The organism is Shewanella benthica KT99, from assembly GCF_000172075.1.
GTDB classification, from domain to species: Bacteria; Pseudomonadota; Gammaproteobacteria; order Enterobacterales; family Shewanellaceae; genus Shewanella; species Shewanella benthica_A.
Window position 1 is genome coordinate 1 of the sequence record NZ_ABIC01000025.1, and the last position, 57671, is coordinate 57671.

At 46.3% G+C, this 57671-nt stretch carries 56 protein-coding genes and 3 pseudogenes (1 of these 59 running past the window's edge); 35 read left to right on the forward strand and 24 right to left on the reverse strand.

Annotation, left to right across the window (positions count from 1 at the left end):
• The 5 genes and pseudogenes from KT99_RS12230 to KT99_RS12250 form a co-directional block, all read left to right on the forward strand.
• Positions 1-920 (forward strand): annotated as a pseudogene (locus KT99_RS12230) (MotA/TolQ/ExbB proton channel family protein); the annotation flags it as partial.
• Positions 920-1444: a MotA/TolQ/ExbB proton channel family protein gene (locus KT99_RS12235; protein ID WP_005500491.1), complete on the forward strand. Its 525-nt coding sequence runs from the start codon at positions 920-922 to the stop codon at positions 1442-1444. The pseudogene KT99_RS12230 and the gene KT99_RS12235, both read left to right, overlap by 1 nt.
• A 13-nt stretch (positions 1445-1457) precedes the next feature.
• Positions 1458-1862: an ExbD/TolR family protein gene (locus KT99_RS12240; RefSeq protein ID WP_005500492.1), complete on the forward strand. Its 405-nt coding sequence runs from the start codon at positions 1458-1460 to the stop codon at positions 1860-1862.
• 1 nt (position 1863) lies between these two features.
• The gene (locus KT99_RS12245) at positions 1864-2484 is read left to right on the forward strand and encodes an energy transducer TonB (RefSeq protein WP_005500493.1); all 621 of its coding nucleotides are present in this window, start codon (positions 1864-1866) and stop codon (positions 2482-2484) included.
• A 2-nt stretch (positions 2485-2486) separates the two neighbouring features.
• The gene (locus KT99_RS12250; RefSeq protein WP_005500494.1) at positions 2487-3746 is read left to right on the forward strand and encodes a tetratricopeptide repeat protein; all 1260 of its coding nucleotides are present in this window, start codon (positions 2487-2489) and stop codon (positions 3744-3746) included.
• A gap of 67 nt (positions 3747-3813) precedes the next feature.
• Here KT99_RS12250 and KT99_RS12255 read toward each other — a convergent pair whose 3' ends face one another.
• Positions 3814-4305 (reverse strand): diguanylate cyclase domain-containing protein, encoded by a 492-nt coding sequence (locus KT99_RS12255; RefSeq protein WP_005500496.1) that lies wholly within the window; start codon positions 4303-4305, stop codon positions 3814-3816.
• Positions 4306-4440: 135 nt separating this feature from the next.
• On the opposite strand from KT99_RS12255, the gene KT99_RS12260 reads away from it, so the two are divergent.
• The 8 genes from KT99_RS12260 (at position 4441) to KT99_RS22880 (ending at position 8897) form a co-directional block, all read left to right on the forward strand.
• The gene (locus KT99_RS12260) at positions 4441-6273 is read left to right on the forward strand and encodes a DUF885 domain-containing protein (RefSeq protein WP_005500498.1); all 1833 of its coding nucleotides are present in this window, start codon (positions 4441-4443) and stop codon (positions 6271-6273) included.
• A gap of 230 nt (positions 6274-6503) precedes the next feature.
• Positions 6504-6782, forward strand: coding sequence for a peptidylprolyl isomerase (locus KT99_RS12265; protein ID WP_005500500.1), 279 nt, complete (start codon positions 6504-6506; stop codon positions 6780-6782).
• Between the two features lie 19 nt (positions 6783-6801).
• Positions 6802-7338, forward strand: coding sequence for a GNAT family N-acetyltransferase (locus KT99_RS12270; protein ID WP_005500502.1), 537 nt, complete (start codon positions 6802-6804; stop codon positions 7336-7338).
• Between the two features lie 63 nt (positions 7339-7401).
• Positions 7402-7635, forward strand: a complete 234-nt coding sequence (locus KT99_RS12275; RefSeq protein ID WP_005500504.1) for an RNA-binding S4 domain-containing protein — start codon at positions 7402-7404, stop codon at positions 7633-7635.
• Between the two features lie 34 nt (positions 7636-7669).
• Complete coding sequence (locus KT99_RS12280; protein ID WP_005500506.1) at positions 7670-8056, forward strand: ribonuclease E inhibitor RraB; 387 nt, start codon at positions 7670-7672, stop codon at positions 8054-8056.
• A gap of 205 nt (positions 8057-8261) precedes the next feature.
• A complete protein-coding gene (locus tag KT99_RS22870) occupies positions 8262-8423 on the forward strand; it encodes a hypothetical protein (RefSeq protein WP_232504295.1) in 162 nt (53 codons plus the stop codon).
• A complete protein-coding gene (locus KT99_RS22875; RefSeq protein WP_005500509.1) occupies positions 8395-8499 on the forward strand; it encodes a nuclease-related domain-containing protein in 105 nt (34 codons plus the stop codon). The genes KT99_RS22870 and KT99_RS22875 overlap by 29 nt, the downstream gene beginning before the upstream one ends.
• A complete protein-coding gene (locus tag KT99_RS22880; protein ID WP_005500510.1) occupies positions 8496-8897 on the forward strand; it encodes a hypothetical protein in 402 nt (133 codons plus the stop codon). The genes KT99_RS22875 and KT99_RS22880 overlap by 4 nt, the downstream gene beginning before the upstream one ends.
• 228 nt (positions 8898-9125) lie before the next feature.
• Here the strand turns inward: KT99_RS22880 and gcvA are convergent, their stop codons facing one another.
• Entirely contained in the window at positions 9126-10013 is an 888-nt protein-coding gene (gene gcvA / locus KT99_RS12290; RefSeq protein WP_040571943.1) for a transcriptional regulator GcvA, read from the reverse strand.
• Between the two features lie 127 nt (positions 10014-10140).
• On the opposite strand from gcvA, the gene KT99_RS12295 reads away from it, so the two are divergent.
• A complete protein-coding gene (locus KT99_RS12295; RefSeq protein WP_005500513.1) occupies positions 10141-10920 on the forward strand; it encodes a TSUP family transporter in 780 nt (259 codons plus the stop codon).
• A gap of 480 nt (positions 10921-11400) precedes the next feature.
• Here KT99_RS12295 and KT99_RS12300 read toward each other — a convergent pair whose 3' ends face one another.
• Together KT99_RS12300 and KT99_RS12305 are read right to left on the reverse strand one after the other, a co-directional pair.
• Positions 11401-12417 carry an IS110 family transposase gene (locus tag KT99_RS12300; protein ID WP_040571952.1) on the reverse strand — a complete coding sequence of 339 codons (1017 nt, stop codon included), beginning with the start codon at positions 12415-12417 and terminating at the stop codon, positions 11401-11403.
• Positions 12418-13038: 621 nt separating this feature from the next.
• Positions 13039-14448, reverse strand: a complete 1410-nt coding sequence (locus tag KT99_RS12305; RefSeq protein ID WP_005500517.1) for an MFS transporter — start codon at positions 14446-14448, stop codon at positions 13039-13041.
• Positions 14449-15029: 581 nt separating this feature from the next.
• On the opposite strand from KT99_RS12305, the gene KT99_RS22885 reads away from it, so the two are divergent.
• From KT99_RS22885 to KT99_RS12320, 4 genes and pseudogenes are all read left to right on the forward strand, one after another.
• Positions 15030-15389, forward strand: coding sequence for a tetratricopeptide repeat protein (locus tag KT99_RS22885; protein WP_005500518.1), 360 nt, complete (start codon positions 15030-15032; stop codon positions 15387-15389).
• Positions 15352-16269: a hypothetical protein gene (locus KT99_RS22890; RefSeq protein WP_005500519.1), complete on the forward strand. Its 918-nt coding sequence runs from the start codon at positions 15352-15354 to the stop codon at positions 16267-16269. Before KT99_RS22885 ends, KT99_RS22890 begins: the two co-directional genes overlap by 38 nt.
• Positions 16232-16645: a GGDEF domain-containing protein gene (locus KT99_RS22895; protein WP_232504296.1), complete on the forward strand. Its 414-nt coding sequence runs from the start codon at positions 16232-16234 to the stop codon at positions 16643-16645. The genes KT99_RS22890 and KT99_RS22895 overlap by 38 nt, the downstream gene beginning before the upstream one ends.
• 457 nt (positions 16646-17102) lie before the next feature.
• Positions 17103-17861 (forward strand): annotated as a pseudogene (locus KT99_RS12320) (IS21 family transposase); the annotation flags it as partial.
• 192 nt (positions 17862-18053) lie between these two features.
• Here the strand turns inward: KT99_RS12320 and KT99_RS12325 are convergent.
• Positions 18054-19304 carry a valine--pyruvate transaminase gene (locus tag KT99_RS12325; RefSeq protein WP_005500530.1) on the reverse strand — a complete coding sequence of 417 codons (1251 nt, stop codon included), beginning with the start codon at positions 19302-19304 and terminating at the stop codon, positions 18054-18056.
• 449 nt (positions 19305-19753) lie between these two features.
• Between KT99_RS12325 and KT99_RS12330 the strand changes: the two are divergent.
• The 3 genes and pseudogenes from KT99_RS12330 to KT99_RS12340 all read left to right on the forward strand — a co-directional run bounded on the left by KT99_RS12330 (position 19754) and on the right by KT99_RS12340 (position 25592).
• A pseudogene (locus KT99_RS12330) lies at positions 19754-20897 on the forward strand (exonuclease SbcCD subunit D).
• On the forward strand, positions 20894-23950 hold the full coding sequence (locus KT99_RS12335) for an AAA family ATPase (RefSeq protein ID WP_005500535.1): 3057 nt from the start codon (positions 20894-20896) through the stop codon (positions 23948-23950). The pseudogene KT99_RS12330 and the gene KT99_RS12335 overlap by 4 nt, the downstream one beginning before the upstream one ends.
• A gap of 397 nt (positions 23951-24347) precedes the next feature.
• Entirely contained in the window at positions 24348-25592 is a 1245-nt protein-coding gene (locus KT99_RS12340; protein ID WP_005500537.1) for a peptidoglycan DD-metalloendopeptidase family protein, read from the forward strand.
• 1 nt (position 25593) lies between these two features.
• Here KT99_RS12340 and KT99_RS12345 read toward each other — a convergent pair whose 3' ends face one another.
• The 3 genes from KT99_RS12345 to KT99_RS12355 form a co-directional block, all read right to left on the reverse strand.
• On the reverse strand, positions 25594-26103 hold the full coding sequence (locus KT99_RS12345) for a M48 family metallopeptidase (RefSeq protein WP_005500538.1): 510 nt from the start codon (positions 26101-26103) through the stop codon (positions 25594-25596).
• Between the two features lie 89 nt (positions 26104-26192).
• Positions 26193-26651, reverse strand: a complete 459-nt coding sequence (locus tag KT99_RS12350; RefSeq protein ID WP_005500540.1) for a DUF3010 family protein — start codon at positions 26649-26651, stop codon at positions 26193-26195.
• Positions 26652-26756: 105 nt separating this feature from the next.
• Entirely contained in the window at positions 26757-28094 is a 1338-nt protein-coding gene (locus KT99_RS12355; protein WP_005500542.1) for a DEAD/DEAH box helicase, read from the reverse strand.
• 178 nt (positions 28095-28272) lie between these two features.
• On the opposite strand from KT99_RS12355, the gene KT99_RS12360 reads away from it, so the two are divergent.
• Both KT99_RS12360 and rssA read left to right on the forward strand, forming a co-directional pair.
• Positions 28273-28470, forward strand: coding sequence for a hypothetical protein (locus KT99_RS12360; protein WP_005500545.1), 198 nt, complete (start codon positions 28273-28275; stop codon positions 28468-28470).
• A gap of 69 nt (positions 28471-28539) precedes the next feature.
• Positions 28540-29475, forward strand: a complete 936-nt coding sequence (gene rssA / locus KT99_RS12365; RefSeq protein ID WP_005500547.1) for a patatin-like phospholipase RssA — start codon at positions 28540-28542, stop codon at positions 29473-29475.
• A gap of 163 nt (positions 29476-29638) precedes the next feature.
• Here rssA and KT99_RS12370 read toward each other — a convergent pair whose 3' ends face one another.
• Complete coding sequence (locus KT99_RS12370) at positions 29639-30637, reverse strand: NADP-dependent oxidoreductase (RefSeq protein ID WP_005500550.1); 999 nt, start codon at positions 30635-30637, stop codon at positions 29639-29641.
• Positions 30638-30806: 169 nt separating this feature from the next.
• On the opposite strand from KT99_RS12370, the gene KT99_RS12375 reads away from it, so the two are divergent.
• The 7 genes from KT99_RS12375 to KT99_RS12405 all read left to right on the forward strand — a co-directional run bounded on the left by KT99_RS12375 (position 30807) and on the right by KT99_RS12405 (position 37570).
• The gene (locus KT99_RS12375; protein WP_005500552.1) at positions 30807-31256 is read left to right on the forward strand and encodes a MarR family winged helix-turn-helix transcriptional regulator; all 450 of its coding nucleotides are present in this window, start codon (positions 30807-30809) and stop codon (positions 31254-31256) included.
• 112 nt (positions 31257-31368) lie between these two features.
• Positions 31369-32115, forward strand: a complete 747-nt coding sequence (locus KT99_RS12380; protein ID WP_005500555.1) for a hypothetical protein — start codon at positions 31369-31371, stop codon at positions 32113-32115.
• 304 nt (positions 32116-32419) lie between these two features.
• The gene (nrdD, locus tag KT99_RS12385) at positions 32420-34537 is read left to right on the forward strand and encodes an anaerobic ribonucleoside-triphosphate reductase (RefSeq protein ID WP_005500558.1); all 2118 of its coding nucleotides are present in this window, start codon (positions 32420-32422) and stop codon (positions 34535-34537) included.
• 94 nt (positions 34538-34631) lie between these two features.
• Positions 34632-35105 (forward strand): anaerobic ribonucleoside-triphosphate reductase-activating protein, encoded by a 474-nt coding sequence (gene nrdG, locus KT99_RS12390; protein ID WP_005500559.1) that lies wholly within the window; start codon positions 34632-34634, stop codon positions 35103-35105.
• A gap of 114 nt (positions 35106-35219) precedes the next feature.
• Positions 35220-35576: a YibL family ribosome-associated protein gene (locus tag KT99_RS12395; RefSeq protein ID WP_005500560.1), complete on the forward strand. Its 357-nt coding sequence runs from the start codon at positions 35220-35222 to the stop codon at positions 35574-35576.
• A 298-nt stretch (positions 35577-35874) separates the two neighbouring features.
• Complete coding sequence (gene ribA, locus KT99_RS12400) at positions 35875-36492, forward strand: GTP cyclohydrolase II (protein WP_005500561.1); 618 nt, start codon at positions 35875-35877, stop codon at positions 36490-36492.
• Between the two features lie 265 nt (positions 36493-36757).
• Positions 36758-37570 carry a hypothetical protein gene (locus tag KT99_RS12405; protein ID WP_040571945.1) on the forward strand — a complete coding sequence of 271 codons (813 nt, stop codon included), beginning with the start codon at positions 36758-36760 and terminating at the stop codon, positions 37568-37570.
• 15 nt (positions 37571-37585) lie between these two features.
• Here the strand turns inward: KT99_RS12405 and KT99_RS12410 are convergent, their stop codons facing one another.
• Positions 37586-38092, reverse strand: a complete 507-nt coding sequence (locus KT99_RS12410; protein WP_005500564.1) for a substrate binding domain-containing protein — start codon at positions 38090-38092, stop codon at positions 37586-37588.
• Positions 38093-38153: 61 nt separating this feature from the next.
• Here KT99_RS12410 and KT99_RS22900 point away from each other — a divergent pair, with 61 nt between their 5' ends.
• Positions 38154-38315: a hypothetical protein gene (locus tag KT99_RS22900; RefSeq protein ID WP_232504298.1), complete on the forward strand. Its 162-nt coding sequence runs from the start codon at positions 38154-38156 to the stop codon at positions 38313-38315.
• Positions 38316-38348: 33 nt separating this feature from the next.
• Entirely contained in the window at positions 38349-38885 is a 537-nt protein-coding gene (locus tag KT99_RS12415; RefSeq protein WP_005500567.1) for a zinc-binding dehydrogenase, read from the forward strand.
• A gap of 65 nt (positions 38886-38950) precedes the next feature.
• Here KT99_RS12415 and KT99_RS12420 read toward each other — a convergent pair whose 3' ends face one another.
• Positions 38951-40480 carry a DUF3612 domain-containing protein gene (locus tag KT99_RS12420; RefSeq protein ID WP_040571947.1) on the reverse strand — a complete coding sequence of 510 codons (1530 nt, stop codon included), beginning with the start codon at positions 40478-40480 and terminating at the stop codon, positions 38951-38953.
• A gap of 106 nt (positions 40481-40586) precedes the next feature.
• On the opposite strand from KT99_RS12420, the gene KT99_RS12425 reads away from it, so the two are divergent.
• Positions 40587-41102: a malate synthase gene (locus tag KT99_RS12425; protein ID WP_005500569.1), complete on the forward strand. Its 516-nt coding sequence runs from the start codon at positions 40587-40589 to the stop codon at positions 41100-41102.
• Positions 41103-41177: 75 nt separating this feature from the next.
• Here KT99_RS12425 and KT99_RS12430 read toward each other — a convergent pair whose 3' ends face one another.
• From KT99_RS12430 to KT99_RS12490, 13 genes are all read right to left on the reverse strand, one after another.
• A complete protein-coding gene (locus KT99_RS12430) occupies positions 41178-41534 on the reverse strand; it encodes a VF530 family DNA-binding protein (RefSeq protein ID WP_005500570.1) in 357 nt (118 codons plus the stop codon).
• A gap of 338 nt (positions 41535-41872) precedes the next feature.
• Positions 41873-42247 carry a rhodanese-like domain-containing protein gene (locus KT99_RS12435; RefSeq protein ID WP_005500571.1) on the reverse strand — a complete coding sequence of 125 codons (375 nt, stop codon included), beginning with the start codon at positions 42245-42247 and terminating at the stop codon, positions 41873-41875.
• 256 nt (positions 42248-42503) lie between these two features.
• On the reverse strand, positions 42504-43220 hold the full coding sequence (locus tag KT99_RS12440; RefSeq protein ID WP_005500572.1) for an SIMPL domain-containing protein: 717 nt from the start codon (positions 43218-43220) through the stop codon (positions 42504-42506).
• 169 nt (positions 43221-43389) lie between these two features.
• On the reverse strand, positions 43390-44625 hold the full coding sequence (locus KT99_RS12445) for an OmpP1/FadL family transporter (RefSeq protein ID WP_005500573.1): 1236 nt from the start codon (positions 44623-44625) through the stop codon (positions 43390-43392).
• Between the two features lie 363 nt (positions 44626-44988).
• Complete coding sequence (putP, locus tag KT99_RS12450) at positions 44989-46440, reverse strand: sodium/proline symporter PutP (RefSeq protein WP_005500574.1); 1452 nt, start codon at positions 46438-46440, stop codon at positions 44989-44991.
• A 136-nt stretch (positions 46441-46576) separates the two neighbouring features.
• Positions 46577-47281, reverse strand: coding sequence for a DUF3379 domain-containing protein (locus KT99_RS12455; RefSeq protein WP_005500575.1), 705 nt, complete (start codon positions 47279-47281; stop codon positions 46577-46579).
• Positions 47274-47837, reverse strand: coding sequence for a sigma-70 family RNA polymerase sigma factor (locus KT99_RS12460; RefSeq protein WP_005500576.1), 564 nt, complete (start codon positions 47835-47837; stop codon positions 47274-47276). The genes KT99_RS12455 and KT99_RS12460 overlap by 8 nt, the downstream gene beginning before the upstream one ends.
• 109 nt (positions 47838-47946) lie before the next feature.
• Positions 47947-49644 (reverse strand): BatD family protein, encoded by a 1698-nt coding sequence (locus KT99_RS12465; protein WP_005500577.1) that lies wholly within the window; start codon positions 49642-49644, stop codon positions 47947-47949.
• Entirely contained in the window at positions 49638-51494 is a 1857-nt protein-coding gene (locus tag KT99_RS12470) for a vWA domain-containing protein (RefSeq protein ID WP_005500578.1), read from the reverse strand. Before KT99_RS12470 ends, KT99_RS12465 begins: the two co-directional genes overlap by 7 nt.
• A gap of 2 nt (positions 51495-51496) precedes the next feature.
• Positions 51497-52501: a vWA domain-containing protein gene (locus tag KT99_RS12475; RefSeq protein WP_005500580.1), complete on the reverse strand. Its 1005-nt coding sequence runs from the start codon at positions 52499-52501 to the stop codon at positions 51497-51499.
• Positions 52495-53019, reverse strand: a complete 525-nt coding sequence (locus KT99_RS12480; protein WP_005500581.1) for a DUF4381 domain-containing protein — start codon at positions 53017-53019, stop codon at positions 52495-52497. The genes KT99_RS12475 and KT99_RS12480 overlap by 7 nt, the downstream gene beginning before the upstream one ends.
• Positions 53019-53948, reverse strand: a complete 930-nt coding sequence (locus tag KT99_RS12485; protein WP_005500582.1) for a DUF58 domain-containing protein — start codon at positions 53946-53948, stop codon at positions 53019-53021. Before KT99_RS12485 ends, KT99_RS12480 begins: the two co-directional genes overlap by 1 nt.
• Positions 53949-54905 (reverse strand): AAA family ATPase, encoded by a 957-nt coding sequence (locus tag KT99_RS12490; protein WP_040571950.1) that lies wholly within the window; start codon positions 54903-54905, stop codon positions 53949-53951.
• A 440-nt stretch (positions 54906-55345) separates the two neighbouring features.
• On the opposite strand from KT99_RS12490, the gene fadI reads away from it, so the two are divergent.
• Positions 55346-56656: an acetyl-CoA C-acyltransferase FadI gene (fadI, locus tag KT99_RS12495; protein ID WP_005500584.1), complete on the forward strand. Its 1311-nt coding sequence runs from the start codon at positions 55346-55348 to the stop codon at positions 56654-56656.
• 5 nt (positions 56657-56661) lie between these two features.
• Positions 56662-57671 carry the 5' portion of a fatty acid oxidation complex subunit alpha FadJ gene (gene fadJ / locus KT99_RS12500; RefSeq protein WP_005500585.1) on the forward strand. Its footprint extends 1120 nt past the window's final position, so only the first 1010 of its 2130 coding nucleotides appear in the window; its start codon is at positions 56662-56664; its stop codon lies beyond the right edge, outside the window.

A 57671-nucleotide genomic window follows, 5' to 3' on the forward strand; every position in this document is an offset into this window, starting at 1 on the left:
GGTGCGCGTAAGCAGCTGCCAAGATTGACGAGCTGGAGCGTTTCTGGGAAGAGCAGTTATTTGAAATGGTACAGTCTGGTAAGGTTGTGACTTTCGAAGGAGCTGTTACCGATATCGATGGCAGTATCCGTAATACAACCATCACTCGTGTGGGTACCTTCAACTTGCTTGCCGATGGCAAATACGTTGTTTACAACTCGGACCTTGGTCTGATTCAACAGCTATCGCAGCAGCCATCCGGTTACCAAGTCAAAACCGTGTCTAAGTTCCAGGGTACCACTTCTGGTATCGCTCCTCTTTACATAGATCCTATTAAGGGTGTGTTGTTGAGCATCTTCACCCAGAAGCCGACTATTGAAGACCGTATCGAAGCGGGTGGAACCATAGGTTACATCATTATTGGCCTGCTTATTATCGGTGCCATCATCTCTATCGAGCGTTTAGTCACGCTTACTCTTGTCGGTGCTAAAGTTAAGGCCCAACGCAAAAATCTGGATAACCCAGGTGACAATGCCTTAGGTCGTATTCTTAAGACTTACCAGGATAACAAAGATGTCGATGTTGAAACGCTGGAACTTAAGCTTGATGAAGCCATTCTGAAAGAGACGCCGGCACTAGAAGCGCGTATCTCGATCATTAAGGTACTCGCTGCAATCGCACCTATGATGGGCCTACTCGGTACAGTAACCGGTATGATTGCCACCTTCCAAAGCATTCAGTTGTTCGGCACCAGCGATCCTAAGCTTATGGCTGGCGGTATTTCGATGGCATTGATGACGACAGTACAGGGTCTGGTCGCTGCTCTACCTCTGATGCTTATGCACGCAATTGTTATTGCTCGCAGTAAGTCTATTGTACAGGTACTTGAAGAACAGAGTGCAGGTATGGTTGCGTCTCACGCTGAGAAGAGGAACGCCTAATGTTATTCCTGATGGATATCTGGGATTCCGTCAGGGGCTTTATGGCCGCCGGAGGCGATGTTCTCTGGCTGGTTGCGGCAGTGTTGTTTGTCATGTGGGTATTGATGCTTGAACGTTACTGGTATCTAAATTGGATATCACCAAACGAACATAAGGCAATCATAACCTCATGGGATGCTCGAGAGGATTCTACCTCTTGGTATGCACACCGCATCCGTGAAGCCTGGATTTCCCAAGCGAAACAAAATTTGAATGCACGTATGCTGTTTATTAAAACCTTAGTCGCCATCTGCCCTATGATAGGTCTGTTAGGCACAGTAACAGGTATGATTTCGGTATTCGATGTGATGGCAGTTCATGGGACGAGTAATGCTCGTATGATGGCAGCTGGTATTTCAATGGCGACCATGCCGACAATGGCGGGAATGGTCGCGGCGTTATCGGGAGTATTCTTCAGTACTCGTCTGGACGCTAAGATGAAAATCAGTTTAGAAAAGCTAAAAGACAGCATGCGTCACCACTAGAGAGAGATTGAACATGGCACGTAGAAAGCATTCCAGCGTGGAAGAGGAAGCTCAAATTGATATGACACCGATGCTAGACATCGTGTTTATCATGCTGATCTTCTTCATTGTAACAACTTCGTTTGTTAAACCTTCAGGCCTTGACTACAACAAGCCAGAAGCCTCTACAGCGACTAAGAAGCCTTCTGCTAACATCTTCATCGGTGTGAGCAAGACAGGAACGATAATGATGGAGAACCGTCTGGTCGATATTGAGCGTGTCACTGCAAACGTAGAACGTATGCTTGCAGAGGCGCCAGAAGCGGCCGTGCTAATCCAAGCCGATAAAGATGCCAAGCATGGCCTAGTTATCAAGGTAATGGATAGTGTCAAGAAGGCGGGCGTAGATAAGATATCTGTATCGGCGGGGAACGACTAATATGCTTAGAGGAATAGTATCATTACTGCTTGGTGGTGCTGTGACTTATGCCTTATTTGTCTTCATGGCATTTTTGATAGGTGGCGGTCCAACCCGCCACGATGCTTCAACAGAATCACCTATCATCGAAATAACCATGAGCAAAGAGGATGCATCAGCACAGAAGAAGCCTAGGGTGAAACCTAAGCCACCAACGCCGCCTGAGCAGCCACCTAAGCCGGATACGACTCCGCCAGACACATCATCTGACATAGATACAAACATGTCATTTAACATGGGTGGTGTAGAAGCTGGTGGTGCAAACACAGGCTTTAAACTGGGTAACATGATGACGCGAGATGGTGACGCTACACCTATCGTTCGCATCCAGCCTCAGTATCCGATAGCCGCAGCACGTGATGGCAAAGAAGGTTGGGTACAACTCAGCTTTACTATTAACGCACTCGGCGGTGTTGAAGACGTTAAAATCATCAAGGCTGAACCTAAGCGTTTGTTTAACAAAGAAGCAAAGCGCGCACTTAAAAAATGGAAATATAAGCCGAAGATTGTTGACGGTAAGGCACTTAGGCAAACTGGTATGAAAGTTCAGTTGGACTTCACCTTAGAGAAAGGAGGCAGATAACGATGCGTAAACTTAGTTTAAGAACGACTAGTATAGCTGCCGCTTTATTACTTTCTTTCGGTGGTAGTTTAGCACTAGTTCCGGCAGCAGCAGCTGTCGAGAAGTGTCCTATCGAGAAACGTAAGTCTAAGGCCGTTGGCCAAAGTGCTGCGAAGAAAGTGCAAAAATCTTTCAAAGCATACACCGAAGGTAACGTTGACGAAGCGATTGCGATATTACTCGAGGCCAACGTTAAGAGTCGTTTCGATAAAGCGTATATTAATCGCATGTTGGGTAATTTTTACGCCGAGAAATCTCAGATGGATACGGCTATTAAGTATCTTAAGACTGCTGTCGATGCCAATATCTTGGGTGGAACGGATCATGCTGGAACGCTGAGACTTTATGCTGATCTCTTGATTCAAGAGAAGAAGTTTAAAGAATCGATCACTTATTACTACAAGTGGATGGAGTTTACCTGTAAAGAGGATGCTCAAATCTACCGTCGTATCGGTATTGGTTACTCAGAGCAGAAGAACTGGAACAAGGTTCTTGAGGTCGCTAACAAGGGGCTAGCACTGTCTAATAAGCCTGATAAAGGTTTGTATCAGATGAAGCTAACGGCTTACTTCAATCAGAAGAAGTATCCGCAAGCGGTAAAAGTGCTAGAGACCATGGTGCCACTTTTCCAGAGCGATAAACGTCTTTGGGTTCAGTTAGCTCAGTTTTATCTGATGACTGAAAAGTACACTAAATCGTTAGCCACTTATGATCTTGCTTATAAAAATGGTTTTCTTGAGACTGCGGGTAACATTACTCGTTTGGCTCAGCTACTTGCACAGAATGGTTCGCCATACCGTGCAGCCAAAATATATGAGAAGCACATGAAGTCGGGCACGATCAAAGAGGAAGAGAGAACTCTTAGGATTTTGGCTGGTTTCTATCACAACGCGAAAGAGTTGAAAGAAGCTGCTTCATATTATGGTAAGGCTGCAGATGCGGGTAACAATGGCAAATATTATCTAAGACAGGGTCGAATCCTGTCTTTGGATGGTAAATCTAAAGCTGCTGTTACTGCGTTGAAGAAGTCACTCGACGCAGGCATTGATAATCCAGGTGAGGCTCAATTTGAGCTAGCGCTTGCTTATCTAAACCTTAAGCAATATAAGTCTGCTTATTCGCGGGCTAAATTAGCGGCGAAGGATAAGAAGACGGCTCGTTCAGCGAAAAGTTACCTCTCTTACATCAAAGAGAAGGCACGTATTCATAACGTAGCACTGTAACTTTCACTCGATTAAATGAGTCTAAAAAGCCCCGAAAGGGGCTTTTTTTTATTGCATTTGCCTCAACTCAATATGTCGATTTTTTTTCCATCTCTAACTCATGAGTTAAATTTTCTACGTCTTTGAAAATTAATTCTATACTCAGATTGCGCGCCGGTGTGCACGTATAACCCGCGAGCTCATAATCGACGTGGCTGGTGTGTTTTTTTGCATATTCTACATTGAAGACCTTAATCTTCTCTTCAATTCTATGTAGCACAATCTGAGTGCCTGCTTCATCGATGTTGAATAAGCCTAAAGCAAAGCTGTTATTGTTGAGTCTTGCTACCAGGTCTGTCGTTCTTAAGATGGCTTCTTGTACCTGCTTCATAAAGAGTTCGAGCAGATGAGGTTGCTTAACGGTTTCATGTATGTGCGGGCACAGATATAATAGCGCCAGACTTTGGTGATCTCTGATATGGCGATGCCATTCGCGGTTAAATACCTCCATAAAGTAGGTTTGATTATAGACGCCAGTTTCTGGATCTCTGAAACCTGAGTTGCGAAATGAATAGAGCATTGACTGACTCCTTTCGGTCCTATAAAGAATAAGATTGAGATAGTTGTATCAATATAGCAGTACGTATAAAGTTGAACCTTGGTATTAAGTATAGAAAATAACAAGCAATTGCACCGAATATAGGGAAAGAAACAGATGAGAAGAGCTTTTTTAGCCGTATCAATAGGGTTACTACTGGGGATCACAGGCTGTTCAGACAATGATAATCCAGCGAGTAAGGATACAAGTTCAACAGTAATCGGCGTTTCTTCTGAGGTAGCACAAACCAGCCAAAATGAGCAGGTTTATCTGGCATTGGTGGACGATTTTTTTAAGGACTACCTTAAACTTGAGCCTATTTATGCCACATTTGTTGGAGTGAATGACTATAACGACCAGTTTGGCGGTGATCTGACCAATGAGTACCTAAAGACGCGTCACGATCTGAATACCAGTTATCAGGCAAGAGTTGAGAAGATAGACAGAAATGCCTTATCTACTGAGCTACAGCTAAGTTATGACATGTTTACTTATGATAGAAATGTCGCCCTGATAGACGAAATATACCCAGCTCGTTTCATGCCAATGAACCAGTTCCACAGCACAGTCATTAGCATGGTGCAACTGGGCAGTGGTGAAAGTGCTCAACCATTTAATACCGTCGAAGATTACCATAACTGGGCATCTCGTTTAACGGGCTTCATTGCCTGGACTAAGCTTGCACAAGAGCGTATGGATGAAGGCGTCAGAAGTAAGGTTGTGCTGCCTCGGGTGTTAGTCGAGCGTATCATCCCTCAGCTCAAGGCTCTGCTTGTGGATGATGCCAGCAAGAGCTTGTTTTATGCGCCAATAAATAATCTGCCCCAGAGCTTCTCCGATGCAGATAAGGCCGAGCTTACTGCCAGCTACACTAAGCTTATTAATCAAGATCTTATTCCGGCAATAGCCTCATTAACCGAGTATTTCGAGATTAAATATTTGCCAGTTGCGCGAGCGAGTGACGGTTGGTGGGGCTTACCTAACGGTAAAGTTTGGTATCAGCATCTGGCTAATTCCCACACGACTACCCTGATATCAGTGGATGAAATCCATCAGATAGGCTTGAGTGAAGTGGCCCGTATCCTGTCGGAGATGGACAAGGTACGTGAGCAGGTGAATTTCGAGGGAGATCTCAAGGCCTTCTTCGCTTCTCTGTCATCAGAACCTGAGTATTTCTTCACCGATCGCCAGGACCTTATTGATGGTTATATGACGCTTAAAGAGCGAATAAATGCTGAGCTAGCTAAGTATTTCAATATAATGCCCAAGGCCGATTATGTGGTCAAGCCAGTGGAAAGCTTCCGTGAGCAGTCAGCGGCTGGTGCATCATATGAATCTCCAGCCGTCGATGGCTCTCGCCCTGGTGTGTTCTATATCAACACATATAACTTAAAAGCACAGCCTAAGTGGGGAATGACGACCTTGTCTCTGCATGAGGCAGCCCCTGGACATCACTTCCAGATAGCCATAAAGCAAGAGTTAACCGGCGTGCCAGAGTTCCAACGTTTTGGTAATTACACCGCGTTCGAAGAGGGCTGGGCCCTGTATGCCGAATACTTAGGGGTTGAGATGGGGCTGTTCAAGGACCCTTATCAGTATTTTGGTAAGCTGTCTGATGAGATGCTGCGTGCTATGCGACTCGTGGTCGATACTGGCCTTCATGCTAAAGGCTGGACACGTGAGCAAGCGATTCAATACATGAAAGATAACTCGCCCATGGCTGAGTCAGACATCATCGCCGAAGTTGAGCGCTATATGGCAATACCTGGCCAGGCTTTATCCTATAAAGTGGGTCAGCTCAAAATATTGTCGCTTCGCGCCGAAGCGGAAGCTGCATTAGGCGATAAGTTCGACCTAAAAGCCTTCCATGATCAAATCTTAACCTCAGGTTCTCTGCCTATGGCGGTGATGGAGTTGAAGATCCATCATTGGATAGACACTCTGAAGTAATTTATTGCAACATTAGTTAAATACAGTTTCATCAACTAAAACCTTTTTAAACCCAGCTTTTATCAATATAGTACTGGCTGGGTTTATTTACTCCCTAGGGGATTAAATAGTGTGCTTCACCTTGTGAAGCCAAGCATTCAAGATGTTTGATTTGGATTAATTATTTTATTGTCACTTTCTATACCGTGTATAGATCTATTGGCAAGTTTTCAAAAATTAGGAGTTACATCATGGTACAAGCCACAGCAAGACATTTATTAGTTAGCAGCGAAGAGAAATGTGAAGCGCTTAAGCAGGAGATATTAGGCGGTGCAGATTTTGCTGATGTGGCAAAGGCTAACTCATCGTGTCCTTCGAGTGCTCAAGGTGGTGACCTTGGATCTTTCGGTCCAGGCATGATGGTTAAAGAGTTTGACGCAGTCGTTTTCCATGCGCCTCTGAATGAAGTTCAAGGCCCGGTTAAGACACAATTTGGATACCACCTGCTTGAAGTGACAAGCCGCGGATAATTAGTAAAGGTCATACTCTATGCTGGAACTTTATACGGATAGGTTAAGGCTTCGCAGTCTCAGAGCCGATGATTGGGATAATTTCTTGATGCTTCATCAAGATCCTATCATCAATAAATTTGTCAGGCGCCCGGTTGATGAGTCGGTTATTCTGGAAAAGTTTGAGCATAGACTAGCACCCTGGCAATATGAATCCGGTGACTGGTTGACTCTGGTCATAGAGGAGCTGGGAACCGATAAATTTATCGGCTATAGCGGATTATATTGTGCTAATCACGAGTTTGACCACGCCGAAGTGGGTTATATGTTAGCCAATGAAGGTCAAGGTAAGGGTTATGCGACAGAGGGTCTCAAGGCGGTCATTGACTGGGCTTGCTTAAGCTTTCAGGTGCACAAGTTTATCGGCCTGTGTGCGAAACAGAATATCGCATCGGCAAAAGTGTTAGAGAAAAATGGCTTCCAACTGGAGGGCGTGCTGAGAGACAACTATAAAATCGATGATAGCTGGATTGATGATTGTACTTATGGCCTATTGAGCCATGAAAGAGGCGAATAGGTTTTATCCTTGTCTATGCTCGGTGCTATAATCTCATAAGAATTTTGATTAAAGGTAATACGTGTGACAGCACAAATAGCAACCTTGGCCCTATTGCCAGGTGAAGAATACATAGAGTTATATAAGATTTTGAAAGTCCAGGCCATGATTGGCGGGGGCGGTGAAGCTAAATTCGTCATTAGTGAAGGCAAGGTAACCGTTGACGGTGAAGTTGAGACCCGTAAACGTAAAAAAGTCAGGGCTGGTGAAGTCGTTTGTTTCAATGGTGAGTCAGTACAGATAGTCACCGCACCTTAACGTGTGATGGACTAGCACTTAAGTGGAGTAAGAAATGCAATTTCCAGATGATGACAATGGCAAGATGCTCGCGGCGATGGCCGATGCGGGTATCGATCTGACCAAGCAACTCGATGTCGACTTCTTCCTTGTTTTTGATGACCAAAGAGATGCCGAGTATGCGTCTGAAGAGCTGGGGAAATCTGAGCTTGAAGGTGAGATGGAACTTCATCTCAATGATGATCTTGGCCAGTGGGAACTGATCGTTTGTATTCCCATGGTTCCTGAGTATCAAGCCATAGTCGATCAAGAAGTTGAGCTCAATACATTTGCTCAAGAGTTCGGCGGCGTGACCGATGGTTGGGGCGTGATGCAACATCAAGATGGCGACGATGAATTTGCCGATGACGAGCATGAATGCAGTGACGAGTGTAAGCACTAATCGATCTGCTGCGCATCTCGATTGATGCCACTGCGTGGCGTTTTATTGGGTTACATCGTTAAGCGATGAGATGACAGATTTTTTATATTAAGCCACCATTTGAGTGGCTTTTTTATGCCTATAATTCATGATGTAGCATCAAACTGTTTACCGTGCTCACACCTGAATTTAACAAGTTGAGTAATAGCCACAGAAGGAAAAGAGAATGGCAGAACAGATAAGTTTTGCCACTCCGGTCAATGATGCCGAACGTTGGGCATTTTCCTTGTTGGCGGATGAGTTACCCGATAATTATATTTTACTCACCAACGTAGAGATCCCGACTATCTGGGCAAGCCATGGAAGTCGATGCGCTGGTTATCGGTGAGTGGGGCGTGTTTGTCGTCGATGTCAAAGGCTATATAGGACGCTTAGATGCCGAGCTTCATGCCTTCCTTAGATGACTGGCAGGTGGATAACAGTCTGGCAGGCCGAATACAATCCTGGGAGGGTGGACGGCCCCCTGATTATTGAAAATAATATTCCGACTCAATTTGCCGATCAAGCGCAGTCGGAAAGCCATGAAAATCAGCTAAGGGAAGAGTTCAAGCGCCTACAAGCCCTTACCGCTTGTAGTGGTGTGCCAATTTATACTAAGGCTGCAGAAGGTGACGCCGAGAGAGATCTTTATGGTCTAGTCGCCAGCTTTATCTCCACTCTGGCACCTGTGTCATTGCAGGGAGACGGAGGATGGGAGGGGATTATTCAGGCACTGAATGCTTTCGATAAGCAATGGTTCGGTGAGAAGACCTTCGATACCGGTATGAAGGTATTAAACTTCGAATTTGACGCCCGGGAATGAATTATCTGCAAGCCTTCGATGTGGTAGATAGCTTAGTTTAAGCGTTCCTTGCACCATCGAACGTCGTAGAACAGAAGCTCAGCCTGAGATTCTCCTTTTTTTAAGCGAATCAAAACCACAGGTCATTCCGGTATGCTTGTGGCCGGAATCCAGTTCTTAGCTGGAAGGATCTAGGTAAGGCTGAAAAAGTTTCGAGCTCCTGGCTATGAGCTACGAGCTAGAGAGGGGTTAGTTACGATAGGGGGAAAATATCTCCAATAACCAATCGATAAAGGCTTGGGCTTTGAGTGACAGGTTACTGGATTTTGGGGTCAGCACATAGTAGATGTAAGGACTGGTGAAGCCTGTATCGAAGGGGATCACTAAACTTCCATCTGCCAGTTGTTCTTCGATAAAAAATCTTGGAATAAGCGCCACTCCCATGCCTCCTGCCGCTGCCTGACTGAGCATATAGAAATGTTCCATGCCAAACTTCTTATCTGTGGTCAGAGTCAGTCCAACCTGTTGTGACCAGTAGGGCCAAAGCTCTGGTCGGGTCGTGTGCTTAAGCAAGGTCATCTTGTTGATGTCTTTGACGGTTTTAAGTTGCTCGGCTAACAGAGGAGAGCATACCAAGCAGAGATCTTCATCCATTAGCTTGATAAAATTGGCATCTGTCGGCTCATGCTGAGCACTTCTGATGGCAATATCACAGCGGCTGTTATCAAAATCTACCGCAAAATCGCCGATGGAGAGATCCACATACAGATGAGGGTGGCGCTGCTTAAACTCCTCCATCCGGGGGATAAGCCAATTGATGGTAAGGCTAGGCAAGACGTTGATAGACAGTGTTTGAGCTCGCATCTGTTGTGACTTTATCTCATCTGTCGCATTATTTATTGTCTGCAGCGCCGACTGCACCTGGATCAGGTAACCTTGGGCATCATCGGTGAGTAATAATTTTCTATGTTGGCGAATGAATAAAGGCACGCCTAAAAATGACTCCAATCCCTTGATCTGTTTGCTGATGGCTCCATGAGTGACAAATAGTTCGTCGGCCGCTTTGCTAAAACTCAAGTGTCTCGCGGCAGATTCAAAAGCCAGGAGTGAATTGAGTGGTGGAAGAGGTGAATGCATCATGTCCCCATTGACTACTTGTGTGAGAATATCTCACTCTAAGTGGACGATAACTCCTTTGCGTATATCGTGCAAATATCGTCTAATAATGCCATTCTACGCGTGTAAACTATTCTGAGACTTATCTATGCCATTGGAACTATCCTATGAACTTATCGCACTCCTGTTTGGCGTGGCAATGCTGGCAGGCTTTATCGACGCGATTGCGGGAGGCGGTGGTTTAATCACGATTCCAGCGCTGATGTGGGCAGGTCTTCCGCCTACTGCTGCACTGGCGACCAACAAGCTGCAAGCCTGTGGTGGCAGTTTCTTTGCCAGCCTTTATTTTGTGCGTAAAGGCATGGTAAAACTCGGTGAGATGAAGTTGGCCATAGCTTGCGCCTTCGTCGGTGCTGCTATCGGCACCATAGCCGTACAGATGATTGATACCGCTTTCTTAGAGACACTGTTGCCCTTCTTAATTCTAGGCATAGGTGGCTACTTTCTGTTTTCAAAGAAGATCAGCGAAGAAGACAAACATCAAGTATTTACCCCTGTCATGTTTGGTTTCACCGCAGCATTCGGCATTGGGTTATATGATGGATTTTTTGGCCCAGGAACCGGCAGCTTCTTCGCATTAGCCTTCGTGTCGCTTGCAGGTTTTGGATTAGCGAAAGCCACAGCTCATGCGAAAGTTCTCAACTTCTCGACTAATATCGCCTCACTCATCTTCTTCGCCATCGGTGGCAAAGTACTTTGGATGATCGGCGGCGTCATGCTCGTTGGTCAGGCAATCGGAGCCACTCTAGGCTCGCGTATGGTCGTCACCAAGGGGACAAAAATTATCAAACCAATAGTCGTCACTATGTCTATCGCCATGAGTGTGAAGTTATTGTCGACTCAATATGATCTGTTTTCTTGGGTTTAAGAAAGCTGAAGTGGTCAAGTAAAACTGGACTCCAACTTGTACGTACTCCAGTATCGTCTCTCAGATTCATTTGGTTTCAGGTGGTTTTATCTGTCATTCCGGCAGATCTTTTGCGCCGGAATTCAGTGGGTTTTAGTGTTGGGATATGGATTTGAAGATCGTACCTCATTATGACTTATAGCCTGCGGCAGCTTCTGATGTGAATGGTCTTGTATGTTCCTGACATACATAAGACATTTGATATCAATTTTGAGAAGAGTTCATTGCACCCATATATTCGGCCTGTTTATGAGGTTAACCTCTGGCCCTGATGGATATTTGCCTCTACTTTCCTGAACATCTACACGGCTTCTTTAGAGCCCTTGCGGCTGTTAGGTTTTAAGTAGAGCAGTCTGACGGTCTCATCATCAAATCAAGTGTCATAGCAACTTGCTGGTATGTTTTACACTAACTCGTTTCGTCTTACTCTAGGACTAACTGCTACGCAAATGTCCTATATTCATCTTCCCTAGCGGCGATAGCCCAGGTTATTCTTGCAAGCTTGTTAGCCACTGCAACACAAGCCTTATTAAACCCCTTTCTTTCTGCCAAAGCGTATGCCCAGTGGCTCAACCTATCTTGTTTTCCTCCGCAGTGCTGCAAGACCGCTCTTGCTCCATGTATAAACAAAGTTCGTAAATAGGCATTGCCTCTTTTGCTTATCCCTAGCAGGTTATCTTTGCCGCCACTGCTATGTTGTCTTGGCACTAAGCCACACCAAGCTGAGAAGTGCCGGCCATTGGAGAAGTCTTTTCCTTCCCCTACCGCTGCATAAAAAGCTGTCGAAGTGACAGGACCAATACCTGGAGATGTCTCTATACGCAGGCAAACAGGGTTTGTATTTCTCTCTTCTACTATCTGCGTATCACAGCTCTTTAGGCGTTTCTCGATGTCGGTAAATTCTTCATGCAACTGATTGAATATGTATCGTCCTTTCACTGTCAGTTCATTGTTCTCATCAGATAAAATGTCAGGGAACGCTTTCCTAAAGGCCGCTTTGCTTTTTGCTATTACGATACCGTACTCTGCCAGCATGCCTCTAACCTGGTTGACTAAGGCTGTAGTCTGCTTGTTTAAGCGCTCCCTCATTCGGTGAAGCATCTGTACATCCTGCTGCTCGACAGGCTTTGGTTGTACGAAGCGCATATTTGGTCTTTGAGCAGCCTCTGCTATTGCAAGGGCATCGTTATAATCATTTTTATTAGCAGGCCTGTATGGAATGACGTATTGAGGGGCTATCAATTTGACTTCATGGCCTACCTTTTGAAACTCTCTAGCCCAGTAATTCGCTCCACCACAAGCCTCCATGACAACAAGGCTAGGCTCTACTTGTGCAAAAAAATGAATTAAGTCTTTACGCTTAATCATCTTCTTTTTGACAAGCTTTCCTGCTTTATTCACGCCAACAAAATGGAAAACAGACTTTGCGATATCTAAACCAATTGTAGTAATCTTCATGGTGGACCCGTCCTCTTTCTGGTGAGTTGTAGCAACTACATCGTGGTCCATTGCGAGGCCGATTAAAAGGGGATGGGTCCATTCCATTATCTACACTGAGGTTTTCACAAACAGCCTATCTCTTCAATTTAGGTTTATTGCTAGGCTTCGTAACTCACTTCTGCCACAAAACGAGTTAGTACAATTACTCAGTCATTTTTTGGCCATCATAATTTTCAATGAGAAATGTATTGAAAAATGCATCAAATAGAACGTAACTGCCGTGGCGCATTTTAAGCATCGTTTCTAGAATGGATTACTAGATCTCAGCAATATAGAGTCTACTAAGTTAAAGTACCAAAATCTTATGGGTGTCCACTTATCGTGATTGCATGATACGAATAAACTTGATAGTTTAATACGCATTAAATCACTGTCTTACAGCTTGATGAGCGCTCATGATGTTAGAATCGGTATGCGGTCAATGGCCTCATTTTCATGATGGGTGGCTTGATAAATCCTTTATAAATCCTTTATAAATCCTTTGATAAACCCCTTGATAAATTCAATTCTAAACGTAAAAAAGCCCAGAATATTCGGGGCTTTCATTAGCAAAAAATGGCTTACTCATACTGAATAAAGTTATGCCGTTGCGAGCTCAGCCTCTGCGGTTTTATTCGCATCTAAGCGCTTAATCACGACGCCATAGATAACCAAGGAGAGGGCAGAAACCGTCGCGATACCGGCAAAGAAGTACCAGATGTAATGTGCATGCGATGCCGCAGCCGCCCATTCGACATGGGTATCGAAGTTACGAGGGTTCGGGCAGTATGCCTCTAACAGGTATCCGGACAGACCGAAGCCTAATAGCGAACTGATAAAGGAGTGCAGATGAGAGAAACCTAGGTAGAGTCCCTCCTCACCCTTAGGTGCCTGCAGCGAGAAGTATTCGAGGAAGCGCGGCGAGATGAAACACTCGGCCAAGCCTTGGAACATGATACCTATGATCATCATAGCCGCAATAGGATGCATACCTAAGATGGTTTCGGTAGCCGCAAACATATTACCCGATGCCATGAGAAGCGCCGAGAAAGGCATGATAAGCATACCGATAGTCATCGAAGAGAGCGCACTACGTTTGCTCATCATTGCAGTCACGAGACTGACCGACAGAAATACCACTAGCGGATTGACATTGGCATACCAGGAAGGCGAAGAACCCTCACCCGCCATACGCAATACGTACTTAGGCATAGTCGCATACAGCTGATGCTGTACCATCCAGAAACCACTGATGATAACTGTCAGTGCGACTAATCGACCATTACTCAGTACTCTGGTTAGTGCAGAGCATATTTCAGCCAAAGACTTTCCTTTGCTGTTGGTCTCGGCATTTTTGAAGAAGATAAATATACTGAAAAATGCAATCAGCGTCATACTCGCCGCAAAATAGTTCAGGTTGATTAACCCCAGATCGCCCATGGATTCACGCAGAGGTTTAACCACTGTTTTACCCGAGAAAGCACCGATATTAACCATCATATAGAAGATAGAGAAGCCTTTAGCACGGTTAGCGGTAGTCGTACATTTAGCTACGGTAGCCGTGATCACTGCCTTGATAAACGACCCACCAATCATGATAACGATAAGGATCGGCACAATTGCCCAACGAATATCGGCCTCTTGCAGTCCGTGATAGACCGCCTCTTTACCATATTCAACCAGCCCTTGTCCCTCTAACAGAGTGGGGAAAAGCGCAAGTCCGGAGTAACCTAGGGTAAGCAGAGCGAAGGCCAGCAATAATGCCCGCCTGAAGCCTATTTTATCTGCGAGCGCGCCACTAAAGGTCGGCAGAAAATAGAGGCCCGCGGAGAAAGAACCGGCAAGCCATGCGGCCTCTATATCGCTAAATCCTAAGATTCGTGATAAATAAAGGGTGATGACAATGAACACGCCATAATAGGCGGCGCGCTCTAAAAGTTCGACACCATTAGCAATCCAAAATATTTTTGGAAAACCCTGCTGCGTCGATGAGGACGTATTGTTAGTCATTTTATTTTATTCCAGATCTGAAGTCGTTATCTGCATCAAGCCATTATCTAAGCCGGTGATGATGCAATGGTGATTATATCTGTGCTATCTCTATTCGGTTAAGGCCTGAGTTTCCGTCTGGCTGAAGTCTCGACTTCAATCGGTTTGAAACCCACATACATCGACTCGAGGCCGATGTGCCTCAAATATTTAACGCGGGATCCTATCACGATTTTGTTAATGACAAGACAGTTAATGCCCCATATTACGCGCTCCATAGGCCAAAATTATTAACAAGAAGTTATATCGACTAACAACACAGGCAGCTTAGAAGTGTTTGGACAAGCTAACGTGGCCCGGCCCTCTTCCTTAGCACAAGAATGGGTGCCTTGATTATATAGTGACCAGAATAGTAATAGACATTAATTACAAAATTAAAACGGCTTAATATATAGCTAACCAATAATAAACAGCCTTTGTGACCGAGTTCAATTAATATAAAATTAAATCAATGTTTTAGGTGCCACTGGTTACCATGTCGATCCTAAATCGTTATACTGCTAAAGGACTGTTGGCTGGAGGTTAAACATGTTTTTTTACGGATGAAAAAGTGGCTGGCTTGGTTGGGCTGTGTACTTTTCGTTTTTAGTGCAAATGGATTTGCTAGTGGTACGTTAACTGAATTAGAACGTTCAGTCAAAGCGGTTAGCCCAGCTGACGGTATCGTGTTATGGGATGAATTCACTCTAAAAAACAGCAATCTTGAAGCTGAGCAACAAGCGAAAGTGTACTATCTCTATGGTCAGCTTTATGAGAAAACCCGTCAACTCGATCTATCAATCGACAGTTATGATAAAGGCATTGAATTAGTTAGATTTCTACCGATTACTGATGTGCTTATCGATAGTCATTTAGAGCGTTCATTTGCAATCCAACGATCCCGCGGCATATTGTTTCGATAGAAAACAAGCCCTTGTTTATGCTCGCCAACATCACAATGCCAAATTACTTGCTAAGTCCTTAACTCAAAATGCTTTTTGCTTTAACGAACCTACGTCGATACATAAAGGGATTGCCTTGCTCGATGAAGCGATGGCCATTGTCGATAAAGACAACCTCAATGTAAATCGTAAAGCGATGATTTATAACGCAACAGGCAGTTTGTATCGCCAAGCTGGACTACATCGACGTGGTTATGACAGTTTTGAAAAAGCTTATCAAACATGGCAAAGCATTAATGACATTGAAGACATGTTTAATATGCAATACAACATGTTGAGTGAGGCCATTAGTCTAGGGGATTGGGATAAGGCAAGCCAAAGTGTTGAGGCTGAAAAAGCCGCTGATATGGCGCGAATATTTAAACAAGATGATAGCTTTGCTGCAAACCAAAAATCGATGTTGCTTCAGGCTGATGCCATTATTGCACTTGATGATCATGACCCAGTTAATGTGCTGAATAAGCTATTTCAAGTGATAGATATAGAAAGAGAGATGAATCAAAGTGTGATTGATAATGAGGTGATCAGTTCATCGCTTGATCATCATTCTGCATTGGCTGAGTTTGAAAATGAATTGCTGGGTAATCGTTTAGCCATTAATGAGTTGAGTTTTGCTTCAGCCGAAGATAAAGAGCGGATTAATGAGCTTAAGTTGAGTTTGTTTTTTGTTGTCATCACCGTGCTATTTTGCATTGTGTTATTTTTATTCTACTCACGTAGAACGTTTAAAGTGTGTGCGCAAACTGACTTTTTAACTGGGCTTGCTAATCGGGGATATACCTTCAAAAAAGGTCAAAAAATCATTGAAAAAGCAACAACCAGTGTCAGTGATTATGTTTGACATTGATAACTTTAAATCGATTAATGATCGTTATGGGCATCATATCGGTGATTTAGCGATAAAAGCCGCCTCAAAACGAACCAGAAGATGGCTGAAGAAGCATGATTTAGTGGGCCGGATCGGTGGTGAAGAATTTTTAATTGTGCTTGAAAATACCTCTAAAAAAGAGGCGTACAATATCGCGGACCGAATTCGACATGGCATCGAGACGCAAGTTTTTCAATTTGATGATGTGACTGTTGAATTTACCATTAGTTTGGGTGTCGCAGCGTTGAATGAACATACAACAAGCTTATTAGGACTGATGAAACAAGCAGATGATGCTTTGTATCGAGCTAAATTCTCAGGTAAGAATAAGGTCTGTTTAGCGGCTTAATGCATTCGAATTAAGCCTAGTTGACATGTTTTGGTTCAGTACGGCCATACTTACTGATGCCGCGTTCAACGAAGGGCAACTAAGACACCCAGGATTCTCAGATGAAGATCCCTTGACTAAGCTATGGCCTATGTAGACCACTCCTTACTAATAGGGCCTATCCTATCTGGGCTAAGATGGCTCAGGCACCGGAAACCTCAGACTTCACCAGCATTAAACTGCGTATCAAGACAGCGCTTAATCAAGACCCAGATATACCCATGTCAAAGTATTTTATTCAAGCATAACTAAACGGCATGTTTCGGTTTAATCCGATCGCTCATTCCGCGACAATCCGGTCATTTTAGGCCTAACTCCGGAAACCACGATCGGATTATCGCGGAATCATTCTTTTTTCTCTTTTAAATCAATTAGTCGTTACCATTATTGGCATCAAAAAATGCCACCGGAAGCGACAATGCCAAAAAAGAGAATAGTTATGACCAAAATCAACGAGGTTTTACGCCTCAAATTCGACTGCCAACTCTCCAATCGCAACATCGCTACCTGTGTCAAAATCGGGTGCTCTACTATCTCTGAAATACTCAGTCGGTTTAAGCTCAGCGAGCTAGGCTGGCCACTTCCCGATGGTACATCAGAGCTTCAACTCACTCAGGCCTTGTATCAAGACAAGGGGCCATCACAGCATAAGCTGATGCCGGATTTCGCGCTATGCTTCAAAGAATTGAAACGAAAAGGCATGACCAAGCGTCTACTGTGGGAGGAATACCACACGCAATACCAGGCTTGTGCCTATGGCTACACTCAGTTTTGTGAGTACTACACTCGCTGGTTTAAGAAAAAGAAGCGCAGCATGCGCCAGCAACACCTGCTCGTGCTAGATAATCTCAGATCGGCGGTTACCAAACCTTGCCGTTATGAACCGACCTTGAACGATAGTTATCGTAAACTCGCCAATCATTACTGCACGGCGGTGATGTCAGTCAGACCTTACAAACCCAAGGCCGAAAATGCGGTGTTGATCGTCGAGCGTTGGATCTTAATGCGACTACGGCATCAAGTGTTTCATACCTATGCAGAGTTGAACATCGTCATCCGTAACTTGATGCATGATCTCAATCAGCGTGAGATGCGGCAGATAGGCGCCAGCCGTCAGGACTTATTTGAGATGTTAGATAAACCAGCGCTAAAGCCATTATCGCTGCAGCCCTATCTTTAAACTATCCGAGCGAGAGATAGGGATATCGAACTGGCTGTTAAACATGGAGGTTGTTTGAAACGGTAGAGCTCACAGAGAGAGTGCTTGCGGCATGTCACAGAAGCGTTTGCGCTAAAGGTCGTTTATTCACATCCATGTGATCACGACATTCGTACATCCTGTACAGCACCCACGGCAGGTACAAGTCAGTTAGCTTTGGGCGTAAGCCTTGTCAACTTCCTCGGCTATGATGGCAATACCATCTCGCATCTTGGCTTCATCTTGGACATAGTTCATCCGCAGGCACTGGTGAGCATGCTCCCAATCTTCTTTCTGTCCGAAGAAGAAATACTCTCCGGGTACAATCAACACGCCGCGTGCTTTTAAGCGGTTATAAAGTTCCATGGTGGTAATGGGGAGTTCATCAAACCAGAGCCAGAGGAACATGGCGCCTTCGGGCTTATGAATTTTAAATCTGCTATCGCTGATGGACTGCTGCAGTAAAGACAGTGCAAACTCTGACTTTTCTTTATAAAAAGGTTTAATCACAGATTCGCTTAAACGTAATAGATCGCCTGATTTTATCATATGCTCAGCAATCGCTGGACCCAATCCACCCGGGGCTAGGCTGATAATGCCATTAAGATTGGTCAGTGCCTGAGTTACCTCCTCATTGGCAATCACGATGCCGCAGCGTACGCCGGGTAAACCCAATTTGGATAAGCTCATACACAATATGGTGTTGCTGTTCCAGAATGGTGTCACTTCTTCGAAGATGATATTGGGGAAAGGGGTGCCATAAGCGTTATCTATGATTAGGGGAATGTCATTATCACGTGCGAGTTGATCTAACTTAGCGACTTCGTCATCGGTGAGTACATTCCCTGTGGGGTTTGTTGGTCTTGAGACACATATCGCCGCTATCGAGTCATCCACTTTCAGTTGTGCAAAATCCACATGATATTTAAACATGCGCTTATCTAGCATCTCGATTTTGGGGCGGTAAGAGACAAATATATCATCATCAAGCCCGGCATCATTGTAGCCGATATACTCGGGTGCAAGTGGCAACAGTATCTTCTTATGGCTACCATCAACTTGCTTGCCAGCAAGCAGATTAAACAGGTAGAAGAAGGCACTTTGGCTACCATTAGTCAGGCTGATATTTTTCTCGCTTATGTCCCAAGCGTAAGTGTCTCGTAACAAGTCCGCCAAGGCTTTTAAGAAGGTGTCTTTACCTTGCGGCCCATCATAATTACTTAATGCCGCTACCAACTCACCGTTTGCCAGCATCTCGCTTGCAGCTTGGTGAAAGTAATCCTGCATCGCCGGAATAGTGGCAGGGTTGCCCCCCCCCAACATTATCGCGCCTGGGGTGCGTAGCCCTTCATTGAGATCATTCATCAACTGATTAATGCCGGAGTTACGATTAAATTTTTCACCAAACTTTGAATACTGCATGACACCTACACTTGGAAATATCGAAATAGCTTAGAGTGCCTTTAGTAACAACTTTCAGTAAGAAACGCACCCATTATTTCATTTTTCAGTGACTTCTTTCGACTTCATCAAGGTTTTGGCAAAAATGGGTCAGTATTTATTGGTTTGCTTGATTATTCAAAAAGGTTAAACAAGGGATCACCGCTTGAGAATGATTCGGTGACCATGTCATCAGGGGGCAGTAATCATATAACGCCAAATCATCGAAGCACATAGCCGCATTGATGCTGGCTGATAGTGGCTTTGCCGGCCAATGACCCCACAAAAAGAGATTTAGCCAGTTATTATCCGATAAGTGCCACTATTTGTTATCGCGCTAGTGGCTAGGATACTTGTGCAACGAGTCGAGTTTTCTTACTATAGCCAAACTAGAACACTCCACCACCTCCCTCATTTTTAAACGAGAAAGCATGAAATTTATCCATACTTCAGACTGGCATATCGGCAGGCAGCTGCATAACCAGAATCTGCTCGAAGATCAGCGCTTCGTGTTAAATCAGATCCTTGACTTCGCCGTCGAACATGACGTCGATGCGGTGATTATTGCCGGTGACATCTATGACAGGTCTATTCCACCGGCGAATGCCGTGGCGCTGCTCGATGAGGTGGTGAATCGTCTCGTTAATGAACTTAAGATACCCATTATCATGATCGCCGGTAACCATGATGGCCATGAGCGTCTTGGTTTTGCCTCGAGACAGATGGCGGGCGCCGGGTTGCACATCGTACGTCGCTGAGCAAGACGTCGCGGCTATAGAGCTTAAAGGCAAGCAGGGCAGTGCTGTTTTTTATGGCTTGCCCTACGCAGATCCCGCCACTGTGCGCCATGTGTTTGAGTGTGAGGTGACGAGTCATGAAGAGGCCATGGTTAAATTGCTTGAGCAAGTGCATATTCATGACAGTCAAGGCTTACCCAAAGTGGTGATCAGCCACTGTTTTCTCGATGGTGGCAGTGAGTCTGAGTCTGAGCGTCCGCTGAGCATAGGCGGCGCGGATAGAATCTCTCCAAGTTTATTTACGCCGTTTAATTATGCGGCGCTGGGTCATCTCCATGGGCCTCAGTATAAGGGGGCTGAGCATGTCAGGTATTCAGGTTCCATGCTTAAGTACTCTTTCAGTGAGCAGCATCAGCACAAATCAGTCACCTTGGTCGAGTTAGATCCCCAGGGCGTGGCAAATATCAGCCTTTTACCGCTCGAGGCTTATCGAGATGTGCGCATCATCGAAGGGCAATTGGCTGAGTTACTCGAGCAAGGAAAAACAGACGTCAATCGTGAAGATTACCTGATGGTGAGACTGTTAGATAAAGCCGCCATATTAGATGCCATGGGTAAGTTGAGAAGCGTATACCCTAATGTGCTGCACTTGGAGCGTACGGGCTTGATGGCGGACAATGGCAAGGTCGCACTGAGTCGGGATCATATCAAGAAGGGTGAGTTGGATATGTTCAGTGACTTCTTCTCTCAGGTATCCGGTGAGCCAATGACGGAGGCCCAACAACAGGCCATCACTGCAGTAATCGATGATTTACACCAGATGGAGAGTGCATCATGAGACCATTAAAACTGGTGATGTCGGCCTTTGGCCCCTTCGCATCGACCGAAGAAACCGATTTTGCGGCGCTGGGCACCAATCCATTATTTTTGATCAACGGACCGACAGGCGCGGGTAAAACCACGCTTTTGGATGCCATCTGTTTCGCCCTATACGGTAAGACGACCGGTGATGAGCGTGAAGGCAGTCAGATGCGCTGCGACTTAGCCGTCGACAGTCTACTCACCGAGGTGACGTTTAGTTTTGCCCTGGGTGATATTCAATACCGCATCCGCCGGGTGCCCGAGCAGCAACGCGTCAAGAAAAGTGGTGATGGCTACACGGTGCAGAAACCTGAGGCTCAGTTGTATCGTATTGATAGTGACGGTAGCGAGCATCTGCTGGTGGCGAGTAAGGTCTCTGAGGCTACTGCTGAAATTGAACAACTCACAGGTCTGGATGCCGACCAGTTCCGTCAGGTGATGGTCTTGCCCCAGGGTAAGTTCCGCGAACTGCTGATGGCAGACTCTAAAGATAGAGAGAAGATATTCAGCCAGCTGTTTCAGACGCAAATTTATCGCAAGATTGAAGATAAGTTAAAGTTGCAAGCATCGGCTATATCTAAGGCTGTTCTCGAACAGCGCAATATACGTGACGGTATGCTGCGTAATTCAGCCCTTGATTCTGATGAAGGGTTAAATACTGAACTGGCCGAACTTTCACCTAAGTTAGCCCAAGCCGTTGAGAGTAAAGAGAAGGCGAGTCTTGCCTTTATTGATGCCAATAAACAGTTTGAGTCTGCCAAGTTGCTGGTTAACGCTTTCGATGCTCAGGACAAACTTAAGCAGGCGGCAGAACATTTATCAGAGCAAAAAGAGGCTATCGGTCAGCGTCAGTTCAGTTTAGAAAATGGTCAAAAATCGCAGCAATTAAAACCTGTTTTAGATGTATCACAGGCTCGCGAAACTGAACTCACTCATGCTCAATCAGGCGTGACTCAGGCTCAAGCTGCTAAGCAGCGCAGTGAGCAGGCACTGGCACTCAGCCAAAGTAAGTTTGATAGCTTGAGTGAATTAGAACAGCAATTACAACTTGCACAGAATGAAGAACAAAAGTTAAGTCAACTAGTACCGCAACTTCAGGGGCTAGATAGCCTGCAAAAAGCGCTCAGCCTCGCAACGAATGAACGAGACCAGGCCAAGAATAAAGGAATAGAAGGTCAGGTAACATTAGCCGGTGTTAAGGAGCAAAGGCAGGCTGGCGAGCAACACATCCCCCTGTTAGAGCAAACTGCTAATGAGCAAGTTAATGCTCAGCAAGTGCTTACGGCACAAAGTGAGCTGATTGAGCGTTATCAGCAGTGGCAAGTTGCTAGTCATCATGCCGACAATACAGAACAGGCATTGAAGCAGGCCGAAGCGAAAGGTAAGCAACTTCGTTGTGATGCCAAAGATAAGGGTGAGGCTTACGATCAATTGCAGTTGCTTTGGCACCGAGGCCAGGCAAGCATCTTAGCGCAAAAGCTTAATCCCGGAGAGCCTTGCCCTGTATGTGGCAGCGACGTACATCCAATGCCAGCTTATAGTGAGCATACTTTACCGACGAAGGATGAGTTAGAGTCAAGCAAGCAGGCCTGTGAAGCTGCTAAAGGTGCATTGAACCAGGCCATAGCCGATTATAAAGGGCTTAAAGCACAGTTGCAGGAACAAGTGAAACTTAGGGGGGAGTATTCACAAAAATTAGGTGAGTGGGCATCACATTCCCTAGACTCGTTGCAGTCGCTTCTCAAGAAAATGCAGCTGCAAGTGAATCAAGCTAATGTAGCAGTTCAAGAGTTATCTCAGCTCAGGCAGCAGATACAAAACTGGCAGTCAAAGGAGAGGGATTTACAAACTCAACTCGATGCTGAACGAGAGATCTTTCATGAGCTACAGAATCGAGTAGCCAGTGCTCAAGGCCAATCTGATCAAGCTTGCATAGCAATACCTGAGCAATATCGCAGCATAGATGCGCTTAATAGTGCGATAAACCAAGCTCAGAATCATCTAACTGGTTTACAGCAAGCGATAAACACCATACGTCAGTCTCATACACAAGCACTGGAGCAAGATGCGGCTCAGTCTGCTGCATTAGCGGGGGCTGAGTCGAATTTAACTCAAGCAAGGGAGCAAAGTAATAAGGCACAAGCCGAGCTTAATGCTGAGTTAGGCAAGTCAGGATTTAGTGATAAGCAGGCATTAACCCAGGCTCTGTTATCTACTGAAGCGCTTAAAGATATAGCCGATGAGATTGCTAAGTATCAGCAGGATTGTATCGCTAATCAGACCACGCTTACTCAAGTAAGCAATAAGTTAGACGGGCAAGTTAAACCTCTGCTAACCGATGCTGAGGCGCTCGTGGCGACGAGTCAGACTGAGCAGCGTGAGGCTGAACAAAGCTGGCAGGTGTTACAGAGCAGGGTGAGTCAGCTCACTCAGACTCAGAAGTTGCTGCAAGAAGCCGATGCTGATGCGAAGAAGTTAGAAGATGAGTACGCCATTATCGGCACCTTATCTCAAGTGGCTAATGGACAGACGGGCAACAAGATCAGCTTACAGCGCTTCGTCTTGAGTGTGTTGCTCGATGATGTGCTGCTCGAGGCGAGTCATAGATTGCAGATGATGAGCAAGGGGCGCTATCGACTGATACGTAAAGAGGATAGGGCCAAGGGCAATAAGGCTTCAGGGCTTGATCTCGAGGTGGAAGATGCTTACACCTCTAAGGTGCGCCCGGTGGCGACCCTGAGCGGCGGTGAGAGCTTTATGGCGGCGCTTTCTATGGCATTGGGTTTATCAGAGGTTGTGCAGGCTTACGCTGGGGGGATTAAACTCGATACCCTGTTTATCGATGAGGGTTTCGGCAGCTTAGATCAAGACTCGCTGGATTTAGCCATCCGCACCTTGATGGATCTGCAATCTTCCGGTCGCATGATAGGGGTTATCTCTCATGTCTCCGAGATGAAGGAACAGATTGGCACCCGCATCGATATCATTAAAACAGCTCAAGGCAGTAAAACGGTTATCGTTCTTCCTTAAACGAGTGCTTGCTCAAAATCAGTTAATTAACGCATTGGTTCTGTTCAACTAGATAGTTCCAATGCAATATAAATCACATTAAGGATAATTATTCAAATTCTCTAGTCGATCAGTTTGTACTTTGTCTTAATTTTGGTATAAGTTATCTCGATTGCTTATCCCTATGGATGAACAAGCCAAATTTATATAAATGTAACAAAACCGTGTGTCATACCGTGATATAACAAGACTTATATCACTCACGCCAAGAATGGATGACACTTTGTTGACAGGATAGCTCCGGTTTTTTTGTACTAAAACAAAATAAGTTAGATGGGGCTACAAGTTGCGAACGGGTAAAATTTCATTTCTTAAGGTTGCTTTTTTAAAGTCACCGCTATCGAATATTCAGGCGTTCTTGTCTTTACAAGAGTCTAATTTTAATAAGAAAGTCATGCTGGGCGGGGGACTCATCATCGCCGCAGCTATCCTATGGCCGACGAATAACCAATCGATGCCCCAGCGCATTCCGATCGATTTAGATATCGACAGCTTGATTACTCAGCTTAAACCTAGGACTCGAGTAGAAAACATCATCACTAGGCCAGATTTTATGCATAAGATCACCAGTGGCGATACGCTGAGCGGGCTCTTCATGCAGGCTAGCGTGGATCAGCAAACCATGTACCGGGTATTAGAGGCCGACTTAAATGTGTTGGCATTAGATACGTTAAAGCCGGGTAACCAGATAAAATTCTGGCTCGATGACAAGGGAGAACTTGAAAAGTTACAGCTCTACTTCTCTGCGGCACATCAAGTGGTGTTTACTCGTTTCGATGACGGCAGCTTCAATGTCGATGATATCAATATCGAAGGGTTCTGGCGCAATCGCAGTGTCTCTGGCGAGATCCACGGGTCTTTCTATGTTTCGGCCAAGAAGATAGGGTTAAACGCTGGAGAGATCCAGCGTATCGAGTCTCTGCTAAAGGAGAAACTCAATTTTTCTCGAGATCTGCGTGCCGGTGACCGATTCTCGGTATTGATGAACGATCAGTTTATCGATGGTACGGCAACGGGTGCCAGTGATATTCTAGGTATCACTATTCATCGTGGTCGCAGTGACATTACCGCCTTTCAAAATAGTGATGGTAATTTTTACGATGATCAGGGCCGCAGCCTGTCACGTGCATTTCAGCGTATTCCGCTGCTGAAAAACTACCGCATAAGTTCACGTTTTAATCGTCATCGCCATCACCCAGTGACAGGGCGGACGTCACCTCATAATGGTACCGATTTCGCCACGCCAATCGGCACTAAGGTCATCGCTCCCGGTGATGGCATCGTCACTCTGGTGACTAACCATAGGTATGCCGGTAAATATGTGGTGATACAGCATGGTAATAAGTACCGAACTCGCTATCTGCACTTGTCGAAAGCCTTAGTTCATAAAGGACAACGCGTTACTCGGGGCCAGGTCATAGCCCTCTCGGGCAATACCGGGCGCATAACCGGCCCGCATCTGCATTATGAGTTTCATGTCAATGGTCGTCCCGTGAACCCAATGACAGCCAATATTCCCATGTCCAGTAAGCTGTCTAAAAAGCAGATGAATGAGTTCGAACAACTGGTCAAGGTACGTAAGATGATAATGGGTCAGGCTTAAGCTAGGTGTATGGGTTCTGATCGTGTTCGACTAAGGTCAGTAGCAGCCTAAGATCAAACTCCAGCTGATGGTAATCCCCTTCCATATGACAACAGAGTTGATAGAAGGCCTTGTTGTGATCTTTCTCTTTCAGGTGCGCCAATTCGTGAACCACCACCATTCTTAGCAGAGATTCAGGGACACGTTTTAACCGGGATGAAATACGAATTTCATTCTTTGCCTTAGTCTTACGGCCTTGAACTCGGGACACGAAGGAGTGTAATCCCAATGCCTGATGGCTGAGGGAAATTTTATCGTCATATTGGACTTTCGACAGGGGCTGAGACTTACGTAGGTAGCGGTTCTTTATTGCTATGGTGTAATCGTATAGGGCCTTGTCGGTACGAATATTGTGGATATCCCCATGACGGCTCAACAGCACAGACTGAAGTTTGCCATTTTCAAGTAAGCTAGCAACTTGATCTTTTATTTCTTGGCGGTAACCGTTGAGGTATTTAAGCTGATTTTCCATGAGTTAATCTGATATAGGTTGTTTTTTAAAGGCATAAAAAAGAGGGCGTTTAGCCCTCATATTCACTTAGCTGCTTCAGTCATAAAAACTTAGCTGTCTGATTGGTCATTATCCCAAACATTAAAAATATGCTGATTATGGTAAGCGTATGCCGCATCAAATGCAGGCTTCTGGAAACGTTTTAGCCCCAGACCTTCGAAATCTACCTGAGGTGGATTGCGCTTCAGGCGCTCTTTGACTGTCACTGGTGAAATTAAGATAACTGGCAAGTCGAGCAGCTGAATGGCGGCTTCGACCTTGAAGGTAGTGGCACTACCGGCCAGTTTACCTTTTTGCTCGCGTGAAATGATCACGATTTTATCGACATGGTAATCTTCCATTAGCTTCTTAAAAGCAAATTGAAACTCACGAATCGATTCGGTGGTTTCTGAATGTGAAATGATGAATGATTGCTGACGACAATCAGGTACATTAAATGTCTCGCCTTCATAGCTCAACAAGTTAATTACCGCTTCACCGCCTTTTAACTCTACGCCACAAACTCTCATGTTAACCCTTAAAAATATTCTTGATCACGCTATTTTACGTTAGCGGATAATCGTAAATTGATACTCAGCCGCCAAACTAGTTTAGCGGCTATTTAACTGTTTAGTTTACTCAGGTGTTTCCTGGAGTTTTGATTTTGGCTTTCTTAGCATAGGAGCATCACCGACATCGATACCCGTGATAAAGCGCTTATCTTGCTTCTTAGGCTTAGGCTTAGCCTTGCGCTTAGCTTTGTTTACCGTGGTTTTCTTGGCTGTTACCTTAGTTCTCTTGTCGGTTTTTGGCTTATCTCTCAAACCAGAGAATTTAGCGGCTAAACCATCGATAACCGTGAATTCGAATGTCTTACGCAGGAATACCTGTATTTGCTTGAAGCTGAGCCAATCTTTAGGGCCGACGAAAGAGATGGCATCACCCTTAGCCCCTGCACGACCCGTACGACCAATTCTGTGCACATACTCTTCGGCAAATTTTGGCATATCGAAGTTAATCACTAGGGAGACATTGAGAAGATCGAGTCCTCGTGATGCTATATCTGTGGTGACCAATATTTTTTGCAGGCCGCGGCTAAATTGATCCATGATCTGGTTGCGGGCACTCTGCTTCAAGTTACCGCTTAGTGATGCGGTTTTGTGTCCGGATGCGGCTAATTTAGTCGCTAACCTGTCGGTATCGTCACGTGTTGCGGTGAAGATGATGATCTGCTTATGAGTCTCATTGTTTAAGATACTGTCGAGCAAGGCTTCCTTGTGATCTAAGTGATCCGCAAGATAGATGCGTTGGGTAATATCTTGGTTTTCGATATTACCCGCGCCGATATCCACATGCTCAGGAGACTTGAGTAATTCGGCGGCGATATTACTAATCAGACCATGATCTAAGGTGGCCGAAAACATCAAGGTTTGGCGACGTTTATGATCGGCGGCCTTGTTAATCGCTTTTAGCTGTTCGGCAAAGCCGAGATCTAACATACGGTCGGCTTCATCTAAGATAAGCAGTTCGAGGCCGTTTAGATGTAAATGGTGCTGGGCGAGATGATCCGCTAAGCGACCCGGAGTCGCCACCACGAAGTGTGGGTCACGAGCCAGTAACTTTGCTTGATCGTTAAAGTTCTCACCGCCCAATATCTTCATCGCCTTGTATTGCGTGTTGGCGACTAACAAACGAAGCTGGCCATAAACCTGGTTGGCAAGTTCTCGTGTTGGTAATAAAATCAACACTCTAGGATCTCTTTTACTCAATGCCCTGGTCGAAATTATCCTCTGCATCGCCGGTAACAAAAACGCTAAGGTTTTACCTGAGCCTGTTTTTGATGACGCCATCAGGTCTTTTCCTGACAGACCTACTGGTATAGCCTGCTGCTGGATCTCTGTAGGCGTTTCAATGCCCATATGATCGAGCGTATTTAACAGACGTTTATCCAGTGAAAAATCGGTAAATTGCAAAGGTGTACTCCAAGTTTGATTCGACTGCGTATTATAACCTGACTTTAGTAGCTTGGGCCATAAACATCACGCAATGATGATCGGTTTGCATGCTCTTTAAGCGAATGGACGAGCATATCTCAAGGTGATCAAGGTTTATTTCTGCTTGGCTTTCACTCATTAGATAAAGGATTAGATAATGTATTCGTTGCAGCGCACTTCCTTGCTTGTTCAAATTTTGGCCATATCATTGCTGGCAAGCAGTTCATTTTTTGTTATGGCTCAAGTTAACGAGGTTAAGGCCAATGAGGCCTTAACTGTACCGGATGACAGTTTCTTCTATCTTGGTGCCAAAGGCGGCTGGGTTAATTATCCTATTTTGGATAAGCGCGTTTAGTGTGTAATATTAGCCGATGTTGATGCATTGGCTTTTTTATATCTAGAAGAATTGCTTTGGAGAGAATGAATGGCAACAGTTGGGATCGCACTGGGCAGTGGAGCTGCCAAGGGCTGGGCTCATATTGGCGTGCTCAATGGACTCGCCGAGATGGGAATTTATCCAGATAAAGTGTCGGGTTGCTCTATCGGCTCGCTTGTCGGTGCCGCTTATGCCAATGATCAGCTAGATGAACTCGAACATTGGGTGAGAAGCTTCTCCAGCTGGGACGTCTTAGGCCTGATAGATCTGAGTTGGCGCAAAGGCGGGCTTATTGGAGGCGATAAGGTCTTCGATGTGATTCAGAGTCGCATCGGCGATCTACAGATAGAAGATCTCAATAAGCCCATGATTGCCGTGGCTACCGATCTCTACTCGGGTCAGGAGATCTGGTTTAGGGAGGGAGATCTTCGCCATGCCATTCGTGCATCCTGCTCCATGCCAGGCATATTGCCGCCGGTTAAAGTGGGTGAACGTTGGCTGGTGGATGGCGCCGTGGTCAACCCGGTTCCCGTATCCGTCAGCAGAGCCATGGGCGTCGATGTGGTCATAGCGGTCGATCTGAACGGTCAGCGCCGAGGTCGTATGCAGGTCTTGCCTGTGGACATGACCTGTAATAAGCCATCACTTGAGGAGAGTGTCAAAGCACAGGAGCATCAAGATACTGGCTTTATGGATCTGCTTGCTCGTGGCCGGGAATATGTCAGCCACCTTAGCGAAAAATTTACCAAGAGCAGCCGCTCAGATCCTGGTATGTTGGCGGTGATGTCACAATCTATGGATATTCTCGAGCAGCGCCATAAACGCGCCAGACTCATGGGCGATCCACCGGATATCTGTCTGATCCCAGATCTCGGTGATATAGGCACCATGGAATTTCATCGTGCAGTGGAGGCGATAGCGGCGGGGGAGTTGGCGGTGAAACATGCCAGACATCAGATAGAAGCGATACTGAGCAAGTATTAAATATGTACTTGCTCATCAGTACTACGAGAAAACCATTAATATGCTGGGCATCAATCCCTTCTTAGGCCTTTCATAACCTCTAGGGATAAGTACATCATATACAAAAAGGGCCTATTCGGGCCCTTTAACATTGCTAGTATCCTCAACATTAAGCCGAATAGTACTAGTCGAGTTTGACCAACATCTTGCCGCGGTTCTTACCTTCGAATAAGCCGATGAAGGCAGCCGGTGCCTGCTCGAGTCCTTGGTAGATTGTCTGTTCGGCCTTGACGGTACCCGTCGCTAACCATTGACCCATCTTTTTGGCAAATTCAGGATAATGATCCCAGTGTTCGAACACGATGAAGCCTTCAATTTTAAGCTTCTTGATGATGATCATGCCCAGGTTATTCGGGCCTGGAGTCGGCGCTGTATCGTTGTATTGAGAGATCATGCCGCACACCGCGATTCTGCCGTGGTCATTCATGTTGTTCAGTGCGGCGGTAAGATGCTCCCCACCGACATTTTCAAAATAGACATCTATGCCTTGGGGGGCGGCTTGTTTCAGTGCTGCGCTGAGATCCTTTGTCGTCTGATAATTAATCACCGCATCTACGCCTAAGTCGCGCAGATAAGCGGCCTTCTCGTCGCTACCAACGGAAGCGACCACCTTGGCCCCCATTAATTTACCGAGCTGGCACACGACGCTGCCTACTGCACCGGCTGCGCCAGATACAAATAGTGTGTCTCCCTCTTTTAAGGCGGCGATTCGGGTCAAACCTGTCCATGCAGTCATGCCGGGCATCCCCAATACACCGAGGAAGTGAGATTCACTCATTGGTGTATTTGGCAGCCGAGTATGCTCGCTGCCATCGGTGACATAGTGACTACGCCAGCCGTGCATGGCACTGACTCTAGTGCCGATAGGAAACTGAGGATTATTGGACTCAATCACCTCGCCTATCGAACCGCCTTCCAGTACCTGGCCTATCTGAAATGGTGCAATATAGCTCTCTCTGTCTATCATGCGACCACGCATGTATGGGTCTACCGACATCCATAGGTTTTTAACCAGAAACTCACCTTTGGTGATAGCCGGCAATTGCACCGATGTCTGCTTGAAATTATCTGCTGTAGGCAACCCCTCTGGGCGAGAGTCTAATAGGATCTGGTTGGCGTTCATAAAACCTCTTTGCTTTGTGCGCTAATTAATTGTGGTAAACTCTACACCTAAACTTTTTATCGCGCAACTAGTTTGCGCGCAAATTAAAAGTTCAATGTGTAAACTTAATCAAGTAAAATGCTGCATAACGCCTAAGGTATGAATAGTGACCGATAATCTTCATTCAAAAATGAACGCAGACGATACACAAACAAGCAGTTGTTTGTCGGACAGCGTCTGTTTTGCCCTGTATACCGCAGGTAATGCCCTAGTGCGTGCCTATCGCCCCTTGCTGGATGAGTGTGGCTTAACCTATCCACAATACCTGGTGATGCAGGCGCTATGGCTAAATGATGGCGTCAGTCTGACGCAACTGTCTCAGGCGACGCGTCTGGATTTAGGTAGCTTGACTCCTATAGTCAAGCGGTTAGAAACCAAAGAATTATTGATCCGTGCCATCGACGCCGAAGATGAGCGTAAGAAGGTCATCAGAACCACTGCTGAGGGGCTAGCGCTGAAACAAGAGGCATTAGCACTCAAGCAAGTCTTGCTCGATAAAGTCACCCTCTCTGAGCCTGAAATTGAGTCTCTGAGGAAGATGTGCATGACCCTCACCCTAGACTTAAACAGGAAAGCATAAGTTAATTTCAATTTTATTATGGTTTTCTGTTAACTAACGCTGGTTTAATCTATGTTATGGCATGTTTCCTGCTTAATAGCTGCATACCTCTTTTTATGTCGGTATTTTGACAATGAATCCAATCACTAACCTTGGCAGCCAAATTAACTCAGGGACTATCGCCGCAGGCAACGCTAATGCAGGTGGGGCCAAGAGTACCAGCCTGGCCGATAGTTATGGTGTTAACAGTCATCAGACTGAAGCGGGCTCGAGCAGTGATAAGGTCAGCCTGAGTCAATCGAAAGAAGCGGCGACCGGACTCAATAGGGATGGGATTAAAGATGAGTCGGTGTCACTGTCGCCTAGGGCGGCTAGGGCACAAAAAATTGAAGCCATGGCAAAAGACTTCTTTTCTACGGGTGACTTTTCTGCTGCCGACCTGCCAAAACTTATTCAACGCCTGTATCAAGACGGGATCTTGTCAGATACCCAGTTGAATCGTCTGTCAGAAGGCGGCTTCGAGTTGCCAGAAGTTCAAGGCCAGCCCGATGATTTTAAGGCATTCATTCAAGATAAGCGTGAAGAGTTAACCGCGAGTGGCGATACCCAAGGCATGACAGGTGTCTTGATTAGCCTGCTCGATGATGCACAGAGCGTGCTTAATCAGATGGATAATGCTCAGAGTAAAGAGGTGGGTCAGCAAGCGACCCGGGTATCGGCGCAATTGAATATTTATCTTAAGAGTGATACCCAGATGTCATCGAGCGATCGTGAGCAGTGGCAGGGGCTTAAATCTATGATGCAATTGGCGTCCTCTATGGGGGAAAATCAACAGGCGGTTGGCATGGTAAATAGCTACTTGAGTCTCGGCAGGTTTTAGTACTCTGACTATGTCAGTTTCTGCAGTTTTATCCACATTTTCGAATACTTTTGTTTCACTTCTCTCATTTGTTCTATCTGCCAGTCCATCTAGCTTGCTTCATTCCTAAGGTCAAGACCACTCTTATCAATAAGGGGTCTTGTTGGCAGGAATGATTTCTCGTTAAACCTATCCTTAAAATCATGATCTCGATCAATGTTCTTTCTATGACTTTGTAGCTTAATACACAGCATATTGTGTCACACGGTTAAATTAACACTATATATGGTGTTAATTTCGACGTCACTTGAGGAGAGATTGAACAATGCCAGTGGTTATTAAGCGGGATGGTTACCGCACGCCTTTTGACGAAACAAGGATTAGAGACGCTGTCGTGGCTGCAGCGAACTCGGCAGGTATTGAAGACAAGAGTTACGCCGTGAGTGTTGCGGCCTCTGTGGCTAAATGTGTGGCTGAGCATGCTGAGATAGATATTCACGAGTTACAAGATTTGGTCGAGAATCACTTGATGGAAGGTCCTTATAAGTCCCTCGCTCGCGTCTATATCGAGTATCGTCATGATAGAGATCTGCATCGTGAAACAAGCAGTCGATTGAATCAGGAAATCCGCGGTTTAGTCGATCAGACCAATGCGGAACTGCTGAATGAAAATGCCAATAAAGACGCTAAAGTGATCCCGACTCAGCGCGACTTGTTAGCCGGTATCGTGGCTAAGCATTATGCCACCCGACATATTTTACCCAAAGATGTGGTTGCCGCTCATGAGTCCGGTGAGATCCATTATCACGATCTCGATTATGCGCCTTTCTTCCCCATGTTTAACTGCATGCTGATCGATCTCAGTGGCATGTTGACTAATGGCTTCAAGATGGGTAACGCCGAGATTGAGACGCCTAAGTCTATCTCTACGGCGACGGCCGTGACGGCGCAGATCATCGCCCAGGTAGCCAGTCATATCTATGGTGGTACCACGATTAATCGTATCGATGAAGTCTTGGCTCCCTTTGTCGCTAAGAGTTACGACAAGCAGTATCAGCTGGCGTTGGACTGGGGGATCACAGATGCGAAAGCCTTTGCTACCGCGCAGACTAAAAAAGAGTGCCATGATGCGTTCCAGTCTCTGGAGTATGAGGTCAATACCTTACATACGGCCAATGGACAGACACCCTTTGTCACCTTAGGTTTCGGTTTAGGCACCTCCTGGGAGTCTCGCCTCATTCAGTCATCTATGCTGGAGATTCGTATTGCGGGTCTGGGTAAAAAGCGTAAGACGCCAGTCTTCCCTAAGCTAGTCTTTGCCATTCGTGACGGCATCAATCACAAGGTGGGTGACTGTAACTATGATATCAAGCAACTTGCGCTTAAATGCGCCACGATTCGCATGTATCCGGATATCCTCAACTATGAGCAAGTCGTAAAAGTCACCGGCTCCTTCAAGACCCCTATGGGGTGCCGTAGCTTCCTTGGAACCTATGAAGAAGAGGGTGAGCTGATCCACGAAGGTCGTAATAACTTAGGTGTGGTGAGTCTAAATCTGCCAAGGATTGCGCTGGAATCCAAGGGCGATGAAGCGGAATTTTATCGTATCTTAGATCTGCGGCTCGCCATTGCCCGTAAGGCTCTGGATACCAGAATTGAGCGTTTAGAAGGCGTGAAAGCGCGTGTGGCGCCAATCCTGTATATGGAAGGGGCTTGTGGAGTAAGACTTAGAGCCGATGATGATATCTCAAGTATATTCAAAAATGGTCGCGCCTCCATTTCTCTGGGCTATATTGGATTACATGAGACGATCAATGCCCTCTACGGCACGGATAAGCATGTTTATGATTGTGAAATCTTGCGTCAAAAAGCCATCGAAATCATCGAGTATATGAAAGTGGCGACCAAAAAGTGGACAGCAGAGACGGGTTATGCCTTCAGTCTCTACAGCACACCGAGTGAAAATCTCTGTAGCCGTTTCTGTAAGCTCGACACTCAGGTCTTTGGCGTGGTCGAAGGGGTGACGCAGAAAGGCTATTACACCAATAGCTTTCATCTCGATGTTGAAAAGCAAGTTAATCCATACGACAAGTTGGATTTTGAGCAGCCATATCCAGCATTAACCAATGGCGGTTTCATCTGCTACGGCGAGTATCCTAATATGCAGAACAATCTCGAGGCATTAGAAGATGTGTGGGATTACAGCTATAGCCGAGTGCCATATTACGGCACCAATACGCCCATCGATGAGTGTTATGACTGTGGCTTTACCGGCGAGTTTGAATGTACCAGCAAGGGGTTTACCTGCCCTAAATGTGGTAATCATGAGCCGAGTCGGGTCTCTGTGACTCGTAGAGTCTGTGGTTACTTAGGCAGTCCCGATGCGAGGCCTTTTAACTTTGGTAAGCAAGAAGAAGTGAAGCGTCGGGTTAAGCACCTTTAATCAATCTGCCGCGCTTATTTATGCAGCAAAAAAAACAAGGCGTTACTGAGTCAGTAGCGCCTTATCTATTGACTCGATAGGTTGGAATTGTGCTATGAATTACCATCAATATTTCCCGGTAGATGTCATTAATGGACCGGGAACGAGGGCGACTCTATTTGTTTCCGGCTGTGAGCATCAATGCCGTGGCTGCTATAATCAAAGTACATGGAATCCAGATCATGGTCATCGATTTGATTTACAGATGCAGCAGCGAGTCATTAACGATCTGAAAGATAGTCGAATTAAGCGCAGAGGCTTATCACTCTCGGGTGGCGACCCTCTCTATCCTGAGAACATCTCTGAGATACTCGCCCTAGTTCAACGAGTTAAAAATGAGTGTCCCGATAAAGATATTTGGTTGTGGACCGGATACCTATTAGCTGAGTTATCCGCTGAGCAAAAGAGGGTGCTAGATTATGTCGATGTCTTGGTGGATGGCAAGTTTGAGCAGGAAAATGTAGATGTCAGTCTGGTTTTTCGTGGTAGCAGCAATCAGGTAATTCACCATCTGGCAGAAAAGCGATAACTGTATTCATTCAGTTACTGTTATAATGGTGGCCATAGGTTCCAAATCATTTTAAAAAACAGCCGCACATTGAGGCTGTTTTTGCATTTTACAGAATATTTTTAAGGCACGAGCATGAATTTAAAAGAAGAGCTTCATGGACTTAACGACAAGCTAGAACAGTTCCGTCGTAAATTTGCCGCAGCAGAAAAGCGCGGAGATAAAGGCATCATGTTGCAATTTAGACAGGAAATAAACGCAGTGAATAAGCGTATTGCCAGCGCTAAGACTCAACAGACCCGCGAGTTGAGTAAGGAAGGTGGCTCGGTAGTGAGCTTGAAATTTAAGCGTCCCCTGACAAAAGCAGAGCAGGCTGACATGGGCAAACTGAAGAAATCTGTCAGAGGGCTGGTCGTGGTTCATCCTATGACGGCACTCGGTCGTGAAATGGGTATCAAGGTTGTGACAGGCTTCGCACCAAAAGAATTTTAACTAGCGAATTTATTCCGCTAAGACGGTTATTCTTTAGTGAGCGACATCATGTTTTTCTATCGTCGTTAGGCGTATCATTCTCCACTACGTAGGGAGAATGCTAGTATTAGGTGAATCAATAGCCGATTAAAATGCTAGGGTATTTCACTTACTGGTAAAAGCAGATAATATTCCTCCCTTCACTGCTAGATAGAGTGGAAGGGTAGGGTTATAAAACCGTCGTTTTTAGACACAGGTCATTCTCGTTGTTTTTCTGATAATAGTCATCTCAGGGAAAGAGAGTCTTTAAGGTTATTTCATGTCGATCAAGTATATCGCTTCTTCAAAACTCCCGACGCCTTGGGGCGAATTTGCTATGCATGGTTTTGAAGATACAGAGACTGGAAAAGAGCATGTTGCGCTGACATTGGGTGAACTGGACAGCCAGAGCACGATCCTTGGGCGTATTCATTCTGAATGCTTAACGGGTGATGCTCTATTCAGTCTACGCTGTGATTGTGGCTTTCAGCTGCAGACTGCGATGCAAAATATTGCCGATGCGGGTCAAGGTTTTCTCCTTTATCTGCGTCAAGAGGGGCGTGGCATAGGTTTGCTCAATAAGATCAGAGCTTATGAGCTGCAAGATCAGGGTGCCAATACCGTCGAAGCCAATGAAAAATTGGGTTTCCCTGCCGATATGCGTAAATACGATATGATCTTGCCTATGATGGAGAAGATTGGCGTGCAGAAAGTCAAGTTGATGACGAACAATCCGCTCAAAGTAAAAGCGATGCAAGACTTGGGCATAGAGGTCGTCGAGCGTATTCCGCTACAAGTGGGCAAAAATCGTTATAACGAGGCTTACTTAAAGACCAAGTCTACGCAACTGGGTCATCTGATGTCCGAATATCATTTTGCTGATGAAGACAAAGAGTAATGTAAGTTGTAGATTTCCCTTCATACAGTCGCTATATTCAGAGCCATACTAATAATATAATCTCTATACCATTCCGAGTAAGTATCTGAACATTCAACGTAGCATAAAGGGCTTTGAAGCCCGCACTGCGTGAGGCTCTCAGTATTTCCACTTCCGTGTTACATTGACTTAAAAGGGAATAACCATTTCCTCATCAATGTGCCTTGAATTGAAAAAACTGAGAGTCTCTGAACTGACCAGATACTTATATGGAATGGTATTATATATGGTTCTGAAATCAGTCCTTATCGCGTTAACCCTGCTTGGATCTTTTTCTGTCGATGCCGAAGAAGATTTTACCCATTACGCGTTTGCAAATTATCTCGGCAGTGGTATCTATCAAACTTCAGGGCAGAACGCCACTGTGGTTAACATTCCCATCAGTTTCGAACTCTATAACAATGATACTGAGTCTCTTACCCTGCGTACTCCGCTATCTCTGGGTTTCTTCAATTTTAAATGGAGCGATCTTCCTGACGGTGATCTGCCTTCCAGCGTTGGCACCATGACGATAACGCCGGGTCTCGAATATCGTCTCCGTACCTCTGAGGATCATGAATTTCAAACCTATGTCGATCTTGGCTACGGTACTAATTTTACCTCGGGCACCCATGTCGCTATCTATTCAGCTGGTGTCTCCAGCTTATTGGATCTTGAATTAAGGCAGTCAGCACCTGTTTGGGTTAATCGACTGTTTTTCGCTGGCTATGCCAGCTTCGATGGCACTCAGAGTGAGACCTATTCTGCACTGCAATCTGGTATCGATATAGGGACAAATATGCATTGGCGCTGGGATTTGTTAGGCGTCGATGTCGAGCCTAGGGTGTTTGTTACTGGTTATTGGTATTTCGATAAACTCAGGTTCGCTACGCCATTCGGTGAAGATGTTTTGGTATCGAATAGTTTAGAAGTGGGCGCGACCTTAGCGTTTTCTAAGCCAATCCTTTGGGATTGGATGGGAATTGACCGCTTGGGTCTCAGTGTTCGGGCCGGCGATGGCGTCAAGGTATGGCGTTTGATTTTCGAGTTTCCTATCTAGGCGTTATATTCGCATCTAGATTGCTGCATCTAGCTTGTCTCGGAGAAAATCCAAAAATACCCTGATTTTAGGTGAGATCAATTCTCGCTTTAGGTAAAGCGCATAGGTTGAGCTCAAAGGGGTGCAAGGACTAAATCGCTCCTGCTCAAGTATTCGGACTAAACTGCCATTTTTCAACTCATCCTTCACCGCCCACAGTGGAATTAAGGCAAAACCTGCATCATTCAATAATAGCTGTTTCTGGCCATTGACTGAGTTGACCGTGAGCCCTGCTGATATGGTCAATTTTTTAAAAGTAAGCTGGGGCTCAGTTTTCATCACGAACCACTCACGCCAGCCGGCATAGCCATATCTTATACAATCAAATTTATGCAGGTCGTTGGCTGACAGTGGCAGTCCATGACGAGTAATGTATTGAGGGCTTGAGCAGAGCAAGAAGTTATTATCGGTCAGTTTGCGGGCGATCAAGTTTGAGTCCGGCAGGTGACCGCTGCGTATGGCGATATCAACATTCTCCTCCACGGTGATGTTGCAGGAATTGTGACTGAAGTGGCCGATGATGTGAGTAACTTCAAGGTTGGCGATGAGGTTTATGGCTGTGCGGGGGGGAATTGCCGGTATCGATGGTGCGTTAGCGGAATTTATGTTGGTCGATGTCGATTTAATGGCTCTTAAGCCTAAAACCTTGACCATGAGAGAGGCTGCCGTGCTGCCTTTGGTGTCTATTACTGCATGGGAAGGCTAATGTCATAAACTCAAGGTAAAGCAAGGTGATAAGGTGCTGATCCATGGTGCGACGGGTGGGGTCGGTCATGTGGCTATTCAATTGGCTAAGCATCTTGGCGCCGAGGTCACCGCAACATCGACGCCGCGTAATATGCAGCTTGCCGCGAGTATAGGCGCCGATCACTTAGTCGATATCAAGGCGCAGTCTGTGTCAGACTATGTTCAACAGTACACCAATGGCGTGGGGTTCGATGCCATATTAGATCCCGTGGCCGGTGACAATATTCAACTCAGCTTCGAAGCCGCTCGATTTAATGGTGCTGTTGCCACCACTTTACCCATCGATAATGTATTACAGGTGGCATTGAAGAGTCTGAGCTTTCATAGCGTGCTTATGCTTATCCCTATGGTCGAAGGCATTAATCGAAAATCTCACGGTGAGATCTTAACTCAGATAGCCAAGTTGGTGGACTCAGGCATTATCAAACCTCTGCTCGATGAGTCTGACTTTACTATCTGGCAAGTCGCCGAAGCACATGCCCGTTTAGAATCCGGCGTGGCAGTTGGCAAAATAGCATTAACAGTGTAGTTGAACAATAAAGAAGCAAAGAGCCAAAGCATAGTGACGGCTCTTTGTTTCATCAATTCAATTATCTATTTACACAGCGACTTGCCAGCTTCATAACAAGTTGGCTGGCGAGGACAGACTGCACCTCGGGAGCAGATGAGCCTGGCTTGGGTATCTATGCCTCGCTCGACCCAGTTGATATTGAGAATTTTAGCCACACTGGTTAAGTCTTTCTTTATGGCCTTGGGGATCTCGGCTTCGCCACCATGCTTAACGCAAGCTTGTTTTAATTCTGCGGCTATCGCATTAGCGTCTCCTCCCTGAGCTTCGATAGCGGGGTTAAGATCTATGCCGGCACAGAGTACGTGATTGTTGCCCGCCATGTCTTTTACTCTTATCGACTCACAGCTGTAGATCCTAGGCTCATTGCCAACATCGAGTATCGACAGTTGTGCAGATGAGCCTGCACTGGCTTCATTGATCTTTCTAAATACAGCCCAATGCTGACAGGGGTCTTGAACTAAGCGCATGTTGCCCCAGGGAAGTGGAATACCGTTGCCGCGATAGACGGCTTTTAATTTCCCCGGCGCATAGGCATCGAAATAGTGCCAGTGGGGATAGGGAGAGACAACCGTCATGCGGCGCATGGCAACCGATGCGGACACCCCCACTTTCTGATGAACATTTATCTCATAGCCATGACGATCTAACATCTGCCTGAAAGGGACTTTTGGGCAAAGCAGGGCGCCGGCGAAGAAACTGGATTCAAAATCACGCCAGGCGTGGAGAATGTCCTGTGCATTGACAGTCGAAGATTGTGGTGTGCCATTGTCCATCTCGGTACTGATCTGACTTCGTCCTGTGGTGAGTACAGATTTCAATCCATCCTTGTTGTGCAATACACAGTGGCCTATGTGCACCGCCAGATCATACTTGAGTCGACTTGGGTTAGATTTCAGCTGTTTATTGATATAGATGGTCGAAGGTGGTTTAAAAAATGAGGTCACCAGCTGAGTGGAGCAGGCCCCCATCTCATCGATAACATCTTTTGGGGCCCGGTCGATCCATTTTATCTTGAGGCCCATGCCCTTAGCGATATCCATGATATCTTCCAGGGCGAGTGGCAGGCGTTTCTGTCCTATCTCTTCGGCCGCACGTTCGAGATCCGGGAAGTGATTCTGATGATGCTCCTGATGGGCGCGGATCAAAAGATGAGCAAACTGTCGTCCGGTGACCCCAGTTTGTGACAACATTTCAGGTATGGCAATTTGTAATATATCTTTGGAAAACAAAAAGCTTGGCTCCAGTGCCATGCCGTTTATGCCACCACGGCGGCCTTTATCTGGCGTGATAGCGTGCTCTTCAGGTACATCATCTAAAAACCAATCGACCTCTTTCTGAAATACCGCTGCGATGACGGCTAACATGTCAGCACTGGGCACTCGTTTACCGCGTTCTATCATAGACAGGTATGACACTGAGGGGGCGGTTTCCGAGTCGACCCGCACACAACGAGCAGAAAGATCTTCCATGGTGAGATGGTTTCTTTTTCTTAGGTTACGGATCTTAGTACCCAAAAAATGTGACTTTCGCATTAAGCTTTTTGTTGTTCTCATTTTGTAAAATTCACACTGTAAAATTTTAATTGTCAAATTGTAGCCAAAAATTAGCTAGACTACAAATTAAGCAATCGACAAAGAATGAATATGAGAGGATAAGGCTATGGATATATCAACTATCAGTAATGAGTATGGCGAGCAAAACTTTACCAACCTTATCAATGCTGGAATTGTCAATGTGAATACTGCTGAAGCAGTCACCGATGCTGACACTATGGCGAATGCCAAACAGTTTCTGGACAATACCTTTCCATTAGCTAAAGGTTTCCATAAAGAGGTGCGCAGTTACCTGGTTTACTATCAGCAGCTGTTGATGTTTTTTGCCGACGGAACCCATACGGGTCTGAAGCATTCAGGGCAATTTGTTGCGCTAAACGGCCATAAGAGTGAACCTGAAGCTATCTTGCTTAACAGTAACGGCACCCATGTGGAGCTGAGTTTCGATCGTGGCGGCAAGACAGGAATTAAAGATCAGGCTCACATAGATGATGTCAGGCTCGAAGGCCATGAATATTGGATTAGCTTACTCAATATTGAAGAGAAGCGAATCATTGAAAACTCACAATCTGCGCAAATTTTCACCGCGAAAGATGGCAGCGAGTATTCGCTTAAGGGCTGATGATGGCTAATTATTGATATAGAAAAGCCGGACAGACGCTAAGGTCACTCCGGCTTTTTTGTGTTTAATGTAAAGTTAGCTTCCCCAGATATTGGTATTGAGCTGATTGTCATCATCGCTATTGTTATCAGAGTGAGCATTTAACCTGTTACTCGCCGCTCGTAGGCTCTTATCACTGGCCTGATAGTGATCATCTCTTGGCTTTTTTTCCGGTAAAGGTAATTTATTCATCTTTAAATAAAGATATTCAACCTTCTCTCTCGCCCAGAGGGTCTTGCGCAGGAAGCGCAAGCTGGATTTAATACTTGGGTCATGATTAAAGCAACGAACATCGATGCGATCGCCTAGCTCTTCCCAACCATAATGTTCGACTAAATCGGTGAGTAGGTTTTCTAGCTTGATACCATGTAGTGGATTGTTTACTTGGGTCATGAGTTCATTAGATTAATTGATATTGAGTTAATTATATCAGTTATCGAGCAAGATTGAACAGGGAGGTTTTAGCGTAAGAGGAAAAAGAGGGCACATGCGCCCTCAACAACATCGATAAAGCCGAATAGGTTTACTGAAAAGTAATATTGATGAAGGGGATCAACTTCAATGACTAAGGTTTGTCATAGGGTTAAGGTAAACTTGGATGTGTATTTAGTCACTGGCTTAAAAGTGTAAGTCTGAAGGGCCTGTGTTCTAGGTTAGGTGTAGTATAAAGTATCGATAACTCTTAACAAGGCTTAGTGAGTTATCGACAGATCATGATGAACTAGGCTTAATTATTGTTTGTCATCTTGCTTAAACTGGCTCAAGGTTTCAAACCCACCGCCATTGTAGCTCTGAGTGAAACCTTCCGCGACTAAGGTATCGAAAGCGATACCGCTGCGTCGGCCACTGCGACAATAGAGTACAATATGAGTGTCTTTGGCGATGTCGAGCGTGTTAATTTTAGCGGCGATCTGTTCGAAAGGGATGTTGATCGCGTTATCTAAATGTCCCGCTGCGAACTCCTCTGCCGTTCTGACATCGATCACTGTGGCACCCGCATCTATCTTATCCCATGCGACTCTTGGGTCCTTATCTGCCGCCAAGGCGAATTGACTCATCAAGAGGCTAAGTAATGCGAAAATGATCATAAAGCTGTGGTTTTGCATACTTCTATGGGCGGAATTTATCGGATTGTTCACTTTATTTTCCTAATGTTTATGAATGAATATGACGAGCTAGCTTGGATATTTTTAATCTCTATACTTTTAACTTATAAGTATTGGGCGCATTGCTAATGCATTAAGCAGAGCAAGCGCCGGCAACTATTTAAGCTACTATTAATCAGTATAGCGTTCGCAAGGCATAGGGTAAATGTGTGCCCAAGTATCCTTACACCGGGGGAATCAATGCCACTTAAGCTCACTAATCTTTGAGATAATAAGTTAAGGTGGAGACGACTCTCACTCGCTTGATATAAGGGGTATTACTGTCCCTATCGGAGATACTGAATTGGCCCTGAGAGGCACTCTTTATCTTGCCGAGTACCGAGTCTGAGTCTTGGGCAAACTTATCGGCTATTTGTCTGGCATTGGTTGTAGCGGCTTGCACCATAGCAGGCTTGACTGAATTGAGTTCAGTGAACAGAAACTCTGTCCTGCTGTTGTAATCTTGACTGGAGATGGCAATGCCTTCTTTGGCCAGCTCGAGCATATTTTGTCTGCTTTCTAAGAGAAGATCGACTCGCTTGGTGTAGATAGAGATGGTCACTTTGGCGGCGTAGCGATATTTCACATTGGGATCGACATATCCCTGTGCTTGTCTGTCTTCGATTGAGGGCTGAGAGCTGGATATCTCATCGATAGAAAACCCTTGTTTAAGCAGGAAGGAGATCACCTTGTCTGTCTGAGTTTGCACCGTTTGATATAAGGTGGTGAGATCATTGTCGACTTCGGTGAAGCTAATCGGCCAGATAGCGATATTGGCCTTAACCTCCTGTTCTGCCAGCCCCTTGACGGTAACCGTTCTTTCCATTGATTTCATCTCGATCAGGCTATGTCCAATGCCATAGCCCAGCAATGCCAAGCCAAGACAGAGTAAGGAACCTAATATAAGTGCACTTATCGCGTTGTTTTTATTCATGTCAATCCAATTCCTTGAGTGGAAACCTAAAAGGATAATATAGTTTTTTTACTATTGAAATCTAGTTAAGAAGTGTTAATCAGCGCAGATAGTGATGTTTTTTCTCAGGCCGCAAAAAGCCGCACTCAGTGCGGCTTGAACGAAATCTAGCGAGACATTCAGTGTAAGTTTAGAACTTATAGCTGTACTGAATTCCGTATAACCAAGCGTTAGCTCGGGTTGTACCATTAATTTGCGCGACGAACGGCATGTCTGACGGAGGCAGATACTGAGTCTCGGTAACATTAACATCTTCACCCATCAGGTAGGTGATACCTAAATCAATATCTGAGTGTTTGTTCAGGCTATAAGTCAGGCCTGCTGAGAACCATTGACGATCTGAATCTGGGATGGCGATTGATTTGATCTGATCAATGGCGCCCATGTCATACATGTAACCAGCACGAGCCGTCCAGGTATCATTGATGGTGTAAGTACCACCTAAAGATAGATGCCAGGTATCACGCCAGTTATATTCTTTAATTGTACCGAACTCGTCCGTGTCTAAAGTTTCGAATGCACTCCATTGAATGAATTGTGCCGAGTAATGCAGGGCAAACTGATTGGTTAACTGGTGAAAGCCAGAAAATTCAGCCATGGCAGGTAAAGGTAAGTGCAAAGTATCATCTGCGGCACTTTGACCCAAATACTGAAAATCACCTTCAGCCTTGATGGTTGGACTATAGCGGTAGCTTAAACCGAACCTGTGGTTTTCGTTGACTTCATAGATGGCGCCAACATGCCAGCCGATCCCATAGCCTTCGGCATCAACATCTAGAATGGTGTTGCCCATGAATTCACGTTGAAGATTACCTGAGCCCTTGATCACATCGATACCAGCACCTAAGCTGAACTGCTCATTGATGCGATATGAGACGCTTGCCTGTATGTTGACGCTACGAACCTTGGTGGTGCCTCCGAACAGCTCGGCGGCAAAATCATCAGGATATTCGGTAGTAGTACCGAAGTTAGAGTAGGTACCGAAACCGACGGCCCACTTATCATTTAGTGGATGTACGATAAAAATATTGGGTACTAAGCTGGCGCCACCTATATCTGATACATCAGGGATAGCCTGTGGGTTCGATGAGCCCATAGGTGCTAACGAGTACTGAGCGTCGGAGAGAGTCACATCGGTATTGATATAAGTCATGCCAACACTGATGGAGGTCGTATCAAACAGTGCCATAGCCGCTGGATTACGTGCCATTGCCGAAGCGTTGTCGGCGATGACGGCATCACCAGCGAAAGCTCGACCTAGACCGGTAGCCGATTGACTGTTTAATTGAAAACCAGCGGCCATAGCTTGTGAACTTGCAAGCGTAACGGCGATAGCTAATAAAGTCTTGTTGAAGTTTTTCATCATTATCATCTCTGTAATTTTAGGACCGGAAATTCACACTCAGCTTTTATCCGCTTTTTTAAGTTTGATGCGAGTCCACTTGTTAGACCAGTGCATCTTAGGGATGGACTTATCTGTCGACAACTCCGACCAGTTGCAAATGTCAGTTGCATTTTTGTTAATTAAATCATGAGCTTTAAGGCTATTGATGTGTGTGTATTTCAAGCGTGAGCTGGAGCGCCTATCATGAGGCGCATCAAGGCTTTTACTCGGTTTGAATTTAGGTTGCGGGCTTGTAAAAAGCAGGGCTGAAAATAAATGATAAAAATAGCGTACACGTGTACGCTATTTTTGTCTTTGAAGGGGCGAATGCCTTATTTTTAGTGATTATAACTTTGAAGTAAATACTCTAAACTGTGCTTTGACCTTAGCGGAAGGGGCAGATATTTTACTCACAATTACACCTGAAAGCGTTGCAAAAATGAAGCCTGGTAAGATTTCATAGAGGTCGAAGATACCCCCTGAAAGCTGTTTCCAGATCACCACAGTCAATGCACCGACGACAATAGTCGCCACCGCACCATTGCGACTGTAAGCACTCCAGAAGAGCGAGAGTAACACCACAGGACCAAATGCCGCGCCAAAACCTGCCCAGGCATAACTCACGAGTCCAAGCACGCTGCTTTCTGGGTTGAGTGCCACGATACCAGCGATAATGGCAATCGCGAGTACGCCGATGCGGCCCACTAACATCAGTTCTTTGCTGCTGGCTTGTGGGCGTAACCACTTCTTATAGAAATCTTCTGTGATGACACTAGAGCAGACCAAGAGCTGTGAATCTATGGTGCTCATGATGGCCGATAAAATCGCCGCGATAAGCAGACCGCCGATCCATGGGTTAAATGCCGCATGTGCCAGGTGGATGAAAACGGTCTCAGGATTGGCCAATGGATCGTTGGCGAAGTACAAGCTACCGGCTATGCCCGTTGCCAATGCACCTAAGAGGGCGATAATCATCCAGCTCATGGCGATACGACGAGATAGCGGAATATCATTGGCACTCTTGATGGCCATGAAGCGAGACAGGATATGAGGTTGACCGAAATAACCTAAGCCCCATGCGAGAAGCGAGACCAAACCGATGACTGTGGTGTCTTCATTGAACATGGAGAGCATGGCCGGGTCGATACTGTCGAGAGCATTTTGGGTTTCAGGTTGACTGAAAATAGCCACCGGGACGATTAATAGCGCAATCAACATCAAACAGCCTTGGAAGAAGTCGGTCCAACTGACGGCAAAGAATCCGCCGATAAATGTATATGCGACGATAATGGTCGAGCCGATAATCAAGGCTAAGGTGTAATCGAGACCGAAGACTTTTTCAAACAGTATTGCACCGCCTACCATGCCTGCTGAAGCATAGAAGGTGAAGAAGACTAGAATAGTGACTGCGGAAACTAGCTTGAGTAAGCCTTTGCTGTCTTCGAAGCGTTTCTCGAAGAAGTCGGGTAAGGTGAGGGCGTTATCGGTAAATTCCGTGTATATACGCAGACGCTTGGCGACCAAGAGCCAGTTTAGCCAGGCGCCAAAGACCAGGCCTATACCAATCCAAGCTTCGCCTAGTCCACCCATATAAACTGCACCGGGTAATCCAAGTAGTAGCCAGCCTGACATATCTGATGCACCAACACTCAATGCGGTGACGGCCGGGCCCATGCTTCTGCCACCTAAAATATAATCGTCAACTGAGTCCGTCGCTTTATAGGCCCATAGGCCGATCCCCATCATGAGGACGAGATAGCCGATGAAGGTCACTAATATCGGTAATTGAATATCCATGCTTATGCCATTATTTTTTATTTTAAGAAAGTGGACGACATGCTAGCAGATGTTAGATGCGAAGCTCAATATTGATTGGAAATGTGAAGCTGGTAGGTCCTGTGGTGAGCGGATGCCACCACAGGATGTTACGACTTTAGATGAATATTTGTTGAATCTCTTTCTTTAGGTAACTTAGGTCAGCATCGTTTTCACTCACGAGTAACATGTAGGCATCGTCGGTGGTGAAACCTCTTCCCTTGTACTTGTTATCGGCAAAGGCTTGTTCGAGCACCATACGATCCTCAATGGGGACGATAAAGAGGGTAACCTTGCTATGCTCTCCCTGCATAACCAGGTGTAGGCTCTTCACGCCTTGAAAGTCACAAAAAGTACTGTAATAGACTTTCCCCGGTTGTTGAGTGAACCTTGCATTGCCTATTGTGCCCAGAGAGGCCAGCTGAAAATTGACATCTTTAAAGCTGACATTCTGATCTATGGTCAGTGCTTTAGTCTCATGATACACATGGGCGAGGGCATGTTGTCCTAAGTCGACCGGGGCCATTCTCAGTAGGGTAAAACTGATCCCTGCGATAAAAGCTATCGATGCGGCAAGCGCCAGAGTAAATCCGAACTTACGTCTCAGTCTCTGATGCCGATGCAGCTGTTGATTAAGCAGCAACTTGGCCACTAAATCTTCCGGTACATCAATTTTTAAGGCCCGCTCAAGTTTTTTATCGAGCTTCTTTAATTCATTGACGAAAGCTTCGCGTTCAGGGGCGGCTTGCATCGACGCTAAAAAATCATCGTCCTGACAGTTTGGCTCTCCATAGGCCTGGCGTCTAAACTTCAGCTCATCCATTGGATTGACCTCTTACTTGTGGTTGTTCTATTAAATTTTTTAACTGGTTTCTGGCACGAAACAGTCGAGTCATCACGGTATTACGGTTGAGCTGTAATATTTTTGCAATTTCTTCGCCGCTGAAGCCACCAATGACTTGTAAAATTAACGGTTCACGGTATTCGATCGCTAATTTTGAGATATGTCTGCGGATTAAGTACTGCTCTGCGTTATCTTCGGTGCTGGTGGAGATATGGTCTTCCAGTTGCTCTTGCTCAATATCTGAGTAATCGAACTGTTTCCTCTCGAATCGACGGGCATTCTCTCTCCTCACTATGGTGATAAGCCAGGCTTTAGCCGCCTTATCATCCTTTAATGACTCGAGTGAGCGCCATGCCCTGAGAAAGGTCTCCTGAGTGATGTCCTCCGCAATATGCTTATCCCCACATAACCAGTAGGCGTAGCGGAATATATCTGCATGGAGTGCCCTGACAAGGCTATCGTATCGTCTTTGTTTACTTAGCATGTCAGAATTGACCGAGGAAGCGGGTTTTTTATTTCGCAGGCGATTAAACATTTTTAAATTAGTGCTCGATTAACTAGCCACATATGGTGGCTAGCTTAACCTGCTTGGAGAGAATGACAAGAAGTTAACTATTAACTTCTTGTCAAAAGCATCGTGAGGCCTACTTAGGATTAAGATCCACCAGTGTAGAAGTCCGCTGCTGAACCTTGTTATTTTTTGATGATTTCACCGCTTCGATGACCATCTGATAATCCACAGGAGTTTGTTGCTTACTGAAGGCGCTGATCTGCAGCCGCGAAATGGCCTGATTCAATTCAAAGGATAACCCGGCTATGTCGGCAAGGCTCATGGAGCGAGAATATTGTTCAGCGTAATGAGCCTGAAGCATCGTCAATACTTTTCCGGGGTTTCCCTCATTACAGGCGGCTTCCAGCGTCGATAGGCTAGTGCCTTGCTTAGCCGTTAGGACGGGGAAGGCATGGCGTTGAACATTCTCATTGCTGGTTACTGCATCGGTCATGTTTAGGGGCGATCCCGAGTCAGCCTGATTAACCGTGAACTGTTTAACCTGGCCGATACTCTTTTTCCACAGCGCTAAGGTCGCTAACCATAGGGTGGCAAAGATTAAGCTTAGCCAAGGCCAGTAATCCGCTGTATTGGTCGCAGAGGTATTCGTTATCTGCGATAAATTGACTTCTGCTACGTCGCTGGCTATCACTGTGATGGTTCTGGCGGGGAGCGTCGCTTGCTCCTGGCGTTTGGTGTGAGGATTCCACCAAGGTACTGTGATGGCCGGTAAGGTGTATTCTCCGGCTCTGGTTGGCACTATAGCTAAGGTTTGGGTCAGCTGTGACACCATCTGTTTATCTCGCAAGAACGTCTTGCGTACCGGTTTTTCCGGGTAGGTTTTTAGACCTTGGGGTATAGGTATGACAATATCCGCTAAGCTGGTTTCATCCGTATTCGCCGCCAGTAATTTAATGGTACGTGTGATAGGGTTGCCGACCCGATATTCCTGAGTCTCTTCCGGCCAGTCTTCACTTAGCGCGACCAGATCTGATACTAACCATTCACCGTGATACTCATTGGGTATAGGGTTAATGAGTAAGATAGATTTCGCGGCTCTGGCTTCCATGGGGCGGCTTTCATTGAAAGAAAACATGCCGCCTAGACGAGAGCCTTGCACTAACACATCGCCCGAAAATCCTGTGCCGTCTATGGTCAACTCTCCGGGTTGATCGGCAATGATGCCGTATGTGCGTTCGATAACCCGATAGCGGCGGCCATTGAAAATTTCTGTCGTATCGACATCTTCACCTAGCTGTTTGATCTGTGCACCATCTAAGTTAGGGGCACTTAATAGCCCTCGCTGAAGATCCACTGCTAAGAAGAGTTTCACTTTATAGATGATGAGTTGTCCCACATAGGCTTCTTCAGTGGATAAGCTGGTACGTATAAACAGGTTCCTCATCTGCTGGGGTTGACTGCCCGCGGCGACGACACTCAGCTCGATAGGTGTCGACTCGACTCCGCCTACTCTCAAAGAGGGGATCAGGATTGTACCGGCATGCTTAGGTGCCAGCAGGATTTGCCAACGAGTTTGCTTCCTCGAGTCGAAATTAATGATTTGTGTGCTGCGGCTGACGCTGGTGCGTCCAATAATGAAGTCTTTGAGCAGTGGGGATGTATCTAGATCTCCGGTTTTGACATCATCGTCGGCACTGATGGTCAGGACTAAATATTCCTTTTCAACGGCAGGGTTTCTATCGACACTTGTTTCCAGCTGGCTAATGGCAAAAGTGGGAGTAGAAAAAACTAGCGTCACTAAGGCGAGTAATAAACGTCTGGAAACTACCATTGCTGCTGATCCTTAGAGTTAGCATTTTGTCTTGCACGTTTTTGATATTCGAGTTGCATCTTATTTCTCAGTAACAATTGTGGGTCGTCGACCAGAGCTCTTAACGCACGCTCCATCTCAGGCGGAAGTGCTTCTGGTCCTTGATGCATTTGAGCCGCTTGGGCTTTTGCCTGAGCGTCTTCATCTGGATGTTCATTGGTTGCTTGCGGGTTTTGCGAACGAGCCTGCTGCTTGTCCGGATCGGCCTGCATGTCGGCATCGTTACTGTTGTTTTTTGAGCTTTGATTTTCTGAACTCTTGTCTTCCGAGCTCTTATCTGCTGCATTCTCTTTATCAGCAGCACTGTCCTGCTGTGAGTCATTGGATGGTGATTGCTGGTCCTGATCAGATTTTTGCTGCTTATCTTTGCCAGAATCTTTGTCGGTATCGTCCGCAGACTTTTCTTGTGAGTCAGACTTGTCTTGATCCGCTTGGTCTTTACCTGACTGCTCTTGATCTGGGCTGTCTTGCTGCTGTTGCGCTAATTTTTTGGCAAGATCTAGATTATCCTTTGCACCCGTTAATTGCGGGGATTGTGCTAATGCTTCTTGATAACGTTTTATCGCCTCATGGTATTTGTTTTGCTGCATCAAGCTGTTGCCCTGATTGTACCAGCCGTTAGCAGAGTTATCTTGTTCGAACAATGACAGAGCCTCAGCATAATTTCCAGCCTTATACAGGGCGCTGGCTTGCCATTGAGGAGAGGCAAAGGAATCTGATGCCTGCTGATAATCCTCTGCCTGATAGGCGTGCATTCCTTGTTGATCTTGAGTTTGCCATAGAGAGTCCCAGGCCGATGCCTGAACCTGAGTTGGAATATAGACGATAAAGAGTGCAATGGCCGCAACCAATCCATGCCTGAAACTCAGCAATACCGGCAACAGGAGTAATAGCGCGATATAGGGGCCGGCATCTTGCCAGATCTCGCCATCGAGTTCGGTCGCCTTAGTGTCGCCGGTTGTCGACAGCCAGCTCTGCATCTGTTCGAGATCCCGGCCATCACTTCGATAGGGAATTAATACACCATCGGCAGCCTGGGCCAGCTCATTGAGCAGCGAATAGTTCGTCTTAGCGACGACAATCTGGCCGGCATTATCCCTGAGTAATTGACCATCAGGCAGACGAATGGGGGAGCCTTGCTCACTGCCAAAAGCCATGATGGCTAAGCGATATTGGCTGCCTTTTAACACGGCTTTTGCTGCACGCATCTGCGATGTCGATACGCCGTCGGTGAGCAATAAGATGTCACCGCGTATGTGTCCGCCTTGAGCGAGTAAGTTTTTCCCTTGCTGCAACGCCGCGACTAAATTAGAGCCTCGAACCGGCATGATATCCGGTGACAAGGTTGGCAGTAGGTTGAGTAAGGTCGCTCTATCTCGCGTCAACGGACTGATGGTGAAGGCATCCCCTGCATAGGCGATGAGTCCAGTCTCGCCTTCTTTTAGCTCACCGATAAGGTCGGTGGCCTTAAATTTTGCTTGTGACAATCTATTGGGAGACAGATCGGTTGCGTACATAGACAGAGACATATCCATGACGATGACTCTGCCTTGAGCCGCTTCATACACCGGCAAAGATTGCTTAGTGAACGCGGGTCCCGACAAGGCCAGCACGGCCACGAGCCAAGCCAATCCGAGAGACCATAACTTGCTGCGTTTTATCTCGTTAGTTTGTGTGACTAATAGACTGGCTAGATGGGGGGCAATGTAACGATTCCATGTCGATTTTTTTCGTTCACTGCGCCACAAGAATAGCATGATAATTATCAGGGGAATGAGTGCGAAAAACCACTCGGGTCGAAGAAAATGCATGTTTATCTGTCTCCTCGACGGGCCGTTAGCCATTGCACGGGTCGATTAAATAAGGGGAGTTGCGATAGTGCCATAAAGATAGTGAGCAACAAGGCGACAGCCAATGGCAGATAAAAGAGTTCCGCTTGAGGTCGATAGCTGAGTTGATCTCGGCTAATGGGCTCAAGTTTATCGATTTCTTGATAGATCAGCTGCAGATCCTGAGAACTTCTGGCCCTGAAGTACAAGCCTCCTGTGGTTTTAGCCAGGGAGATTAGTTGTGCTTCATCGAGATCCATCGACGGGTTGACTCTTTCTGTGCCGAAGATAGAACGTCTCTCCATGACATCTGCGCCGACGCCGATGGCGTAGATCTTCACTCCACGCTTAGCGGCGATAGCGGCGGCTTGCTCGGGAGAGATGGAACCTGAATTATTGGAGCCATCGGTGAGCAGCACTAAAATCCGATTACTCTTGTCGACCATGTCGAAACGTTTAACCCCTAAGGCTATCGCTTCGCCTATGGCGGTTTGTTTGCCGACTAATCCTATCTGAGCTTCCTGTAGGAATTGAGCGACAGAGCGTCTATCTTGGGTCAGCGGGGCCTGCAGATAAGCATGATCTGCGAACAGAATAAGGCCTAACTTGTCTCCCTTACGACGTTCGATAAAGTCACTGACAACATCTTGTATCATGGTAAATCGATCCACGGTTTGTCCGTTGAGCACCATGTCTTCAATCTGCATACTGCCGGAAAGATCCACCGCCAGCATAAGATCGCGGCCCTTACTGGGCAGCTCGATAGCATCACCCATCCACAAGGGGCGCGCAACGGCAATCACTAACAGCACCCAGACTAGCCAGTAGGCTTTACGGGAATGGACTCGTTGCTGAATTTGCTCAGCCCCATTTTCACCTATGCCGGGCAGATGAAGATGACCGCTGATCTCGACTTCTTGTTGCTGTTTTCTGAAGATGAGTGGTAATGGCAGTAGTAAGAGTAGCCAGGCCCATGCGAGAGTCAGCATTGTGCCTCCTTGTTGCTGGTAGCGATATTCTGAATATCTTTTTTTAATGGTAAGGCTTGCTTGAGCCAATGGGTGGCTAACATTTTGAGCTCTTCGGCCTCCTTTCGAGTCAGCCCATCTCTCTGATAGCGTCTGTCGAGCAGGGCTTTAAGACGCGGATTAACAGTGTCAACTTGCTGCGTCATCCACTGGTGCCAACTGTCGCCTTGAAGACTTGCCACCTGTTCCCTCGAGAGGTAACTCATGGCTGCGCGTTTGATTAAGCTATTTATCTGCACTGGAATATCGGCGGCATGTTTATCGCTAGAGGTGTCCAATGACGCGACGGCGAATAAGACTTCGCGTTTTGGCGCCCTGTGGCGCCTCGCTTGTTTGACTTTGAACATGAGCGCCGTGAGGGCAATCAATATCAGTGCTAGGACCAGCCAGTAACCTAAGGCCATTGGCATGTTACTGATGGCCTCGGGTGTATGAATGTCTTTCAATGCGGTGAGGGCGGGATTGGCTGTGGGCTGCATTATCTTAACGCTCCAAGTTGATCGTTAAGGGTCATGCCCGCATCTAATGTGCGTGTGTGAACATTTAATTTTTGCATCATTTGCGTAAACTGGGCCTGGGTCTGAAGTTGTTTTTGCAGCCAGGTATCATAGCCGGCTCGATTGAGGGTCAGCTCCTTATTGCCATCTTTAACCGGCAGTTGGAACTGTTTGGGCAGTGTTAGCTTGCCTTGTCTCAGGGGGTCTGTGATTAAGAAGGCCCCCATATCGCAATGGCGTTTTAGATCTGACAGAGGCGCAAGACAAGACTCATTGAAATTGCTGCCATCGCTAATTATCCAGATCAATGAGCCAGGCTTAGCGATGCGCCTGAGTCTTTGACATGCACGGAATATATGATCTGGCTCAGCCTGATGTGTAGTCAGCCGAGCCAGTTGTTGTTTATGCACAGACTCGATGGCTGAGATGAGTTGCAAGATGCCTTTCTGGCGGCTTCTTGGCTTGAGTTCAATATGCTCATCTTCTGTGGCAATCAATGCCCCTAATCTGTCGCTGTGCAGGATTGCACTCCAGCCCAGCGTGGTGGCCAGATGTGCAGCCTGTACCGATTGCAGCAGTAAGCTGGAGCCAAAATAGAGGCTGTGACTGAGATCGAGTAAAATCAGTACCGGCCGCTCGCGCTCCTCAACGAAGAGCTTAGTATGGACCTTACCCGTACGGGCCGTGACGCGCCAATCTATGGTCCTGACATCATCACCGGGTTGGTATTGCCGTACTTCGGCAAACTCCATGCCCCGGCCCTTAATCAGGCTGGCCCTGAGTCCCGAGAGACTTGCACGGGCTTTAGAGCGTTTCTCGGGAAGCGCTCTGGCGATATTTTGGCATGCTAGCAGCTCTTTTTGATTCAGGTTTACCCCGTCGGCAAAAAGAGGTAGGACAATTTCAGACACTTAAGGCACCGCGACTTGAGATAAAATATAATCGATCACTTGGTCGCTACTCACGCCTTCGGCTTGTGCCTGATAACTCAGTAGTAACCTGTGTCTCAATACGTTGGGTGCCACGGCTTGAATATCTTCCGGTGAGACGAAGTCGCGTTCGAGTAACCAGGCTCGGGCTCGGGCGCAACGCTCCAATGCCAGTGTTGCTCGTGGGCTGACACCATACTCAAGCCAACTGGCCAGTTCATCGCTGTAGCGCTGAGGTTGTCTGGTCGCCATCACAATGTCGACTATGTATTTTTCTAACGGCTCGGCGAGATAGAGTTCCAGTGACTCTTCGCGGGCTGCGAAAATATCTTTCTGAATGATAGGCTCTACAGTGGGAGCGGCTTGCTTCAAGGCTTCTTTACGTGACATACGCATGATCTTGAGTTCTGTTTCCGCATTGGGATAATCGAGTTTGAGATGCATCAGGAAGCGATCTAGCTGTGCTTCGGGTAGCGGATAAGTCCCCTCGTTCTCTAGCGGGTTTTGCGTCGCCATGACCAGGAAAAGTTCAGGTAATTTGTAGCTATTCTTACCTACGGTAACCTGACCTTCCCCCATCGCTTCGAGCAGAGCCGACTGAACCTTGGCGGGGGCACGGTTGATCTCATCGGCTAAGATAAGGTTGTGAAAAATGGGCCCAGCTTCAAATTCAAAGGTCGCCGTCTGAGCTCGATAGATATCGGTGCCGGTTAAATCGGCAGGGAGTAAATCCGGGGTAAACTGAATTCGGTGGAAATCCCCTTCGACGCCATCGCATAGGGCCTTTACCGCTCGGGTTTTCGCCAGTCCGGGAGGTCCCTCAACGAGTAAATGTCCATCCGCTATTAAGGCTATTAATAAGCTTTCTGTTAGGACCGGTTGTCCCAAAATGACCTGGTTAAGGTGTTCGCGTAACGCGTGAAATCGACTCAAAGGCATGATGCTACTCAGTTTGTTTTTCATTAGTTTAGTTATAGACCAAGGACAGTTTAGTTATAGACCAAGGACATGGTAAAAAATTCACATAGGGTTTGGCTAGTGCCAATTTACCTTTTGTGTATAAAAGTCATCTTAATTGTACGACTTAGTTATATGCTGCACGCCGCTTTAACTCGATTTAGCTATTTGTAATATGCATATATAGGACAAGATAAATCAAAATAAACTTCATTAAACATTGTTAATAAAGGTTTTATTGATATTTTTCAGCCTAAAAACCAAACAGGTGTTTAAAACTTTCCTTTAAGAAGTTAGAATCGGATCACACTTTAATGGTCAGACCTGTTATATGCAGTACAGTCGGACAGATTAAAATGCGGCAAGGAAATAATAGCGTCAACAGCTAAATATCGGCTAGGCGTATAATAAGAGGGCGGCAAATGAGTCACAGACAACAGGTAACGAACGCCAAGGGCGATCGTATTGCAATAGTAATGGGGTTAAGAACACCATTTGCTAAACAAGCTACGGCGTTTCACGGTGTTTCGGCACTGGACATGGGCAAGATGGTCGTCAACGAGATGTTGTCTCGTTCGGAGCTTGATCCTAAAGAGATAGAGCAGCTCGTATATGGACAAGTGATTCAGATGCCAGCGGCGCCTAATATTGCCCGAGAAATTGTACTGGGTACAGGGATGAACGTGAGTACCGATGCCTATAGTGTTAGCAGGGCTTGTGCGACCAGTTTTCAGTCTACGGTCAATGTTGCCGAGTCAATTATGACGGGGAATATCGATATTGGTATCGCCGGTGGCGCCGATTCATCTTCGGTTCTGCCGATCGGTGTATCGAAGAGATTGGCTCATGCGTTAGTCGATCTGAACAAGGCCCGCTCTTTCAGTCAGAAGCTGGCTATCTTCAGACGCTTAAGGATAAAAGATTTGTTCCCGGTTCCGCCTGCAGTCGCCGAATTTTCTACCGGCATCTCCATGGGCCAAACTGCAGAGCAGATGGCCAAGACTTATAACATTAGCCGCGCCGATCAAGATGCTTTAGCACACCGCTCCCATACGCTTGCCACTGAGACCTGGAATGCCGGTCACCTTAGGGATGAGGTCATGGCGGCTCATGTTCCGCCTTATAAGTGTTTTATCGACCGTGATAATAATATTCGTGAAAACTCTACCCTGGAATCTTATGCCAAGCTAAAGCCGGCATTCGATCGCAAGCATGGTACCGTTACCGCAGCCACCAGTACACCGTTAACCGATGGTGCTTCGGCGGTGTTAATGATGAGTGAGAGCCGCGCTAAAGCGCTTGGCTATGATCCCATCGGCTACATCAAGAGTTATGCTTTTAGCGCCATCGATGTGTGGGAAGACATGTTGATGGGCCCATCTTATGCGACGCCTCTGGCACTGCAACGTGCGGGTATGGAGCTCGAAGATCTGACGCTTATCGAGATGCATGAAGCCTTTGCCGCTCAAACCCTTGCCAATATGCAGATGTTTGCCTCGAAAAAGTTCGCCGCAGAGAAACTCGGCAGAAACCGCGCCATAGGCGAGATAGATATGAGCAAATTTAATGTGTTAGGTGGCTCACTCGCTTATGGTCATCCTTTTGCCGCAACGGGCACTCGATTAATCACCCAAGTCTGTCGTGAACTAAAACGTCGAGGCGGTGGTACTGGACTCACCACGGCCTGTGCGGCAGGTGGTTTAGGTGTAGCTATGATAGTAGAAGTGGAGTAATTCTTATGGAAAAGACATTTAATTTAGTTCGCCGTGAAGATGGCATCGCCGTACTGACGATAGATGTACCCGGCGAAACCATGAATACCTTGCGCAGCGAGTTTGGCCCCGAGATCACTGAAATATTGGCGGAAATTAAAGCCGATAACAGTATCAAGGGCTTAGTGTTAGCTTCTGCAAAGAAAGATTGTTTCGTTGCTGGTGCAGATATCTCCATGTTGGATGCTTGTACCTCGGTGGAAGACGCTAAGGCGCTGTCACAGCAAGGACATAGAGTCTTTAACGAACTTGAAGCCATGTCGATCCCCGTGGTTGCGGCGATAGATGGTGTGTGTCTGGGCGGCGGTTTGGAACTGGCATTGGCTTGTCATCAAAGAGTGTGTAGCCAAAATAGTAAGACCACGATGGGCGTGCCTGAGGTTCAGCTAGGCCTGTTGCCAGGTGGCGGTGGAACCCAGAGGTTACCTAGACTCGTTGGTATCACTACGGCGTTAGATATGATGCTAACGGGTAAGCAGATCCGCCCTAAGCAAGCGTTGAAGATGGGCTTGGTCGACGATGTCGTCCCCGAGTCGATACTGTTAGCTACCGCCGTGAAAATGGCGCTGAAAGGTAAACGTGTCGCTAAGAAAGTGAAAAAGTCTCTGCTTAACAAGTTGCTCGAAGGCACATCTTTTGGCCGAAATATCATCTTCGACCAAGCGGGTAAGCAAGTTCAGCAGAAGACTCAAGGTAATTACCCTGCGCCGGCAAAGATTATCGACTGCGTGCGTCAAGGCATGGCTAAGGGGAAGACCGCAGGGCTTGAAGTTGAAGCCAGCCATTTCGCCGAGTTGGTGATGTCGACAGAGTCGGCCGCATTAAGAAGCATCTTCTTTGCCACGACCGAGATGAAGAGAGAGACCGGCGCCGGAGATGTTGTGCCTCGTAAGGTCAACAAGGTTATGGTACTCGGTGGCGGCCTCATGGGCGGCGGTATTGCCTCGGTGACGACCAGCAAAGCTAAGATCCCGGC

Excerpts from the sequence above, each read along its gene's own strand:
- gcvA (WP_040571943.1), bottom strand. The coding sequence starts at position 10,013 with ATGCATTCACCTCTTCCACCACTCAATTCACTCCTGGCTTTTGAATCT.
- KT99_RS12445 (WP_005500573.1), bottom strand. The coding sequence starts at position 44,625 with ATGATGAAAAACTTCAACAAGACTTTATTAGCTATCGCCGTTACGCTT.
- putP (WP_005500574.1), bottom strand. The coding sequence starts at position 46,440 with ATGGATATTCAATTACCGATATTAGTGACCTTCATCGGCTATCTCGTC.
- KT99_RS12270 (WP_005500502.1), top strand. The coding sequence starts at position 6,802 with ATGCTGGAACTTTATACGGATAGGTTAAGGCTTCGCAGTCTCAGAGCC.
- KT99_RS12435 (WP_005500571.1), bottom strand. The coding sequence starts at position 42,247 with ATGCAAAACCACAGCTTTATGATCATTTTCGCATTACTTAGCCTCTTG.
- KT99_RS12465 (WP_005500577.1), bottom strand. The coding sequence starts at position 49,644 with ATGGTAGTTTCCAGACGTTTATTACTCGCCTTAGTGACGCTAGTTTTT.
- KT99_RS12325 (WP_005500530.1), bottom strand. The coding sequence starts at position 19,304 with ATGCAGTATTCAAAGTTTGGTGAAAAATTTAATCGTAACTCCGGCATT.
- KT99_RS12395 (WP_005500560.1), top strand. The coding sequence starts at position 35,220 with ATGAATTTAAAAGAAGAGCTTCATGGACTTAACGACAAGCTAGAACAG.
- KT99_RS12420 (WP_040571947.1), bottom strand. The coding sequence starts at position 40,480 with ATGAGAACAACAAAAAGCTTAATGCGAAAGTCACATTTTTTGGGTACT.
- KT99_RS12455 (WP_005500575.1), bottom strand. The coding sequence starts at position 47,281 with ATGGATGAGCTGAAGTTTAGACGCCAGGCCTATGGAGAGCCAAACTGT.
- KT99_RS12370 (WP_005500550.1), bottom strand. The coding sequence starts at position 30,637 with ATGAACGCCAACCAGATCCTATTAGACTCTCGCCCAGAGGGGTTGCCT.
- KT99_RS12335 (WP_005500535.1), top strand. The coding sequence starts at position 20,894 with ATGAGACCATTAAAACTGGTGATGTCGGCCTTTGGCCCCTTCGCATCG.
- KT99_RS12480 (WP_005500581.1), bottom strand. The coding sequence starts at position 53,019 with ATGCAGCCCACAGCCAATCCCGCCCTCACCGCATTGAAAGACATTCAT.
- KT99_RS12260 (WP_005500498.1), top strand. The coding sequence starts at position 4,441 with ATGAGAAGAGCTTTTTTAGCCGTATCAATAGGGTTACTACTGGGGATC.
- KT99_RS12280 (WP_005500506.1), top strand. The coding sequence starts at position 7,670 with ATGCAATTTCCAGATGATGACAATGGCAAGATGCTCGCGGCGATGGCC.
- KT99_RS12300 (WP_040571952.1), bottom strand. The coding sequence starts at position 12,417 with ATGAAGATTACTACAATTGGTTTAGATATCGCAAAGTCTGTTTTCCAT.
- KT99_RS12360 (WP_005500545.1), top strand. The coding sequence starts at position 28,273 with ATGTATTCGTTGCAGCGCACTTCCTTGCTTGTTCAAATTTTGGCCATA.
- nrdG (WP_005500559.1), top strand. The coding sequence starts at position 34,632 with ATGAATTACCATCAATATTTCCCGGTAGATGTCATTAATGGACCGGGA.
- KT99_RS12250 (WP_005500494.1), top strand. The coding sequence starts at position 2,487 with ATGCGTAAACTTAGTTTAAGAACGACTAGTATAGCTGCCGCTTTATTA.
- KT99_RS22870 (WP_232504295.1), top strand. The coding sequence starts at position 8,262 with ATGGCAGAACAGATAAGTTTTGCCACTCCGGTCAATGATGCCGAACGT.
- KT99_RS22880 (WP_005500510.1), top strand. The coding sequence starts at position 8,496 with ATGACTGGCAGGTGGATAACAGTCTGGCAGGCCGAATACAATCCTGGG.
- KT99_RS12245 (WP_005500493.1), top strand. The coding sequence starts at position 1,864 with ATGCTTAGAGGAATAGTATCATTACTGCTTGGTGGTGCTGTGACTTAT.
- KT99_RS12380 (WP_005500555.1), top strand. The coding sequence starts at position 31,369 with ATGAATCCAATCACTAACCTTGGCAGCCAAATTAACTCAGGGACTATC.
- KT99_RS12430 (WP_005500570.1), bottom strand. The coding sequence starts at position 41,534 with ATGACCCAAGTAAACAATCCACTACATGGTATCAAGCTAGAAAACCTA.
- KT99_RS12345 (WP_005500538.1), bottom strand. The coding sequence starts at position 26,103 with ATGGAAAATCAGCTTAAATACCTCAACGGTTACCGCCAAGAAATAAAA.
- KT99_RS12265 (WP_005500500.1), top strand. The coding sequence starts at position 6,504 with ATGGTACAAGCCACAGCAAGACATTTATTAGTTAGCAGCGAAGAGAAA.
- KT99_RS12305 (WP_005500517.1), bottom strand. The coding sequence starts at position 14,448 with ATGACTAACAATACGTCCTCATCGACGCAGCAGGGTTTTCCAAAAATA.
- KT99_RS12255 (WP_005500496.1), bottom strand. The coding sequence starts at position 4,305 with ATGCTCTATTCATTTCGCAACTCAGGTTTCAGAGATCCAGAAACTGGC.
- KT99_RS22875 (WP_005500509.1), top strand. The coding sequence starts at position 8,395 with ATGGAAGTCGATGCGCTGGTTATCGGTGAGTGGGGCGTGTTTGTCGTC.
- KT99_RS22885 (WP_005500518.1), top strand. The coding sequence starts at position 15,030 with ATGAAAAAGTGGCTGGCTTGGTTGGGCTGTGTACTTTTCGTTTTTAGT.
- KT99_RS12235 (WP_005500491.1), top strand. The coding sequence starts at position 920 with ATGTTATTCCTGATGGATATCTGGGATTCCGTCAGGGGCTTTATGGCC.
- fadI (WP_005500584.1), top strand. The coding sequence starts at position 55,346 with ATGAGTCACAGACAACAGGTAACGAACGCCAAGGGCGATCGTATTGCA.
- nrdD (WP_005500558.1), top strand. The coding sequence starts at position 32,420 with ATGCCAGTGGTTATTAAGCGGGATGGTTACCGCACGCCTTTTGACGAA.
- KT99_RS12460 (WP_005500576.1), bottom strand. The coding sequence starts at position 47,837 with ATGTTTAATCGCCTGCGAAATAAAAAACCCGCTTCCTCGGTCAATTCT.
- KT99_RS12350 (WP_005500540.1), bottom strand. The coding sequence starts at position 26,651 with ATGAGAGTTTGTGGCGTAGAGTTAAAAGGCGGTGAAGCGGTAATTAAC.
- KT99_RS22900 (WP_232504298.1), top strand. The coding sequence starts at position 38,154 with ATGAGGTTTATGGCTGTGCGGGGGGGAATTGCCGGTATCGATGGTGCG.
- KT99_RS12470 (WP_005500578.1), bottom strand. The coding sequence starts at position 51,494 with ATGCATTTTCTTCGACCCGAGTGGTTTTTCGCACTCATTCCCCTGATA.
- KT99_RS12475 (WP_005500580.1), bottom strand. The coding sequence starts at position 52,501 with ATGCTGACTCTCGCATGGGCCTGGCTACTCTTACTACTGCCATTACCA.
- KT99_RS12240 (WP_005500492.1), top strand. The coding sequence starts at position 1,458 with ATGGCACGTAGAAAGCATTCCAGCGTGGAAGAGGAAGCTCAAATTGAT.
- KT99_RS12490 (WP_040571950.1), bottom strand. The coding sequence starts at position 54,905 with ATGCCTTTGAGTCGATTTCACGCGTTACGCGAACACCTTAACCAGGTC.
- ribA (WP_005500561.1), top strand. The coding sequence starts at position 35,875 with ATGTCGATCAAGTATATCGCTTCTTCAAAACTCCCGACGCCTTGGGGC.
- KT99_RS12440 (WP_005500572.1), bottom strand. The coding sequence starts at position 43,220 with ATGAATAAAAACAACGCGATAAGTGCACTTATATTAGGTTCCTTACTC.
- KT99_RS12375 (WP_005500552.1), top strand. The coding sequence starts at position 30,807 with ATGAACGCAGACGATACACAAACAAGCAGTTGTTTGTCGGACAGCGTC.
- KT99_RS12405 (WP_040571945.1), top strand. The coding sequence starts at position 36,758 with ATGGTTCTGAAATCAGTCCTTATCGCGTTAACCCTGCTTGGATCTTTT.
- KT99_RS12295 (WP_005500513.1), top strand. The coding sequence starts at position 10,141 with ATGCCATTGGAACTATCCTATGAACTTATCGCACTCCTGTTTGGCGTG.
- rssA (WP_005500547.1), top strand. The coding sequence starts at position 28,540 with ATGGCAACAGTTGGGATCGCACTGGGCAGTGGAGCTGCCAAGGGCTGG.
- KT99_RS12425 (WP_005500569.1), top strand. The coding sequence starts at position 40,587 with ATGGATATATCAACTATCAGTAATGAGTATGGCGAGCAAAACTTTACC.